The following is a 53,017-nucleotide window of genomic DNA, read 5'->3' as shown; positions in this document are numbered from 1 at the left end:
TTTTTTGCAGTTTTTAGAAAAAATCACAAAAAATGCCTTGCCTTTTTCCAGGTGTTGTACTAGAATATAGGTGCAGCCCTGTATGTGGGGCGCATAATTGTTAAAATTCCAGGAGGAGATCCCAATGGCAAAAGTAAAGATCGGCTTTATCGGCTGCGGCGGCATCGCCAACGGCAAGCATCTGCCCGGCATGGCCCAGCAGAAAGAGTATGTTGACCTGGTTGCTTTCTGCGACCTGATTCCCGAGCGCGCCGAGAAGGCTGCCAAAGAATATGGCACCCCCGACGCCAAGGTTTATACCGACTATCATGAGCTGCTGGCTGACAAGAGCATTGACGCTGTGCATGTCCTGACCCCCAACATCGCCCACTGCGAAATCACAGTGGCCGCCCTGGAGGCTGGCAAGCACGTTCTGTGCGAGAAACCCATGGCTGCTACCACTGCCGACGCCAAGAAAATGCTGGAGGCCCGGGACCGCACCGGCAAGATGCTGACCATCGGCTATCAGTACCGCCACTTCCCCATGAACCAGGTTGCCAAGGGCATTGTGGACGATGGCTGGCTGGGCGATGTGTACTATGCTGAGGCCACCTACCTGCGCCGCCGGGGCGTTCCCACCTGGGGCGTGTTCACCGACAAGTCCAAGCAGGGCGGCGGCCCGCTGATTGACATCGGCACCCATGCTTTGGATCTGACCCTGTTCCTGATGAACAACTACGAAGTGGATTATGTGGTGGGCACTTCCTTCGAGAAGCTGGGCACCCTGCTGGATCCCAAGTTCCAGGGCCAGGTTGACAGCATGGGCAACCAGAATAGCTGGAACAACAAGACCTACGACGTGGAGGATTCCGCTGTAGGCCACATCAAGATGAAGAACGGCGCTGTTATCAACCTGCGCGCTGCCTGGGCCATCAACATGGCTGAGGACAATGGCGCCAACAACGAGGCTTATGCCACGCTGGTAGGCACCAAAGGCGGCCTTGACACTGTTTCCGGGCAGGCCCGCCTGAACCACGTGGTTGCCAGCCAGCCCGCTATCACCATGGTGGGCAACAAGGTTGCTTCCTATATCCCCGGCTTCAGCGCCGGCCCCGCTCCCGTCAGCAAGGAGCATGACATCTGGGTAAAGGCCCTGCGCGGCGAAGGCGATCTGTTCGTCACGGCTGACCAGGCTTTTGTGGTTACCCGCATCCTGGATTCCATCTATGAGTCCTCCCGCACCGGCAAGCCCGTATACTTCGACTAATTAAAAAACCCGCCGCGATATTGCTCCTGTAATGAAACGGCAGGAATAGTTGGCGTTATCCCCCGTCTCCCAGGCGGGGGATAATATTGCGGTTTTGCTTGCAAATGGGCAGCAAAAGGCTTTTATGCTTTAAACGAGGATGTGTATTGTAATTTGGATAACGTAAATCTGCAATTATACTCTTTTGGGTTCGACTGCCCCCTGACCCTGCTGGAAAAAATCAAGAAGGCAGGGGAAATGGGGTATGCCGGGGTGGAGTTTGCCCGGGGCTATCAGGACATCCCTGTGGAGGACGTGAAAAAGGCCCTGGAGGAGGCGGGCGTTACCGCTGATTCCGCCCACGTGGCTTTTAACTTCATGGAGGAGGATCTCCCCTACCTTGCCAAGCTTGGCGTTACGTTCGTTGCCTGCCCCATGGCTGCTTTCAACACAACGGAGGAGGCCAAGGGACAGCGGAGGAGCTGAACAAGTTCGGCAAGCTGGCAAAGGAATATGGCATCACCATCGGCTATCACAACCACACCGGCGAGTTCTATCAGGACAACGGCGTTTACCTGATGGACACGCTGATTGAGAACACAGATCCCGGCACAGTGGCCTTTGAGATTGACTGCGGGTGGGCTTCTGCCGCCGGCATCGATCCTGTGGCGTATATCAACAAGTACGCCGGGCGCATCGCGGCCATCCACATTAAGGAGAACGGCGCTGTTATCGGCGCGGACAAGCCCAAGTCCCGGTATGATGCGCCTCCCAAGTTTGAAATTGGCCCGGACGGGAAGCCTGTATTCCCTCCTGAGTTCAAGAAGATGATGGAGGAACGGGAGAAGCTGAACGTGCCTACCGGCACCGGCATTGTGGACTGGAAAGCCGTGAAGGCCGCCGCTGACGCTCAGTGGGACAATGTGATCTATGTGGTGGAGCGGGAAGCCAGCTATGGCGGCAAAAGCCGCATAGAATGCTTGACAGAAGACATTGCCTGGCTGAAAGCGAACCTGTAAAAACGGAAAAGTTTCCCGGCCCCCTGCTGGCAGCAGGGGGCTGTTTTTTGGCACACACAGAAAGAGGACGGCGGCTGCCGTCCTCTTTTTTCACTGTGTAAACTATCAAAAAGCCTCACTGCTTTTCAGGCAGGCTGGACACAAACTCTTCCAGGTTTACCAGCGCGCCTCCCCGCAGGCGGGACTCCTCTGCCGCCAGGGCCATGAAATGGCTTTCCATGGAGCTTTCCAGGGTGGTGGTGCGCTGGGTGGCCTCCTTGCCGCCCAGCAGCATGTCCAGGAAATCCCCGATGATGCCGCTGTCACCGCCGCCGTGACCCTTCAGATCCTCTGCAAAAGCGCCTGCGTCAATGGTTTCTTCCTCCTGCCCAAACCGCCGCACCTTGATGATGTTGGACTTCATGTCCGCCTCGATCTCCCCCTTGGTGCCCATGGCTTTGAAATACCGGTAGCAGTCCTGGGTGAAGGCGCACATGGTGAAGCTGATGGTGGAGCCGTCCTCCATGGTCAGCAGGGTCTGCTGGTGATCGACCACGTCGTTGTCGCAGAAATACACGCACCTGCCGTAAGGCCCGGTTCTCAAGGCTTCATAGGTGCTTTCCAGGGTGTTTTCCACGCTTAAAATGGAGGTGGCCCAGCCCTTGCCGCTTTTGATACCGGTTTTGGGATCGGTAATATAAATCTTCTCCGCGTCAAAGATGCACTTGTCCTTTACCTTGCAGCCCTCCAGGCACCGGGGGGCCGCGCCTTCCGGGGCGCACTCCTTTTTAAAGAGCCGGGTGCCGCCAATGGAGGAGACGGCCTTGCACTTCTTTCCTGTAAGCCAGGTGAGGATATCCATATCGTGGCAGGACTTCTGCAATATCATAGGGCTGGTTTCCTGGGAATTGCGCCAGTTTCCCCGGACAAAGCTGTGGGCCTGGTGCCAGTAGGCCACGTTTTCATTGGCGCAGATGGATACCACCTGGCCGATTTCCCCTTTGTCCAGCAGATCCTTGAGTATGTTATAAAAGGCGGTATACCGCAGCACGTGGCACACGATAACCTTTCCCGGGCAGCCCTTTGCCACCTCCAGAAGCTCCCGGCACTTATCCAGCTCTGGGGAGACAGGCTTTTCCAGGAGAATGTTATACCCTTTCCGCAGCCCGGGGATGGCATGGCCCACATGCTGCCTGTCCATGGTAGACACCACCAGCACGTCCGCCAACTTTTCCTGCTCCAGCATTTCCTCAGCGCTTGCGAAACAGTTTTCCACTGGGATATCATAAAGCCTTTGGGCCTTTTCCACCTTTTGGGGGTTCAGGTCGGCCACTGCCACCACCTTCATCTTGTCGGGGAACAGCTTCTGCATGGAGGCATACGTGCTGCCCCTGTCCCCAAACCCTGCTATGGCAAATGTAATAGGTGCTTTCATACTTTTTCTCCTTTTCTAAGGCCTGGGGACTGCCCCGCAACCTCTTTCCAAACAGCTCTCCCGGCGGACTCAATCCTCTGTAAAGGCAAACAGCTCCTCCACTGCCACCTGAAAAACCTTTGCAATATCCATCGCCAGCTTCAGCGATGGGTTATATTTCCCGTTTTCCAGATGGACAATGGTTTCGCGCCTTACATGCACCAATTCCGCCAGTTCGCTTTGTTTTATTCCCGCTTTTTCACGATATTCCTTGACCTTTGTTTTAAGGGCCATACCAATCGCCATGCGATACAGGATTTCCGCAAAAGGAGATAAAGCATCCGCCTTTTGCGCCCGGCATCGTTCCTTTTTCCGTATTTTTCACGCTGCCATCGCGCAGAAATACCATGAACCGCGGGAGGCCTTAGAAGCTGTACCAATAGGCTCCTGCACAAATCTTTTCGGGAAATTTAGCGGGCTTCAGTGTTGGAAATCCTCGAAATTCGAAAGTATTTCTTGCGGTTTCCGCCTTGAACCCCACAAAATTTCCTCGAAAATCTTCGCACCAATCCTATCGGTACAACTTCTTAAACTCCCTTGCTGTCCATTACGCAAAATATGATAAACCGCACCACAGCCAGCACCAATATTGCGCCGACCAGCGCATAGCCCGCCATGGTTCCGTCTATGCATTTGACGGCACAGGCAAAGGCAATGACGATGACAGCGGCTATCATGATTTTTAACCCGACTGCGTCTGTTCTGCGCAAATTTTGAATGGCAAGCTCGTCCTTTTCTTCTTTGCTGAACATGCGGATGCGGTTTGCCTGCAGCACGAAAAAGATGATGGTGAACACCACAACCATGTTCTGGATGATGTCATAAAAATCGTGCCAGTCCCGTCTGGCCCACATCCAGTAATAGCAGGCAAGAAGCACCGCGTAAATAATCTTGGTTCCTACAATTTCCTTTAGCGTGACCTTTGACTTCATGTTCCATTCCTCCATGGGATAAATTTACAGCCGGCGTATGTTATAAATATATCACTCACCACACGCTTTGTCAAGAAAGGAGTGTGAAATATTTATAACTCTCTATGCCGCCGCTTTTTATCCGGAAAGGAATTCCCGCATAAAGCGCTGGGCGCGCGGCCGATAGGGGCGGCGGAAAGCCGCTGCCCGCCTAACAAGGCGCACTGACAGGCCGGACTGGGCCGCCTATGCTGTTACAATAGACTCCGCCTTTTCCAGCCGCAGGCGCTGCACCGCCTCTTCCCGCATCTTATACTTCAGGATTTTCCCTGCCGCGTTCATGGGGAAGCTGTCTACAAACTGCACATACCGGGGCACCTTGTGCTTTGCCATGTGGGTTAGCACAAAGTCTTTTATCTCCTCCTGAGAGCTTTCCTCCCCTTCCTTCAGCACCACGCAGGCCATGATTTCCTCGCCGTACTGTTCGTCCGGCACGCCGATCACCTGCACGTCCTTCACCTTGGGATGGGTATAGATAAAGTCCTCAATCTCCTTGGGATAGATGTTCTCGCCGCCCCGGATAATCATATCCTTAATGCGGCCTGTTATCTTATAGTTGCCCTCCGGGGTGCGGCGGGCAAGATCCCCTGTGTGGAGCCAGCCGTCCCGGTCAATGGCGGCGGCGGTGGCCTCGGGCATTTTATAATAGCCCTTCATAATGTTATAGCCCTTTGCCACAAACTCGCCGTCCACATTATCGGGCAAGTCCTCCCCTGTTTCCGGATCCACAATCTTGCACTGCACCCCGAACATGTCCCCGCCTACAGTGTTCACCCGGGTTTCCAAGGAATCGGTGGTCTTGCTCATGGTGCAGCCGGGGGAAGCCTCGGTCTGCCCATAGGTGATGCAGATTTCACTCATGTGCATTTTTTCCACTACATCCTGCATGACCTTCACCGGGCAGGGGGAGCCTGCCATAATGCCTGTGCGCATGTGGGAGAAGTCTGTTTTTGCAAAGTCCGGGTGTTCCAGCATGGCGATGAACATGGTGGGCACCCCATGGAAGGCGGTTATCTGCTCCTGGTTAATGCAGTGCAGGCCCTTGCGGGGAGAGAAGGCAGTGATGGGGCTCATGGTGGAGCCATGGGTCATGGAGGCTGTCATGGCCAGCACCATGCCAAAGCAGTGGAACATGGGCACCTGGATCATCATGCGGTCGGCGGTGGACAGATCCATGCAGTCGCCAATGGCCTTGCCGTTGTTCACCACATTGTAATGGGTGAGCATAACCCCCTTGGGGAAGCCTGTGGTGCCGCTGGTGTACTGCATGTTGCACACGTCATCCTTGTGAATCCGGCTGCGCCGCACTTCCACCTCTGTGGGCGGGATGGAATCTCCCAGGCCGATGGCGTGCTCCCAGGTGTAGCAGCCAGGCTGCTTGCTGTCGATGGTGATGATATTGCGCAGCACAGGCAGCTTTTTGCTGTGAAGCTTGCCGGGCAGGCAGCGGGTAAGCTCCGGGCAAAGCTCCTTCATAATGCCTACATAGTCGGAATCCTTGAAGCCGTCAATCATCACCAGGGTGTGGGTGTCGGACTGGCGCAGCAGGTACTCCGCCTCGTGGATTTTATAGGCCGTGTTCACCGTCACCAGCACCGCGCCGATTTTCGTGGCAGCCCAGAAGGTGATGTACCACTGGGGCACGTTTGTGGCCCAGATGGCCACGTGATCCCCCTTCTTCACCCCCATGGCAATAAGCGCCCGGGCAAACTGATCCACGTCGTCCCGGAATTCGGAATAGGTGCGGGTATAGTCCAGCTCTGTGTAGCGGAAAGCATACTGGTCGGGGAACTCCTGCACCATGCGGTCCAGCACGTCCGGGAAGGTTTCGTCAATCAGCGTCTCCTTGGGCCAGACATATTTGCCGGTGCGGGCACGGTTATCCTGCAGCTCCACCCGCTTCCGGGACACAGAGGCAAAGTAATCGTGCATAAAATTGGCAAACTGGGGGAACACCACGCCTGCGTCGGACAGGTGCCCGGCCCAGCGCTTCACCCATTCCAGGGAGATGTAGCCGTCATAGCCGATACCGCGGAGGGCGTCGAACATTTCCGGCAGAGGCAGGTCGCCCTCTCCCATCATGCGGTACTGGGCTTCCCCGCCCTCCATCACGCTGTCCTTTACATGGACATATTTAATGTACTCCCCCAGGTTCCCCACAGTTTCCGCCGGGGATTCCCCCCTGTAGCGGAAGGGGTGGTGCATGTCCCACAGGGCCTGGACAGAGGGCATGTTCACCTGATCCAAAAGGGCTTTCAGGCGTTTGGTATCCGCATACACGCCGTTTGTCTCCACCAGCAGGGTGACCCCAAAGCCCTGGGCAATGGTGCCTAAAAGCCGCAGGCAGGAGGCCACAAAGCTGTCGTCCACCTCGTCCTCAGCCTGGGGGTGCAGATCGCCCAAAACCCGGATATAGGGGGTGCCCAGCTTCTTTGCCAGCACCACATACTGGGTGATTTCCGAGATGTTTTTATCGTAGTCCTTTTTATATTTCAGGCTGCACCCGGAAGCAAGGCAGGGCACCTCCAGCCCCAGGGAGCGGAGCTTTTCAATAGTGCTGGGCAGGCGTGCGTCCGTAAAAGGCCGGGCGTTCACCGCGAAAATGTCCTCTCCCAGGCCCCGCACCTCAATGCCGTCAAAGCCCAGGTCTTTTGCCATGGAATAGATGTCTGTCCAGGAAAAATCCGGACAGGCAAGAGTGGAAAAACTAATCTTCATTGCAGCCACCATGCGGTACAGAATATGCACCGTTCCTCTCTATAATATAGTATATATGGGGGTAAGGGGTCGTTCAGCCTTTGGCCAGCCCCGTTGCCGGCAGGGTTTTCTGCTTTTTAGCCCTTTGGGCATACAGCTTCCCAGCCCTGTCCATCCGCCGGATGCGCAGCAGGAACAGCGCCCCGAACAGCAGAAGCCCCAGACAGCCAAACACCCCGTAAAGCCCCGGTCCGGTCAGCAGGCCCACTTCCCCTTTGGCAAAGTATATCCCTGCCGCCGCCATGGCGGTTACGCCGCTGCGGGAAAGGGCGGCGGGCAGGATGCTTCCGGTGCGCAGGGTCATATAGGACAGGGACAGGCCCAGCAGGAAGTAGAACAAAAGCCCGGTAAGAAGCCCCAGGACAGGGAAACCCCCATAAGCCCTGCCGTAAAAATACCCGTCAAAAAACAGGGGGGCATACCACAGCGCCCACACCCCGGAGCAGGCCAAAGCCGCTTTCATAGGGGCGTTTTTACCGAACAGCTCCTGGGCCTTGGGCAAAAGGTATCCCTGGAAGCCCAGCAGCTCTGCCGCTGACAGCAGGATGTTGGCAAAAGGCCCTGCCAGCACCCCCATGCCCAGCAGGGAGCTGAACATGCCGGAAGCCTGCTCCCGGGTCATGCCGCCCTCTATCAGCCCCGCGATAAATGTTTCCCCCTGGGGATCGTACTGCTGGGGGTGCATGGTGAAAAACAGCAGTCCCGCCACCAGCGCCAGGGCTGTGGGGAACACATAGCCAAAGCCATAGGTGAGGAAATTCCCCTTGAAGTGAGGGGCCAGGCCCCACAGCTCCGGGTCAAAGCCATAGCCCTCCTGCCTGCGGCAGATGAACATAGCCGCAAGGGGAGCCAGACTGCCCAGCACCAGCACAATGTCAAAATTCGCGTCTCCATACCGCTGGCCGCAGCCCCAGGCTGTGAAATATCCTCCCCAGACCACCCCAAAGGTTATGGCTAAAAACAGGCCCTGCTTCCGCAGAAGCTTTTGCCTTTCCGACTCCCCCACATTCCTTTCCCCCTCTCTTAAAGCTTCCGCCTGCCAATGTCCCTGCGGTACATAACGCCTTCAAAATTCACCATGTCCACAGCCCGGTAAGCCGTTTCCAGGGCCTCCTCCAGGGTATCCCCCAAAGCGGTGAGGCCCAGCACCCTGCCGCCGTTTGTGTAAAACTTCCCGTTTTCCCTTTTGGTGCCCGCGTGGTATACTGTCACCTCCGGCATGGCGGCAATCTGCCCTTTTTCGTCCAGCCCGGCAATCTCCAGGCCCTTGGGATAGCTGCCGGGATACCCGCCGCTTGCCAGGATGACACAGGCGCTGGCCTTTTCGCTCCACTTGATTTCCAGCTCTCCCAGGCGCTCCTGGGCCACAGCGGTGATAATCTCCGCCAAATCTGTCTCAAGCCTTGGCAGCACCACCTGGGCTTCTGGATCCCCAAAGCGGGAATTGTATTCAATCACCTTAGGGCCGTCCGGCGTGAGCATCAGGCCGAAATACAGGCAGCCTTTGAATTTGCGGCCTTCGGCGTTCATGGCCTGCATGGTGGGCAGGAAAATTTCCTCCATGCAGCGCTGTGCCGCCTCTTTTGTGTAGGCGGGGTTGGGGCTGATGGTGCCCATGCCCCCGGTGTTGGGGCCTTTGTCCCCGTCATAGGCCTGCTTGTGATCCATGGAGGAGGCCATGGGGCAGAGGGTTTTCCCGTCTGTAAAGGCCAGCACAGTCACCTCCGGCCCGGTGAGGAACTCCTCCACCACCACACGGCTGCCGCTGTCCCCAAAAATCTTGTCCTCCATCATAGACTGCAGGGCTTCTTCCGCTTCCTGTTCGTTCTGCGCAATCACAACGCCCTTGCCCAAAGCCAGGCCGTCCGCCTTGACAACAACGGGATATTTCCCCTGCTCCCGGATGTACTCCAGCGCCGCGCCCTGTTCCGTAAACACCTCATAGGCCGCCGTAGGTATCCCATACTTTTTCATCAGGTTTTTGGAAAACACCTTGCTGCTCTCAATCTCCGCCGCCTTGGCGTTAGGCCCGAAGCAGGGGAAGCCCGCCGCTTCCAAAAAGTCTGCCATGCCCGCGGCCAGGGGATCGTCCGGGGCCACAAAGATAAAATCCGCCTTGTGCTCTTTCGCAAAGGCCAGCACGCCCTCCTTGTCCATGGCCCCCACCGGCCCGCAGGCGGCGTCGCAGGCGATGCCGCCGTTGCCCGGCACGCAGTACAGCTTTCCTGCCTTCGGGCTTTCCTTCAGCTTGCGCACAATGGCGTGCTCCCGCCCGCCGCTGCCGATTACCAGAATATCCATTGTCCAGGCCCCTTTCCAATTTTTGCACAGTAATTTTTTTGTTCTGCTGTGATTTTTATGTGTTTTCACGCATTGACTTGCTAAAGCCTTCTGCCCCGGAAGGGGGCCTGCCTAAAAGACAGGCCCTTTTAAGGCCGCAGGACTCTGTCCCGCACCCTGCAAGCCTTTTTGAAAAAAGGCTTGACCTAAAAACCGGGTTACAAAATTTTCGGGATTTCCTCCAGGCTTTGCACCGTATAATCGGCGCCGCTGTGGGGATAGCCGGGCTTTGTTATGTGGATGGCGCCCCACCCGGCATTTTTCGCGCCCCGTATGTCAGCAATGGGATTGTCCCCCACCATCCAGATGCGGCCCGGGAAGTTCGCCGCCTCCTCCGCCTTGCGGAAGATGCGCACGTCAGGCTTCACCACGCCAACCGTGCCGGAGTTCACCACCCCGGCAAAGTAATGCCGTAGCTTCAGCCTGTCAAGCAGCCCTTCCCATTCCGGGAAATTGTTGGTGAGGATGTAGTTTTTGTATCCCTTAAAGGCACAGGCCATCAAGGCCCCCGGCGCTTCCGGGCGCACCCGGTACAGCCTCTCATCCTGCACAACCTCCCGCATCCGCCCCGCGGCCTCCGCCGCCAGGAGGGACGGCACGCCCTGGGCCTCATAGGCTTCTGCGAATTTTGCTGTTAAGCACTCCCAGAACGCTTCCCCGGTCAAGGTCTGGTCGCCGTCCGGGTGCCAGGGCAAGCCGCTTTTCAAATATGGCCGCAGCTTCTCTTCCATCACCCCGTATTTCGAGGCGGATTCCCCCAGCGCCAGCACCAGGCACCTGCGCCAAGTGGGCTGTCCGTCTGTCAGCGTCCCGTCAAAATCCCAAAAAATAGCCTTGCGCATATTGCATCCCTTTCCCCGGCCACCCCCGGGAACCCGTTCCCTGCGCGTCCACAAGCGTATGCCCACCCCTGCCCCGCAGCGGGCAAAGCCAGCTCCCCGCGTCCCGGGTCCAGCGTCACGCTGGTTAGTGGTGGAACAGGCGGATGCCTGTGAAAGCCATAGCCATGCCGTATTTGTCGCAGGTGGCAATCACGTTGTCATCCCGGATGGATCCGCCGGGTTGGGCAATAAACTCCACGCCGGATTTACGGGCGCGCTCGATATTGTCCCCAAAGGGGAAGAAGGCGTCGCTGCCTAAGGCCACGCCGCTCATGGTGTCCAGCCAAGCCCGGCGCTCTTCCCGGGTGAAAACCTCCGGCTTCTCGGTGAAGAAATTCTCCCACTGACCGTCTGCCAGCACGTCCATATACTCGTCGCCAATGTATACGTCAATGGTGTTGTCCCGGTCTGCCCGGCGGATGCCCTCTTTAAAGGGCAGGGAAAGCACCTTGGGGCACTGGCGCAGGTACCAGTTGTCCGCCTTATTGCCTGCAAGGCGGGTGCAGTGTACCCGGCTCTGCTGGCCCGCGCCCACGCCAATGGCCTGTCCGTTCTTCACATAGCACACCGAATTTGACTGGGTATATTTCAGGGTAATGAGGGAGACAATCAAATCCCGCTTGGCCTCCGCTGTGAGGGTTTTGTTCTGGGTGGGCAGGTTTTCAAGGAGGCTTTCGTCAATTTTCAGCTCGTTGCGGCCCTGCTCAAAGGTGATGCCAAACACGTCCTTGTGCTCGGTGGGGGCCGGGGTGTAGGCAGGGGCTATCTGCACTACATTATAGCCGCCCTTGCGCTTTTTCCTTAAAATCTCCAAGGCTTCCTCTGTGTAGCCAGGTGCGATAACGCCGTCGGAAACCTCCCGGGCCAGCAGCCTGGCTGTAGAGGCGTCGCAGGTGTCGGAAAGAGCGGCCCAGTCGCCATAGGAGGACATGCGGTCTGCCCCTCTGGCGGCGGCATAGGCGCTGGCAATGGGGGAAAGTTCCAGATCGTCTACAAAATAAATCTTTTTCAGGGTGTCAGAAAGGGGCGCATACACAGCGGCCCCGGCAGGGCTTACATGCTTGAAGGACGCGGCGGCAGGCAGGCCGGTGGCGGCCTTCAGCTCCTTCACAAGCTGCCAGCTATTAAAAGCGTCCAGGAAATTGATATAGCCCGGCTTGCCGTTTAAAACCTGTACGGGCAGTTCCCCGCCGTCCTTCATAAAGATGCGGGAGGGCTTCTGGTTGGGGTTGCAGCCATATTTTAACAACATTTCGTTTGCCATCTAACGCACAACCTTTCTGCAAAAAGAAAATTAGTTTTCGGGTCAAACCCTTTTCCAAAAGGGTTTGCAGGGTTTGGGACAGAGTCCCAAGGTCTTGCCCTTCCAGCAGCGCGAAACGCTGGAAGGGTAGAGGGGACGTGCCAGCGGCACGTTCACTCGCAGGGGAACCAGCGTAAGTGTTCCCCTGGAGGATTTTGCAAAGCAAAAGCCTGTGGCCGGAAAGAGCTTGAGAGAACCGCCCCGCAAGGGGTGCTCTCAAGGCGGGCATCAGCCCGCCCCAGGATATTGCGCCATTATATCACTGGTTCTTGTTCACAATCCGCGTTTCCATAGCGCCGCTTTCCAAATCTATAAAGCGCACAAACAGGGAAACCTTGTTGTCCTCATTGAGGCTTTCCCACAGGCCCTGTGTGAACCCGTCAATTTCGCTGGGGATTTCTACCGGAGTGGGTTCTCCCGCAAAGGAGGGCACCGGGTTCCCGTCTCCTTCATAGGTGTGGATGAAATGGCCCAGGCCGGGCTTTGCCTCATAGGAGAAGAACTGCCGCTGGGCAAAGTCCCCGTCGCCGTCTGTGCTCTTTAAAATGGACAGCCAGTAGTTGCCCTTGTCCTTTAAGTCGATAATGCCGGAAATCCGGGGGGTGAGGATGGGGGGATCCGGCTCAAAGGTGCGGGTAAGCAGGGCGCGGATAAAACAGCCGGGGGCTATGCAGTCCGGGCGCCCGGCAATCTTGTCATAGATGGTGTCGGTCTGGTCGCCGTTTGTCACAATCATGCCGCCGTCGAACATGCGCACGGGGAAATAAATCACCAGGGAGGGATCGGAAAGCAGAGCGGGATCAAAGGCCTGGGTGCGCATATCGCCCCCCTCTGCCACGAACACCCGGTTGCGGGAGTTCACGCTGCGGCCCATAATGAAATAGGCTGTAACGGCGCATTTGCCGTCCCCGCTTTTGCCGATGACAATCCCCCTGCCGGGATAGGAATTGCCCCGCAGTTCTTCATAAATGCTGACTGGCTTCATCTGTCATTCCCCTTTCTTCTGTTCCGCTAAGATGTTCACTTTCCCGTCTTTGACCTGTAACCTGCCCTCGCAGAACAGGCTGACGGCCTGGGGCAGAAGCACCCATTCCGCCTCCTCCATCACCCGGCGCTGGAGGGTTTCCGGGGTGTCCCCGTCTTTTACCTCCACCGCCTTTTGCAGGATGATAGGCCCGCCGTCGCACACCTCGTTGGCAAAGTGGACTGTGGCCCCTGTAAGCTTGCAGCCCCGGGCCAGCACAGCCTCGTGGACATGCAGGCCATAAAACCCTTTCCCCCCAAAGGCGGGAAGCAGGGCGGGATGCACGTTCATAATGCGGTTTTCATATGCCTTTATGAAATTATCCCCTGTAATGGTTAAAAACCCTGCCAGCACCACCAGATCCACATCCCGGGCCTGCAAGGCATGGATAAGGGCTTCGCTGTAGCTTTCCACGTCGGGATAGTCCCTGCGGCACAGGACAATGGCCTCTATGCCCGCCCTTTTGGCCCGCTCCAGGGCAAAGGCGTCTGCCCGGCTGGCAACCACCACCCGGATAGCGCCGTTTTCAATCTTCCCGGCCTGCTGCGCGTCAATCAGCTTTTGCAGGTTGGTGCCGCCGCCGGACACCAGCACGCCTATGTTCAGCACAGCACAACCCCCTTTTCCCCAGATACCACCTGGCCGATAATCTCCGCCTGCTCCCCGGCGCCCCGCAAAGCCTCCAGGGCCTTTTGGGCCGTGTCTTTGGATACAGCCAGGCACAGGCCAATGCCCATGTTAAAGGTGTTATACATGTCCCGCTCCGGGATGCCGCCTGTTTTGGCGATTAAATCGAAAATGGGCAGAGAGGGCAGGGCCGCCTTTTCCACCCTGGCGGTAAGCCCCTCCTTCATCATGCGGGGGATGTTTTCATAGAAGCCGCCGCCGGTAATGTGGGACACAGCCTTCACGTCCGCCGCCTCTATCGCCGCCAGCAGGGGCTTTACATAGATGCGGGTGGGGGTCAGCAGCGCCTCTCCCAGGGTGCTGCCCAGCTCGTCCATGTGTTTTTCCACAACCGCCCCTTCGTCCCCTATACCGAACACCCGGCGCACCAGGGAAAAGCCGTTGGAATGCACGCCGGAGGAGCGCACCCCGATAAGCGCGTCCCCGGCCTGGAGCCTGCTGCCGTCTATGACCTTTTCTTTATCCACCAGGCCTACGGTGAAGCCCGCCAGATCATAATCGTCCTCCGCCATCATGCCGGGGTGCTCGGCAGTTTCCCCGCCGATAAGGGCGCAGCCAGCCTGCACGCAGCCTTCCGCAACCCCCGCCACAATCCGGGCGATTTTCTCCGGGAAGTTCCTGCCGCAGGCGATGTAATCCAGGAAGAACAAAGGCTTTGCGCCGCAGCACACCACGTCGTTGACGCACATGGCCACCGCGTCGATGCCAATGGTGTCGTGCTTGTCCATAAGCATGGCGATTTTCAGCTTGGTGCCCACGCCGTCTGTGCCGGACACCAGCACCGGCTCTTTCATGCCCTGCACCGGCGGGGCAAACAGCCCCCCAAAGCCGCCAATCCCTGAAACCACGCCGGGAATCATGGTGCGGGCCACATGCTTTTTCATCAACTCCACCGATTCATACCCCGCGGTCACGTCCACGCCCGCGGCCTTGTAGCTGTCGCTGTAGCTTTCCATAGCGCTGCCTCCTTCTTTTTCCTCAGGTTTCCCTGCCAGTCCCACATTTTCTCGTTTCCATGGCCTGTCTGCGGCTATTGTACCATATTTGTCCTGCCCCGTCAATTGACACACTATACAGAGCAGGGCCTATGCCGGAGTTTTAGGACACCCCGCCAGCCTTATAGAGGTAAGCCCGGCCCTTTTTCCCCGCCAGCTCCACAGCCCCCACTGTGCGCAGCACATTTAAGGCGGCCTGGGCCTTCTGCCGGGAAAGCTTTGCAGGGCGGGTGAAATCCTGCACGGTAAACTCTCCGGGAAGCCCTGGGGGCAAAAGCCCGCTGTAATCCGCCGGGCGCTCCAGCCATAAAGCGTCCAGCAGCCGGATGGGCATACGCTCAAAGCACACTGTGCGCTTACGGCCCACCTTGATTTCCGGGCGCTCCAGCCGGAACTCCTCTGTTTCTAAAAGCAGCACGCAGAACCGCAGCCCCTCCCGGCCCAGAAGCGGCTTTATGCGGTACAGCTCCGGCAGGATTTCGCAAAACCCAGGGCGCTTGGGGCTTTTCCGGCGTGTCCCGGCTGTGCCGTCCTCCTGCACCCTGACAAGCCATTTCACCGCCGGAACCGGGTATACCACCGTCACCGGGGCGGCTTGGAGGAAATAGTCCAGCTTGTCCCGCAGGCGGTCAAAGCCCCGGGTCTGGATTTCCACAATGCCCTCCGGCCCAAAAACGTCTGCCACATACGGTCCCACCCGCACCTCCCGGCTCTCTGGTTCCGGCCCGAAAAAGCGCTTGAGCACCGCGTGCTGGGTCTTTTCCCCCAGGGTGCCAATGCCTGCCCGCAGCCGTTCTTCCCCCATTTCCTCCCGGCAGGCCTGGAGGAAGGCAGACTGGCTCAGCTCCATCATGCAAGCCCGAAAAGCCTGGCGAAATTGCCATAGAGGATGGCCCGGTTTTCTTCCTCAGAAAGCCCCAGTCGGAAAAACCGCTCCAGCTCCTCCTTGGGATTCCACATGGGGAAGTCTGTGCCAAACATGGTGTGATCCGCCCCGAAATGCCGGATGCTCTCCAGGGCCTTTTCCGGCTCCACCAGGAAGAGGGAGCTGGAAGTGTCAATATACACGTTGGCGCCCTGCAGCTCCCGCCGGGCTGTGTCCCACTCGGTGTATCCCCCCAGGTGGGCGGCGATGCAGGTGAAGTCCGGAATTTTTTCCAGCACCTTCATCAGCCGCCTGGGGGAGGAAAAGTCCATCCGGCTGTCCCCTGTGTGGAACAGCACAGGCAGGCCCCGGCGGGCTGCCTCCTCATATACGGGAAGCATCCGGGGATCGTCTATCTGGAACCGCTGGAAGTCCGGGTGCAGCTTAATGCCCCGAAGACCCAGCCGCTGGATTTCCTCCATTTCCCCCTGGATATCCGCCACATCCTGGTGCCAGGCCCCCAGGCCCACAAACTGGGGATATTTTTCACACTTCTCCGCGATGAACTGGTTGATGGAACGCACCTGCTCCACTTTGGTGGCCACAGAGCACACCAGGAAGCGGTCTATCCCTGCTTCCCCGCCCCGCTCTGCGAGCACATGGGGCAGGCCCACGTTCTGCATGGGGATGTGGTAAAAATCCCCCACTGAAGCCGTTGCCTTTTCCGCTATCTTCCCCGGGTATATGTGGGCATGGGCGTCCGCCGCCCTGTACTGTATCCCGTTATGCTCAACCATTCTGCCTCTCCCCTTCCTTTTCCGCGGGCCGGCCGGCGCACATCCTGCTGTAGACGCACCCGCAGTAGTTCTGCCTGTACAGGCCGTATTCCTTGGAGCGCTCTATAGAGCGCTTGTACCCGTCTTTTTTCTTGAAGTCGCTGGGCAGGTGGGCCACCCCGTATTCTTCCCCCAGCTCCTCCCCGATGGCGCCCAGGGCCTGAGCGTTTTTCAGGGGGCTGATGGAAAGGGTGGTGGTGAAATAGTCAAAGCCCTGCTCCTTTGCCAGCTTTGCCGTGTAGGAAAGCCGCAGCCGGAAACAGGCCATGCACCGGGCGCCGCCCTCAGGGGCCTCCCGCAGGCCCTGGGCGGCAACCTCAAAGGCTTCGTTGTCATAGGCGCAGGGCAGCAGCTTCACCGGGTTTTCCAGGGGCATTTCCGATATCAGCCGCTTCACTTCCTCCAGCCGCTTTTCATATTCTTCCCTTGGCGCGATATTGGGGTTGTAATACACCAGGGAGGTGTCGAAAAACCTGGCGGCATATTCCAGCACGCCGCTTAAGCAGGGGGCGCAGCAGACGTGCAGCAGCAGCCTGGGCCGCTCTCCCCTTCGGACATGCTTTTCCACCAGCTTTTCCATTTCCCTGGCATAATTTCTCACTGGCTGCGCCATCATAATACCGCCTTTCCGTTTTAGAACCTGTATTCATAATCGAAATTGCCGGATGAGCGAGGATTTTTGGGGCCAATCAAGGCAAATTTCCGCAGACATGCTGGCGCATGGCAAGAAAATTTAACATAGAGTGGCTCCAAAAAGGCCGCTTAGACGGTGGTTACAGGTTGTGAATACAGGTTCTTACAGGACAACAAAAGATTTCAAGTAGAAATTTTATCACATGCGCCCCGGGATTGCAAGACACTCCTGCCCCGCTGGGAAAAATACGTAAAATTCCCCTTCCGGCAAAGGCTTAAAGCCTTTTTGCGGGAATCTCTCCTCCCGCCGCGATTTCCATATTGACAGGGCAGGCAAAAAAATATATGATACTCTATGAGCAATAAAAAAATCCCTGCGTTTCATAAATTATATCCTGCGGCTGTCTTATTTCCGTAAGAGCCTGCGGACAGGCGGTAAAACCATGAACCTCTCCTTTTTCTTATCCAACCCCCTTATTAACGTAAGCGTTATTTCCTGGCTGGCAGCCCAGCTTTTGAAAACCCTGCTGGACACCATCAAGCACAAGTCTTTCGACCGCCACCGCCTGGCCGGGGCCGGCGGGATGCCCAGCTCCCATTCGGCGGTGACCTGCTCGGTGCTGCTTACCTCCTATTATCTGTACGGCTTCAACCACCCTGTGTTCGCCCTGGCCTTTGTGCTGGCCCTTATCGTCATGTATGACGCAACAGGCGTCCGCTGGGCGGCGGGCCTGCACGCCCGGGCCATCAACCATATTGTGGAATACCTGGAGGCAAGCGATGACGAGGCCAGCAGAAAGGCCCTCCACGACCTTATCCCCCGGCTCAACGAATCCTTGGGGCACCGGGTGCGGGAGGTTATCTGCGGCGCGGCTTTGGGCTTTGGCATTGCTTTTGTTGCCCATTTTCTCCGCACCCCTTCTTGAAAAACAACTTCCATTCCATCCTATACAAAAGAGGAAGCCTGCGCGCCGCAGGCCTCCTCTTTTTATAATGATACTCGCTTTTTCAGGTTCAACTGCTTTTTATTGCCGCTGTATCCCAAAGAGCGGTAAAAGGCATGCGCCCCTGTGCGGCCCTCTCCGGATACCAGCCGCACTGCCTCCGCGCCTGTTTCCCTGGCCCAGTCCTCCGCCGCAGCCAGCAGCTTCCTGCCGATTCCCATGCGGCGGCAGGAGGAGGAAACGGCAATGCCCATGATATTTTTCATGTGATCCGCATACAGCACGTCATAGTCGTTCAGGTGGACATACCCGGCAACAGTGCCGTCCAGCTCCGCCACAAGGATTTTGTCCTTCCCGCTTTCCAGCAGCATGGCAAGCTTCTCTTTTGTCTTGTCCACAGGGTAGCCATAGCCCATTTCTTCCCGGTTCAGCCGGGCCAGGGCCTGGGCGTCCTCTGCCCGCGCCTCCCGGATGGTGATATCTGCCATAAACCCGCTCCTTCCTGTAGGGATTCCCCCATAAAGGCCCTGCTGCTCCAGCCCCCGCCCCACGCGCCAGGCTCCGCCTGGCGGCGCGCTTCGCGGGCGGCAAGGCCCCCGGGCCTTGCCCGTGGGGCGGGAGGCCGGCTTCGGCAGCCTTTATTTCCCCAGCACTTTCTTCACAGTGGCTTCAATGTTTTCCGCACTGAGGCCGAACTCCTTGAGCAAATCCACAGCCGGGCCGGAGTGTCCGAACACGTCGTTTACGCCGATTCTGGTGACAGGCACAGGGCACTCCTCGCACAGGCAGGCGCAGACCGCCTCCCCCAAGCCGCCGATAACGCTGTGCTCCTCCACGGTGACAACGCGCCCTGTCTCCTTGGCCGCTTTGATAAGCAGCTCCCTGTCAATGGGCTTGATGGTGTGGATGTCGATGACCCTGGCATGGATGCCGGACGCCTTCAGGGCCTCATGGGCTTTTAGGGCCTCCCCCACCATCAGGCCGGTGGCCACAATTGCAATATCGTCCCCTTCCCGCAGGGTGCGCCCTTTGCCCAGCTCAAAAGGCTCGGCAACATCTTCTGTGCAGCTTTCCACCGCAAGCCTGCCCAGGCGCAGGTAAACCGGGCCTTTATAGGCCGCAGCCGCCTTCACCGCGTCCACCATCTCATAATGGTCGGCAGGGTTGAGCACCACCATGCCGGGGATGGCGCGCATCAGGGCAATGTCCTCGCAGCACTGGTGGGTGGCCCCGTCCTCTCCCACAGAAATGCCCGCGTGGGATCCGGCAACCTTCACGTTCAGGTGGGGATACCCCACAGAGTTGCGCACCTGCTCGAAAGCCCTGCCCGCCGCGAACATGGCAAAGGAAGCCGCAAAGGGGATTTTCCCGCAGGCAGCAAGGCCCGCGGCAATCCCTATCATGTTAGACTCCGCTATGCCGCAGTCAATAAACCGCTCTGGAAACTCCTTCTTGAAAATATTGGTTTTGGTGGCCTCTGCCAGATCCGCGTCCAGCACGATAATATCCGGGTTATCCTTCCCCAGCTCCACCAGGGTTTCCCCGAAGCTTTCCCTGGTCGCTTTTTTAACCTTTTCAGCCATTTACACAGCCATCCTTTCTAGTAAAAATCCCAGTTAAAGCGCCCCAAAGGCTTCCAGCCGGCTTTCCACTTCCTTCACAGCGGCCTCATACTCCTCCCTGTTGGGGGCCTTGCCGTGCCAGCCCGCCTGGTTTTCCATAAAAGAAACGCCTTTCCCCTTTATGGTTTTGGCGATGATGGCAAAAGGCTTGCCCTTACAGGCTTTGGCGGCCTCCATGGCCTTTTCGATTTCGTCGAAATCGTTGCCGTCGATGGTTATGGTTTCAAAGCCAAAGGCCTCGAACTTCTTGTCTATAGGCTCCGGCCCCGCCACCTCGGCCACAGGCCCGTCTATCTGCAGGCCGTTAAAGTCTACCAGCACGCAGAGGTTGTCCAAGGCGTGGTGCCCGGCGAACATGGCAGCCTCCCACACCTGGCCTTCTTCAATCTCCCCGTCCCCTAAAAGGGTGTACACCCGGTAGGAAGCCTTGTCCATTTTGCCTGCCATAGCCATGCCCACAGCAGCGGAAATCCCCTGGCCCAGGGAGCCGGTACTCATATCCACGCCGGGGGTGCCCTTCATGTCCGGGTGGCCCTGGAGCATGGCGCCAATGTGGCGCAGCTTCTGCAGCTCGCTTACGTCAAAATACCCCCGCTGGGCAAGGGCGCCGTACCACCCGGGGGCGCAGTGCCCCTTGGAGAGCACGAAGCGATCCCTATCGGGGGACCGGGGGTTCTGGGGGTCGATGCGCATTTCCTGGAAATACAGGTAGGTGAAGATTTCAGCCGAGGAAAGGGAGCCCCCCGGATGGCCTGATTTCGCATGGAAAACGCCTTCTAAAATGCACCGGCGCACCTTTTCCGCGGTAATCTGAAGCTCCTTGCGTTTTTGGACATCCATGATTTGCAAAACCGTCCTTTCGCTGTGTTTGAACATATCATAAATTGGGAATGAAAGAGCCTGCTCAGTATCAGAGCGTGTACGGGCAGGGCGGAAACGCGCCGTCAAAACAGGCGCGGGAGGATGCCGAGCGGCTCTCGTGCTTACGGATAAAATTGTATCGTATTCTGCTGAAAAAAGCAAGCGGGATTTTGTATAGTCCTTGTACCTCCCGTGGCTTTTATGTTATACTGTATGTATAGGGCCTGTTTGAAAAATCGCAAACCCGTCTTTTTGCCCCAAACAAGCCCTTGTATGGAAAACACAAAGGCAAGGAGGAAACATTTTGCAGTATCCCTGGCTTTATGACGAGCTTATCCAAAAACCCGGCGCAGTGCAGGATTTCAAGGAGGAATGGCAGTGGACCCGCTTCCAGGTGGGAGGCAAGCTTTTCGCCGCCATCTGCAAGGACGAAACCGGGCAGGACGCCCTGCTCACCCTGAAGCTGGAGCCTCAGGAGGGACGCTTTTTCCGGGAGCAGTATGAGGACATTATCCCTGGCTACTACATGAACAAGGAGCACTGGAACTCCATCAGGCTGGAAGGGTCTGTGCCGGCGGAGCTTATACGGGAGCTGGCGGAGAAATCCTATCGGCTGGTGCTTCATGGCCTGTCAAAGAAAAAGCAGAAGGAGATCCTGGGGGAAGGATGAGAGGGTATCGGCTGGGTTTCGACCCCTGGGCCTTGTGCCTGTTCCTGGCCTTGATGGCCCCAAACTTTTTCTGGTCCGCTGTCCCCGCCCCCTGTGACGTTCTGCGCGGAGAGTCCGCCACCCAGGCCCTGGACTCTTTCGCTTCCCTATGCCAGGTTTTATCGGTAGGGCTTATGTGCCTGCCCCTTTATAAAGGGCAGCGGGAAAAGAGGGCTTTTGGCCCCTGGGCCAAAGCTGCCCTGGGCTGCCTGTGCCTGTATTATCTGGGCTGGGCTTTCTATTACAGGGGCCTTGCTGCCTTTTGGGTTATCCTCCTTCTAACCCTGCCCCCCTGCCTTGCCCTGCTGTCCTATATCCTGCACCGGAAAAATTGGCCCGCCGCCCTGCCCGCTGCCCTTTTCACGGTGTGCCATATCGTGTACGCGGCAGTGAATTTCCTGCTCCCACCAGGGTTTGTTTGAAAAACGAGAACGCTGCCTTTTCCTCTGTTTTCAAAGAAGCCCTAAGCAGGGATGGCAACTGCGTTTTGAAAGCCCTAGCCTTTCCGCCTGCGCCTGGGCTTTACCTGGACAGCTTCATTGAGATACCGCTCCGGAAAAATGAATGCCTCCGCCGGAATATGGTACAGCGACACCAGCACCCGGATTTCCTTCAGGCCCGGCATGGTTTTCCCCGTCTCATAATAGGTGTAAGTGGAACGGTTTATGTGCAGCACCTCCGCCACCTGGCTCTGGGTCAGTTTCTGCGCCGCACGCGCGCTTCTGAGCATCCTTGAAAAGTCTTCCCGAAAGTTTCCCATTTCCTCATCCCTTTCTTTCGTGCATATGTCAGCAGCGTTTCTATCTGTTTTAAAACCCTGTTTATACCATCTATAAAGAGAAAAGACACCGGGTCTTGGGCAAGACCCGGGCTGGTATGCGCTGCAAGCCGATGTGGCAAGATTTCCCGCAGAACAAACAGGATGCAGGTGCTTTTTTGTGGCTATATAGCAGGAAAAGCCAGATAAAAAACCCTGAAACCCCTGAATAATATTATAAAATGCCCTTTTGTTTCCCGTCAATAGTAACACGCCAATTCCCATAAAATACCGCGGCAGGAAGCTTTAACAATATCACATGTTTTTAACATAAATTATAATATATCAATCACCTTCTTGCAACCATAAAATATGTTTACAAGGAGGTGATTTCCCATGGGAAACCGCGACTTGATTATCAAGCCAAAAAAGGCGAAAGGCGAGGATGGTTACAAAGTTTTTTCCATCCGTATCAGGGAAGAGCTGGTAAGCCGGCTGGACACCATTTCAGCCCAGTCCGGTCACAGCCGCAATGAATTGATCGGCATTTTCATTGAATTTGCCTTAAACAGGTGCCATATAGAAGAAAGCGGGAAGAAATAAAAAAAGACAGCTTCCGCTTTTTTCTGCGCCAAGCAGCCCCCGCGCCTATTGGCTAGGCAGGCCGCTCCTGACAGCACCCCCAGATATGGAACACAGCCTTCCCATAAAAGCTGTGGAAAGCCGCCTTTTGTGCCTGCCGCCGTCCCTTTTTCCGTTTTCCGCACAAGCCCGGGAGAAAAAAAGCAGAAAAAATTCTTTAAGGGCTTGACGGCACGGGAAAAGTCTGGTATAATAATTTTTGCAGTCGGGGGTATAGCTCAGCTGGTTAGAGCGCCTGCTTCACACGTAGGAGGTCACTGGTTCGAGTCCAGTTATCCCCACCATCTAAGGACGGTTATTTTGATACAATGGGTATTGGAATAACCGTCCTTATTTTCGCCCAAGACCGCCGAAAATGGCCGTTTTCCTAATCCTTTCAAGAAAAGGCCCACCGCTGGCTGGATAAATTTCCAGACCAGCAGTGGCCTTTTCTCGTTTTTTGTGCTTTATAAAGGAAACTATCGTGGGCTTACTGGGTATCGCTTTTTATGAGGGTTATCGTTAAACCATCAAGTTTTCTTAACCGCAGGCTTTCCTTCCCGGCAGCTCATCACGAGCGGTGTGCAATGAGAATAAATAATTCTTATCGATTAATTCTGCTATGCTGAAAGCGTGGCAGCTGGGCTTGATTTTCCAGAAAAGAATCCTTTCTCCCCCTGCCATCAAACATTGTACTGAATGAGCTTGATTGGTGGATAACCAGTCAGCGGGCATAGTTGCCGCGCAGCAATTCAGAACGATCACATCTGGGGGGCTTGTCAATGGTCTTCCCCACACCGCTGTAATACACGGTATCCCCAACAATTAAAGCGGCCTGGCTTCACCGCGCAAAACGCAGCCGCTGGATTCTCCCATATATTCAACAGTTTCACGGTTATCACCATGACGGGCAGGCACCGTTTTGGTGTTTTTTCTTTCTACATCATCGCCAGAAGCCTTCTTTTGAACCACTCGCCTTGCCAGTGGTTTTCGGTAGACAACAAAAAAGGGAATCCCGCAGGATCCCCTTTCACTTTGCAATATTCTTTTTAGATAAACTTGGCAGGGCTAATCTTCACGCCAGGGCCCATGGTGGCGCTTACCACGCAGGAGCGCACATACTGGCCTTTAGCGGCGGAGGGCTTTGCCTTCACAATGGCGTCCATCAGAGTGTTGAAGTTTTCAGAAAGCTTCTCCACGCCAAAGGAAACCTTGCCGATGGGGCAGTGGATGATGTTGGTCTTGTCCAGGCGGTACTCGATTTTACCAGCCTTGGCTTCCTGGACAGCACGTGCCACGTCGGGGGTCACTGTGCCGGCCTTGGGGTTGGGCATCAGGCCCCGGGGGCCTAAGAGCTTGCCCAGACGGCCTACCATGCCCATCATGTCCGGGGTGGTAATCAGCACGTCAAAATCCATCCAGCCTTCGCCCTGGATCTTCTGCACCATTTCCTCAGAGCCTACAAAGTCCGCGCCAGCGTTCTGAGCGTCCTCAATCTTCTCAGGCTTGCAGATAACCAGCACCCGCACGTTTTTGCCGGTGCCATTGGGCAGCACGATGGCGCCGCGCACCTGCTGGTCTGCATGGCGGCCGTCAACGCCCAGCTTCACATGCAGCTCTACCGTCTCGTCAAACTTGGCGGTGCCGGTCTTTACAGCCAAATCAAGGGCTTCGTTTACCTCATACAGCTTCTGGCGGTCGATGAGCTTTGCGCCCTCTCTATATTTCTTACCGTGTTTCATTCGTCTATACCCCCTGCCCCTTAGTCTACAACTTCGATGCCCATGCTGCGGGCAGTGCCTGCGATCATGCTCATAGCGGCCTCGACAGAGCCGGCGTTCAGGTCGGGCATCTTCTGCTCGGCAATCTTCTGCACCTGCTCGCGGGTGATTTTGGCAACCTTCTTCTTGTTAGGCTCGCCGGAGGCGGACTCAATGCCGCAGGCCTTTTTGATAAGGACAGCGGCGGGAGGGGTCTTGGTGATGAAGGTGAAGGAGCGGTCGGCGTATACGGTGATTACCACAGGGATAATCAGGCCCACGTCGTTCTTGGTGCGCTCGTTGAATTCCTTTGTAAACGCCATGATGTTCACGCCGTGCTGGCCAAGGGCAGGGCCGACAGGGGGGGCCGGGGTTGCTTTGCCGGCGGGGATCTGGAGCTTTATAAAGCCCGTAACTTTCTGTGCCATTTTCTGATCTCTTCCTTTCCGTTGTGGTTCGGACGACCCAGGCGGCTGCGGTATTCCGCTTAAAAATCCGCCTGTATCTCCCACTGGGCAGCTTCCTGCCCAATACAGAGCAAATCAAACAAAAACCTTTCTTTCCGGTGACTTCCGGCGCTTAGCCCACAGGCTCCGCCTGATCCAGCTCCAGCTCCACAGGGGTGTCCCTGCCGAACATGGAAACCGTCACCCGGACGCGGTTCTTCTCCACGTCCAATTCCTCCACTGTGCCGATGAAGCCCTCCAGGGGGCCGTCTACGATGTTTACCGAATCCCCCACCTGGTAGCTGATTTCAAACTCCCGGTTCTCTATCCCCAGCCGGGCGACTTCGTCCTCTGTCAGGGGGATGGGCTTGGAGGAGGGGCCGACAAAGCCTGTGCAGCCGCGGATGTTGCGCACGGCGTACCAGGATTCGTCTGTCATAACCATTTTCACAATCACATAGCCGGGGAAAATCTTGCGCTCCACTTCCTTGCGCTTGCCGGCGTCCGTGATTTCAGTGACCTTTTCGGTGGGCACACGGATCTCTTGAATCAACTCCTGCAGTTGGCGGTTCTCCACCGTTTTTTCCAGGTTCGAGGCCACCTTGTTCTCATAGCCGGAGTAGGTGTGTACCACATACCATTTTGCTTCCTCTGCCATGTGTTACCTCCGATGCAGTCATCTCAGCCCTTCGCCACGTCCATGACAAGGCTCAGAAGGTTCATAAACACAGTGTCCAGGGCGAATACAAACAGCCCCAGCACCAGGATGGTGACCAGCACCACGCCTGTGTTCTTGAAAACAGCTTTGGGGGTGGGCCACACAATCTTCTTCATTTCGCCTTTGCAGTCCTTAAAGAACTTTGCGATGCGCTTGAAAAAGCGCACAAAGGGGTTTTCTTTTTTCTCGGGCTTCTTTTCGGTCTTTTTTGCGTTATCCGCCATGCTGACACCCCTTATCTTGTTTCCCTGTGCAGGGTGTGTTTCCGGCAGAACCTGCAATATTTATTCATTTCCAGTCTGTCGGGGTCATTCTTCTTGTTCTTCTTGGTGAGATAGTTCCTCTGCTTGCACTCTGTGCAGGCCAGTGTGATCTTCACGCGCATTTGTCGGCACCTCCCGTTTTACGGAAATAAATTTGGGGTCTCCCCCAGCCTCCCTCCAAAAAGGGCCAGCCGCCTGCATTTCCAGGCAACATAAATAAAGCCTCTTTTCGAGGTGCTCCCAGTATACCACATCTTGTTGGGGCTTGTCAACTTTTTCTTTTGGGCGGGCGTGCGGCGGCAGGCGTCTGCCCCCGTTGCAGTAAACCCGCGGCGGATGGGAATATCGTAAAAGTCTGGCGGGAGCGCTTGGAAAAGCGGCCCACGCAGCTTGTATTCCGCGATTCCCCACTCTGAAAAAGCAGCGGATTCAACAGCTATGATAATATAAAACCATGTGAAAACATTTTGAAATGTATACTTTTTAGCAATCCAATCTGAAAACTTTTTGTTTGTATAATTTTACCACTATTTCCCCCAAAAAGCAAGGCTTTTACCCTGTGTTTTGGATAAATCTGTTTATCCTGCCCGCTGGCAAAATGGTATACTTTTTTGCCAGCGGGGGAATTCCCCTGAAAAAAGGCAAAAAATCCTGTGCCCGCAGCTATCAACAAGCCCTAAGCGTCCCTATAAAAAATAACCAGCAAAGAAGTGAGGATCCATTAAGAAAGGGAAAGCCCTGCTGCTTCAATATAAGGAGCAGCTTGCGTATCTGTTTTTCGGCGTGCTGACCACCGTGGTGAACTACGCCGTGTTCTGGCTGTTCCAGCAAGCGTGGCAGGGGCGGCATGTTCTGTTCGCAAACCTGCTCACCTTCCTGATTGCCACGGCCTTTGCCTATGTCACGAATAAAGTGTTTGTGTTCCACAGCCCTGCCTGGCATCCGGGGTTCGTCCTGCGGGAGGCGCTGGCCTTTTTAAGCGGCAGGCTCTTTTCTTTTGGCATAGAGGAAGCGGGCCTGTATGTTGCCGCCTATGTTTTAAGGCTGGACAGGTTCTCCCTGTGGGGGTTAGACGGCACTATGCTCTCAAAGATTGTGCTGTCCTTCCTGGCAGTGCTGCTCAATTATTTTTTTAGCAAATTTTTGGTGTTCGGCAAGAAAAAGGAAGGGGAAAAAGAGGAATGAAGGTTTTGTTAGTCCTCCCGGCCTACAACGAGGAGGAAACCATTGTCCGCACGGTAAAGCAGATACGGGATCAGGAGTTCCCAACCGGGCTGGAGGTGGACTATGTGGTGGTTAACGACGGCTCCTTTGATCGCACGGAAGCCCTGTGCCAGGAAAACAACATCCCCTGCATTTCTTTAGTGCAGAACCTGGGTATCGGCGGCGCAGTGCAGTCCGGATACCTGTACGCCAGCCTTATGGGCTTCGACGCGGCGGTGCAGTTTGACGGCGACGGCCAGCACGATATCCGCAGCCTGCCTGCCCTGCTGGCTCCCATCGCCCGGGGCGAAGCGGACTTTACCGTTGGTTCCCGCTTTGTGGAAAAGGGAGCCAGCGGCTTTCAGTCCACCTTTATGCGCCGGCTGGGGATAAGCTACCTCTCCTTCATCATCCGGCTTTTAACCGGGGAGCAGGTGGCAGACGTCACCTCCGGATACCGGGCCGCGGGCCGGAAGGCTTTGGAATATCTGGCGCAGGACTATCCGGTGGACTACCCGGAACCGGAATCCCTGGTGATGCTGCACAAGCAGGGCTTCCGGGTTCGGGAGATTCCTGTGAACATGTTCCAGCGGGAGGGCGGCCAGTCCTCCATCCACAGCCTGAAATCCGCCTATTACATGATAAAAGTAACCATAGCCGTGCTGTGCGCCGCTATGCGGAAGGGAGGGAAAAGCCATGGGGCTGCTGCTGCGGATTGAGATGATCGTCATGGCGGTGCTGGTGGTGTTCATCATCATACACAATGTAAACCGCAAGCGCCTCCGCATCCAATATTCCTTCGTCTGGCTGCTCATAGCCCTGTCCCTGCTGGCAGTGGCCTTTTTCCCAGGGATTGTCATCTGGCTGTGCAGCATCATGAGCATTGAAACCCCCGTAAACCTCATCTACCTTTTGGGCATCTTCGCCCTGCTGCTCATCACCTTCTACCAAACCCTGGTGATATCCCGCCAGGCGGACCGCATCACCCGCCTGACCCAAATCGTCTCCATTGAAAAATTCTTAGCGGAAAGGGAGAAAGAGGAACATGACAGCAAGGATGAAAAAATGTGAGGAGTGGCTTCTTAAGGATAAGGTACGTCTTATCCAGCTTACAGCCCTGGCCCTTATCTGCCTGGGCTCCTTCCTTTTTGCCCTGTACCACGTGGAGGCTATGGGGAAATACAACACCGAATACACCCCTGACGAGGAGCACTATATCAAAATGGCCCGGCGGGTGCTCAATGGGGAATATTACGGATACTGGGGCTGCGGCCCCGATGCCGTGGTGTCCCCGGGCCTGCCCATTTTCCTGGTGTGCCTTATGGCAGCCTTCGGCTCCGGCCCGCAGGGGATCAACTGCATCCAGCTGGTGCAGTGCCTGCTCCTTGCCGCCACCGTGCTCTTCACCTACCTGCTGGCTGTGCGGCTCACAGGGAAGCGGGGGGCGGGGCTTCTGGCAAGCCTGCTTTTTGCTTTGAACGGCCTGCCTTACCTGTACGTGTTCCGGCTTTTGACCGAAACCCTCTACTGCTTTTTAATGATGCTGTTTTTCCTGCTTTTTGCCCGCGCCATGGAAAAGGGCAGCCTGCGGCTTCACGGCCTTGCAGGCCTGTGCTTTGGGGCGGCTGTGCTGGTGCGGCCCTTAATCATCATCATCGCCCCCTTCCTCTATATCCCCTGGGCCGTCTCCTGCTGGAAGGACTGGAAGCGCCTTTTTAAGCCCCTCCTGTTTTTCGCCGGGGGCTTTGTGCTCATCTGCCTGCCCTGGTGGATCCGCAACTTCGTCTCCTTCCACCAGATCATCCTCCTTTCCACCCAGACAAACCCCATATACGCGGGCCTTGCCCGGGACGTAAAGGCCTTAGGCTTAGAGGATCCCGGCTCCCTTTTAGGGAACGTAAAGCTGCTTTTGGGCCTTCTGCGGGACGACTTTTTCGGCACCGTATACTGGCTCACCTTTGGGAAGTTTGAAATCATCTTCATGTCCGACATCCCCAAGGCGGTCTGCCGCATCCTCACCCTCTTCGTCCGGGACATCACCGTATACCTGGGCCTTTGCGGCGGCGTCCGCGCCCTCTTCTCCAAAAAGGGCTGGGGCCCCTCCCTGGTGTTCTGGGTATACCTTGCCAGTTCCTTCCTCTTTGTGCCCACAGGCCGCTACGCCCTGCAATACCTCCCCCTTTTGGCAATCCTTGCCGCCTGGCTGCTGGGGCTGGCCTTTAAGGGCGCGGCGGTCCGGAAGGAAAAAGGAGAGAGGGGGTATGCCCTGTGAAAGCAAGGCTGCGGGCCTTTGCGCTGGAGCACAGGACTGCCCTGCTTGTCCTGGCCCTGCTGCTTTTAGAACGCCTGCTGGGCATCTATACCCTGGGAGTAACCTACTCCCTGCAAAGCGACGACCTCTCCTATGTAAACAGCGGCATCACCTTTGCCAGCACAGGCATGGTAACCATGCACGACGGCCAGCATCCCAGCGCCCAGATTATGCCCGGTATGCCTGTGCTCATCGGCCTGTTCTCCCTGGTTTTTGGGGAGGGCAGGCTCCTATGGGCGGCGCTGAAGCTTTTCTGGGTTGCCATGGGCACCCTCACCGCCTGGTTTGTATACCGCAGCGTGAGGCTTTTCGCCCCGGCCTGGTGTGGAGTGGCGGCCATGCTGCCTTTTTTCCGGGCCGATATCGTGTGGATGGATAACCTGATTTTAACAGAGACGCCCTTTATGCTGGCCCTCACTGCCATGGTTTACTACACCATGCGTATGGCGAAGAAGCCGGATTGGCGCAGCTTCTGGTGCTGCCTCATAGCCTATATGCTGTCTCTGCAATGTAAGGCCAACATCGCCCCATATCCCCTTCTGGCCCTGCTTTACCTGCTCCTTATGAAATATGACAGGAAGCTTCTGCTGCGCCAGTGCGGCGTCCTGGCCGGCGCGGTGCTGTGCTTCCTTGTACCCTGGACGATACGCAACTATGTCCATTTCCACGATTTTATCCCCCTGACTTATGGGGCCGGCAACCCCTCCCTTTTAGGCACCTATCAGGGAACGGGATATCCCCTGGATGAAGAATTGGACTATGAAACCAACGTGAACCAGGTGGTGCGGGAAAAGTATGCCCGGTATCTCCAGGAGGACGGCACGCCCCAGCCGGCCTTTCAGCGGTATGTAAATCTGCAGCGGGATGCCGTCAAGGCAAAATACCGGCAGCAGGTATGGCGGCAGGAAAATCCCCAAAGCATGCTGTATTCCTACCTGGTTTTAAAGCCCTGGCGGCTGATAGCGGATGTGTTCTATTGGGAAACGGTTTTTGACGTAAAGCTGGAGTGGATCCGCCTGGCGCAGTGGATCGATCTGTGCCTGTGCGTTCTGGCCTTTATAGCGGCCCATGTGCTGAAGCAAAACAGGAAGCAGGCGTGGCTGCTTGCCGGAACTTACTTCGCAAACGTCTTCATCTATTCCATGACATATGTTTTCGGGCGCTATAACGCCTCCCTCATGAGCCTGCGCTTCATCCTGGCGGGCATAGGCCTGGGGCTGCTTTTCCAGCTTGTAAAGCGGGGAATACGGACTATAAAAACGGTAAAATAGCTTTTAAACCGCTGCCTTTGCCGCAGCGGTTTTTTCTATCGGAACTGGAGGTTTGGCTCCAGTAAAATCTGGGCGGGCATAGGTTTCGGTGTTCAGCGCCGCACCCTGCCTTTCCTCGTTCTGTTCTGTGTTGGAAACCCGCGCGTAGCCATATGTTTTCAAAACCAATCCGCTCCTTCCCACTGTAATGATATTTTGCATCAAAAGCATAACAAGCGAAAGAAAAAAGCCAGCCGCCAGATTACATTAAAAATCTGGCGGCTGGCTTTTAAAGATGCCGTCAAAATTTGCGGCGCAAAACAAAAAACACAATCAAAAACTCTGTACTATGCCAGATTGGCCCCCTCTTCATCGGGCGTGCATTTCAATATCCTCCTGCCGCACCTTGGAGAAAAGGATTATCTGGCTGCCGTAAAGCCCGAAATAGCCGGAAAGCACGTAGGCCACAGCCACAGCCACAGCAAAGGGGGCAATGTTCCCTGGGGAGAAAAGCTCTACAGCCAGGAAAACCGAGGCCAGAGGGCAGTTCACCACAGAGCAGAACAGGGCCGTCAGCCCAAGAGCGGCGGAAAAACCTGGATCCAGGCCCAAAAACGGCCCTGCGACACAGCCAAAGGTAGCGCCGATGAACATGGTGGGCACAATTTCCCCGCCCTTAAAGCCAGCCCCCACGCACAGGGCTGTCAGCAAAAGCTTTAAAAGGAAGGCAAAGCCCGGAACGCTCCCTTCCATGGCGGCGTTTATCATGTGCCCCCCTGCCCCGGCGTAATCGTAGAGGCCGAAAAGGGTCACTGCCGCCGCCATTACAGCCCCGGCGGCGGTGACGCGCACCAGGGGGTTAGGCATCCACTTTTCCAGCAGATGCCCGGCCATATGCACGCAGGTGCAGAACAGGATGCCCAGCCCCCCGCACAGGGCGGCAAGCCCTGCCGCCTGGAGGGCCGTCACAGGGCTGAAGGCCGGCGCCGCCCCTATTGTGAAGGCCATAGGCTTTGTCCCCATAAACTTTGCCAGAAAGGCGGCAGTATAAGAGGAGAGCACGCAGGGCAGCAAGGCGTTATACCGCATGGAGCCAACCCGCAGCACCTCCAACACAAACACCGCCGCCGTAAGGGGGGTGCCGAAAAGGGCGGAAAAGCAGGCGGACATGCCGCACATGGTCAGCACCTGCACATCTTCCCGGTCAAAGCGGAGGGCTTTGCCGAAATTGCACCCCATGCTGCCTCCAAGCTGCAGGGCCGCCCCCTCCCGCCCTACAGACGCGCCGCACAGGTGGGAAAGCAGGGTGCCCATAAAGATGAGGGGCGCCAGGAGGAAGGGCACATGGCCCTCTCCCCCCGCGGCCTTGAAAATCTCGTTGGTGCCCACCGAAAAGCCCACCCGGCACAGCTTATAGAGCAGCCATGTCAGCGCCCCTGCCCCGGGCAGCAGCCAGAGTATCCACCCCTGCTCCATGCGCAGCTCTGTAACAGCGTCAATGGCATTGTGGAAAACCGCCCCAACCCCGCCGCACACCGCGCCCAGGGCCACCGCCGCCAGCACCCATTTGCAAAACGCCAGCATGTACCGGCCCAGGTTCCCTGCTGTCACCTTTGTCTCCCGCTTCACGCAAGACCACCTCTCTCCCGCTGTTCCAGCACGCTTTTCTGTCAATCCCGCATCTTACCTTTGAGAATACCACATCCAGCCGGAAAAGGCAAGGAGAAAACGGGCCATACGCAAAAAGGGCGGATGTCATAATTGTTTTAGACACTTTGAGAAAGGCGTCTAAAACAATTTTTTATTTACAGGCAGTGTGAGAGGCAGACAAAACCAACAGAAAACGGATTGTAGAGAAAGAGCCGTTTCAGGCTGGCAAGTGAATATCCCACACATGGGTAAAACTTCCGAAATTTGGGGCAGGGACTAAGTTTGCGGAGGGAGTCGCAGGATTGTTTTAGACACTTTCCGGAAAGGGAATGGGAACGGTATGAAGCAGTATTTCATGGAGTACGAGAGCGACAGGAAGGTATGCGGCGGGTATTCCCACGTCTGGGGTTTTGCCAGCAGCATCAAAACTGCGAAAGGGTATATCGCCAGGTGCAGAAAGCGGGAGGCGGGGCATAATCCCCGGAATTTCCGTATCTATGACGCCTGGGCGGACTGCCCGGAGGGAGAACATGTCCCCTGCGTGTACCGTGAAGCGTGACGAAAGGAGGCTCCATGGCAAAATCATTTAAAGAACTGACGGAGGAAGAGCGGCAGAGACAGCAGCGCCGCCAGGAGATCGCCCGGCTTTGGGCAGAAGGGGAAAGCTGCCGGGCCATCGGGGAGCGGTTCGGCCTGACCCGTCAGGCTGTCCATGACATCCTGCGCCGGATGGAGGGCGGGCCAGTCACCCCAGGCTTTGCCCAGCTTGTGCGGAGGTGGCCCTATCCCAACGCCGCAAGGTGGGTTTTGGAGAGCGGCTACACTTCCATTGCGGAGCTGGCGCGGGAGACGGGGATCCCAGACAACACCCTGCGGAATATCCTGCGGGGAAACACCTTTCCAAAGCCGGAAACGGTACGGCCCCTTCTGGAGCTTTCGGGCATGAGCTTTGCGGAATTCTTTCATGATCCCGCCTCCCCTCCTCCCTCTCCGGAAGAGTTGGAACGGCAAAAGACGGAGCGGGAGCAGGCCCGAAAGGAGCGGCGCAAAGCGTACCTGCGGGACTACTATCAGAAAAACCAGGAACGCATCAGGGCCAGGGCGCGGGAGTGGAACCGGGCGCACCCGGCGAACACGCCGGAGGAAAAAGCCGCCCGGGCTGAATATGACAAGGCCTATAACGCCGCCAACCAGGAGCAGCGGGCGGCGTACCGCAGGGCATACTATCGGGCCAACCCGGAACTGTACGCCCGGAAAAGGAAGCCCCGGACAGAGCTGCCCCATCAATTGACACTGGAGGGAAAAGAGCATGAGTAAGGTAATCGCGGTCTGCAATCAAAAGGGCGGGGTGGGAAAAACCGTCACCACTGTAAATCTGGGTATCGGGCTGGCAAAAAAGGGCAGGCGCGTTCTGCTGATTGATATGGACGCACAGGGATCTTTAACAGCCAGCCTGGGATACCAGCAGCCTGACCAGATGGAGGAAACTGTCTCCACCATCCTGGGGAAAATCATTCAGGATGTGCCTCTGACACCCGGCGAGGGCATCCTGCACCATGCCGAGGGCGTTGACCTGCTGCCCGCCAACATTGAGCTTTCCGGGCTGGAGGTAACGCTGGTGAACACCATGAGCCGGGAAACCGTGCTGCGGGAGTACCTGAAAACCGTCCGTAATCAATACGACGTAATTCTGCTGGACTGCTGCCCGTCCCTTGGAATGCTCACCATCAACGCACTGGCGGCGGCTGACGAGGTGCTCATCCCCATGCAGGCCCACTATCTCTCCATTAAGGGGCTGGAGCAGCTTATCCATACCATCGGCAAGGTGAAACGGCAGATTAACCCCCGCCTGGAAATTTCCGGCATCCTCATCACCATGGCGGACATGCGCACGGCCTATTCCCGAGACATCGTGCAGATGCTGCGGCAGGCTTACGGGGACAAGCTGCGGATTTTTGATACCATCATTCCCCTGTCCATCCGGGCGGCGGAAACCAGCGCCGAGGGCAGGAGCATTTATCTTCATGATCCTAATGGCAGAGTGTCGGAGGCTTATATTGCCCTGACCCGCGAGGTGTCGGCATGAGGAACAGCGCGGCGAAAATCCAGATGACAGGATTCGACGATTTATTCGGCCCCTCTGCGGAGCCAGCGGGAGAACAATTTCAGGAAATCGCCCTGGCAGAGCTGCACCCTTTCAAAGGGCACCCGTTCCACGTCACAGACGATGAAAAAATGCGGGAGATGGCGGCGAGTGTGGCCCAGCATGGAGTGCTTGTCCCTGGCATCGTGCGACCCAAGCCAGAGGGCGGGTATGAGCTGGTTTCCGGACACAGGCGCAGGCGGGCCTGCGAGCTGGCGGGACTGGATACTATGCCCGTATTTGTGCGGGAACTGGACGATGATGAAGCCACCCTCATCATGGTGGACAGCAACCTCCAGCGGGAGAAAATCCTGCCCAGCGAAAAGGCATTCGCCTACAAAATGAAGCTGGAGGCCATGAAGCGCAAGGCGGGTAGGCCGGGCAATGCTAATTGTGGCCCAGTGGGCCACAAATCCAGAGATGATTTAGCAGAAAAATCACCAGACAGTGCAAGGCAAATTCAACGGCTCATCCGCCTGACCTGCCTCCACCCTGCCCTGCTCCAGATGGTGGACAATAACAAGCTGGTGCTGCGGCCCGCTGTGGAATTGTCCTATCTAACGCAGGAAGAACAGGCTTCCCTGCTGGAAATTATGGGGAAGCTGGCTGCTGTGCCCACTCTGGAGCAGGCCCAGCGGCTTAAAAAATACAGCCAGGAGGGGCGGCTGTCCCCTGACGTGATGGATGCTGTTTTGGGGGAGCGCAGGGCGGCGGTTTCCCAGGTTACACTGAAAAAGGACTGTTTGAAACAATATTTCCCACAATCTTATACGCAAAAGCAGATGGAAGATGTGATTTTCTCCCTTCTGGAAAACTGGAAGTCCCAGCAGGAGGAGAAGTAATGTTTACCATGACGGATTTCCTTGAGCAGGTGGGGAGCCTTTCCCCTTATGGGGAGCAGGCGGCGGCGCTCTGGCAGGCGTGGGCCTGCGAACTGGCGGAACTGGACAGGCGGGAGGGGCTTCCCTCCCAGACCGCCGAGGCGTTTTTCGAGGTAATATGCTGGAAAATCAGGCAGACGGAGGTGGAGCACGGCCCAAAAGCCGCCCAGGCCGCGCTGGAGCTGAGCCTTTGCAGCCGCTGTATTTTCCCCTGGGATCTGCCGGACGCGGGAGAGCTGCTGGCACGGGGATTTAAAGTGGATGCAGTATACCGGATGGCGGCGGCAGGGCAGCTTGCGGGAGAGAGAAGCTGGCCCGCGTGATGGGAGGGCAGAGGATGGACGACAGAAAGCAGATCACCTACAGGCTGTGGGAAGCGCGGCTGGAAAGCGGGAAAAGCTTCCGTCAAATCGCGGAGGAAACGGGGCTGAGCTTAAATGTGCTGAATGCCTATATGAACAAAGGCGTTATGCCCGGGGCGGATAAGCTGGCCCTTTTGTGCCCCTGCCTGGGGGTGTCGGCGGATTGGGTGCTGGGGCTGAGGGAAAGCGGGGTGCTTAATGGATCTGGAACATAAAGCCATCGCCCGCCTGCAGGAGGCGGCAAAACTTAGCGAGTTTTATTACCAAAAGCCCCTGCTGCTGACCTGTTCTGGCGGCAAAGACAGCGAGGTGTGCCTTGAGCTTTGCAGGCGGGCCGGGGTGCCCTTTGAGGTCATACACAACTTGACTACCGCAGACGCGCCGGAAACGGTTTACCATGTGCGCAAGGTGTTCCGCAGGTTGGAGCTGGAGGGCGTCAAGTGTGAAATACTGCACCCCCGGTACAAGGGCCAGCCCGCCTCCATGTGGACGCTTATCCCCCAAAAGCTTATGCCCCCGACGCGTACAGTGCGGTACTGCTGCCAAGTTTTGAAGGAGGGGCGCGGTAAAAGCCGGTGCGTGGTGCTGGGTGTGCGCAGGGCGGAAAGCCAAAACCGCTCCGATGCGGGTGTGGCGGAATTGTCCGGAAAAACCAAGTCGGACAAGCAGATATTTGATTTTGACAATGGCGACAAAGGCATTATTGCTCCTTGCCAAATAAAAGCCAAAATCAAAATCCATCCCATTGTGGACTGGACAGACCGGGATGTATGGCAGTTTTTGAGGGATGCAAAAGCGGATATAAACCCTTGCTACACTATGGGATTTAGCCGGGTGGGCTGTGTGGGTTGCCCAATGGCTGGCAAGAGCCGCTGGCGCGAGTTCCAGCAATGGCCCAAGTTTGAAAACCTGTACCGCAGGGCCTTTGCCCGTATGTTGGAGGAACGCAAGGCCCGGGGCAAGCCCTGCCAGTGGAAAACCGCCGATGATGTTTTCCGCTGGTGGATGGATGATAAGAACCTGGACGGCCAGTTGGATATATTCGGCGGGGAGGTGGGCGCGGATGGCTTGTAGCTGGCCCCGCACCTGCACCGGGTGCAAAAAGCTTGACAGGATATTGGACAGGCGAGGGCAGGCCTGCGCTGTCTGCGCATACTTTGGCCCCGATGCGGATGACGCGCCTGTCTGCCATAAATTTTTGAAAACCATGCTCCCCTGCGATGGGTGCGGGGAGTGGGAAGGGAAGTCAATATGGAACAGAAAAAATACGTACTAACAGACGAAAAAAAGGAATGGTGCGGCCAGACGCTTCACCGTATTCGTGCGCTGCGGGATTTCCAGGACGTAAAAGCCGGGGAGCTGGGGGGCTGGGTAGAAACGGAAAAGAACCTTGCGCAGATGGGCAACGCTTGGGTTTACGGCGATGCCCGGGTTTACGGCAACGCCCAGGTTTACGGCAACGCCCGGGTTTACGGCAACGCCCGGGTTTACGGCAACGCCCAGGTTTACGGCGATGCCCGGGTTTACGGCAACGCCCGGGTTTCCAGCTACGCCCGGGTTTACGGCAACGCCCAGGTTTCCGGCAATGCCCGGGTTTACGGCAACGCCCGGGTTTACGGCAATGCCTGGGTTTCCGGCAATGCCCGGGTTTCCGGCGATGCCCAGGTTTACGGCAACGCCCAGGTTTCCAGCTACGCCCGGGTTTACGGCAACGCCCAGGTTTCCGGCAACGCCCAGGTTTACGGCGATGCCTCCATTATATGGATCGGGAACATAGGATCCAGAGCGGATACCACAACGTTTTTTGCTTGCAGGGACGGGAAAATCGGTGTGAAGTGCGGCTGCTTTTCTGGGGACATACAGCAATTTGAGGAAGCCGTCCGGGATACGCATGGGGACAGCCAATACGGGAAAGAGTACATGGCGGCTATCGCGCTGGCAAAGTCGAAGATTGGAGGGAACGATGGATAAAAAAATACTAGATGTGACCTGTGGAGCACGCACTATTTGGTTTGACAAAAATCACCCAGCAGCTATCTACTGCGATAAGCGAAGAGAGGAATACAACCATCTTTGGAAAAACGCAGGGAACTGTACCCTGAAAGTTGAACCTGATATTCTATGCGATTTTACAGCCCTTCCATTTCCTGATAATTCATTTTCTCTGGTTGTGTTCGATCCGCCCCATCTGACAGGAGCAAAGGAAACGGCGTGGTTGGTCAAGAAATATGGGAAATTGGACGATAACTGGCCACAGATGTTACATGATGGATTCGCGGAATGTATTCGAGTGCTGAAGCCGGATGGAGTACTTATTTTCAAGTGGTCGGAATATGACATTCCTGCTGAAAAAGTCTGGAGAGCAATCGGGCAAAAGCCGCTGTTTGGACATCACAGCGGGAAGAAATCAGGTACATTTTGGGGGTGCTTTATGAAACTGCCGGAACTGGAGAGGAGGATTGGAGGAAACGATGGAACGGTTGACATATGATTTTTGTATAGGCAGTAACCATTGCTGGCAGATAAAAGGTGCAGACAACTTTATGTGCAAAGAGGTTTGTATCAAACAGGGGGACGATGGGTGTACAAACTGCCCCATCAAAAAAGCATTTGACCGCCTCGCCGCCTACGAGGACACCGGGCTGGAACCAGGGGAAGTGTTGACCGGTAAGGAGCTGGCGGAAGTCGGTTGTGCCATAATTCGTTTGAAAAAGTATGAGGATATTGGGCCAATTGACCATCTGCGGGAACTTGCCCAGGCCGAGAAGGACGGGCGACTGGTGGTGCTGTCAAGTGCGGGCAGTTGACACTGCTTTTGTTTTGCCTCCCTTCTATCATCCAGATCCCTGTTTCTGACAGGGTTTACGCTGGGCTGTTTTCTCGGCTCCCTCTGCCTGTCCGTGGCAGCTTTAAGAAAACCCGGCATTTTCTGGCCCGGCCTGCCTGTGGCTATAATTGCGGGCTTTACCGCCCTCTGCCTGCTTTTTTGGACTGCCCGGCTTTTGAACGCGCTGCTTACATAAACGGTTTCCGGCAGGTTTTTCCTGAAAGCCTGCTTCCAGCCCGAAAGGGCAAAGCGCATATAGACTTATTCTATCAGTATGGATGTGATTGGAATGCCAGCCAAAAAGAAAAAGCCCATGTCCCAAAAGGAAAGGGCCATGCGGGCGCAGGTGAAAAAGGATTTACAGGCACAGGGCCTTATCCCGCCTGACAAGCCCCGGCTGAACCGGAAGAAGTTTGCCAAAGAGGTGTGGGAGGAATTTGAAGCGTTGGACATGTACACAGCGGACTGCTATCTCCGGCGCGCCCTGGGCTGCATGGTGGGGCCGGAGATGCTGGAGGTTACGCCAGAGGAAGTGGGCGTGCTGAAGCTGATGAAGCTGGCAGTGGAGTGGAAAAAGTTTTCCGACAGGCTCAGAGCGGAAGGCCGGGAGCAGTATACCCTGGGGGAGTTTGCGGAGGAAGTAGTAAACCCTGTTTTAAAGTTGTGAAAATAATAGTAGCTATAAAGTGTTCTAACAACTTATAGCGGCTCAATATATAAAAATTCACTACTCTCTAATCGGGTCATATTATAACCACATTTATCTTTACCCAATTTGGCGAAGAAAACTATTCTCCCACCATAGGAATTGGAATCTTTCAGTTTTCCATCAATATATGAATAAACTATTATTAGTTATATAAATCCGGCAAATAAAGGAATGTGATGACATACTTCTAAGAACCAGCTTATAACCGCCACTATATTTTTCCCATAATAAGTTAACATTTCCGTAAAACATTTTATAGCACATAAAATCCGAGTCGTGTAAAGTCACATCTATACGTTTTTGTGGGAGTCTCTTGTAGCTCTTCTCAACTTCCTTTCTATTTTTTCTTTTTTCACCAAAGGAAAATTTTGAGAAAGGCGTTTCTTCGCTCCTTTTCTCTTTGTCATCATCAAAAAGTAAAAGAAACAGCTTCCTTAATTCCCTTACAATTTTGTCTCTGTTTTCAGGTTCTCTCATGTATGCGTCCACTTGTTTTGCAGACATGACGTCTTGCTGTAAAGGGCAATCCGGAGCGTGCTTAACTTGGCTCCATGTCCTGAAATACGGTGTGGCACCATCCACATAGACCAGTGGAGCAGTTTTGCATTCCGGACAGAAAAAAGTTCTCTTATAGCCGGAAAATCTTTTCAAATCTTCTTTAAATATTTTTGTCACTTCATAAATTGGCATTATACGCATTACATCATTTCGATTGCAATAAGCTTCTTCAAATTTATTCCTGCTCAAAAAATCACCTCAGAAAGGGGCAAAAGAATGGTTGAGCTAAGCGCCTGCATACACGGAATGTTCCCGCTTCTGTCCTACCAGAGCCTTGCCGAATGGCTCGCGTGGTTCCGGGATGTGTACGGGCACGAGGGAGCCTGCCTGGACAGCGGACAGGTTCGGCGGAAATATATCTTTGAACTTTACATTCCCGTCTGCCAGCGAACAGAAGCGGAGTCCGGATTTTTTGTCCCGGCGCTCCCGCCCTGGCTATGGGAGTATTATAACACGGTTAAGTTCCAAAAGCTATACCTGCGCACAGCCGACCAGCTATTTGCCGCAGCCTTTGCTCTATGGTACGGCCTGCCGGAGCGGGCCTGCCGCCTCATTACGGGCAGGTCACACGCCCAATCTGCCTGCGATATCCTCCACGCGCTGCTGTGCGGGATGGACTGTGATGATGTCGAAAGAGTGCTGCGGGACAGGGGCAGAAAACCGGAGGAAAGGCGCAGGGCGCTTGCTTTTGCCCCCTATCCGGGCAGGTATATTATCTGCCATGACAGAGGGGATATCTCCGCCAGAAGGGACGGGGAAGCCCTAATCTCCCTGGACGGGGAACGCTTCTCCCTGCATACAGAACCATAAAAGGACGTAATAGGCATGGAATGGCTGTTCCTGAGCATGACATTTTTTTGCTGTCGGTTGCCTTCGGGGGCACAGCTTGCATCTACACAAGCTGGTGGGCGCGGCGTCCCTTTGGCGGCGCCCTCGCCATACTGCTGGTGTGCGGCGCGGTCTTTTTCCTCTCCTGCATCGGCTTCTGTCTCATCACAGCCTTTGCGCCCGCGCCCTCTGCCCCGGCTTACAGGATTTTGGGAATGAGGATCTGCGTGTCTAAATAAAATTATAATAATTATATTATATATGTAATAACAGCGAAGGAGGAATGACAGGTGAACTTTTCCTACATGGAAGTGGGGCTGAGCCGGAGGAAGTCGGAGCATATCCAGCTTCCCACGGTCCTGCTGGACAACCCTGTTTTCAGGGACGTGTCCCTGGAAGCCAAGGTGCTCTATTCCCGCATGTACAACCGGGTGTTCCTGTCTGCCCGGAACCCGGAGCGGTTCAGCGACCGGGAGGGCAGGCTGTATATCTATTACTCCCAAAGCGAGGTAATGGAGCTGTTCCGCGTATCCAAAAACACCGCCGGGAAAATGATGAAGCAGTTGGAAAATATAGGCCTGATAGAGCGCAGGCGGGCCGCGGGCAGGCACACGAAAATCTATGTGAAGGACGTGTATTCCGACCGGGAAGTAAATACCTATAAGGCGGAGGAGGCGGACCGGCGGATGCTGGAGGCATACCAGGAGGATCACGCGGAGGAGGAACGCTGGCAGCTCATCCGGGAAGCGGAGCAGGAGGTTTACATAGAGGACAAGCCCGCCGGCCCGGAAGCGCCTGTCTATACGGAAGCCGCCGCGCCGGGAAAGCCCTATGGTGTGGAAAAGCAGACGCGCCGCAAAAATTGGGACACAGGACTCCCAAATTTTGGGACTTGGAATTCCCAAAAAGTGACCCTAAGTAATAAATACAGGAATAATACTTACCAGAGGAATACCAACAATCCTTCTTTCCTGCCATACGGCTATGGGGAAAGTACACCCGTATGGGACGGGCGGGAAGATTCTTCCGCACTGGAAGCCCTTGTGGGGGAGCAGGTGGATACAGGCTGGCTGGTGGCAAACGGGTACGGCAGGGAGCAGGTGCGGGAGGTGGTGCGGCTTATCTGCGACAGCCTGTGCCGGAAAGGGCCTGTGCCCCTGCTTGGGGGGCTTCTGCCGGAAACCGCCGTGAAGAAGCGCCTGGGCGAGTTGGAACCGGAGCATGTAGCCTATGCCCTGGACGTGGTGAACGCCGCCAGGGGAATCAAAAACGTGCGCTCCTACCTGCTGGCGGTGCTGTACAACGCCCCCGCCACCATGGAAACCGCTGTCCAGGTGCGGGTGAACACAGATTTTGCGGGGGATGTGCGGCCCTTATACAGCAGGTTTTCCAGAATAAAATGATAAATCTATTGCTTTGCATTTGTGAAATATGATAGAATGGAGGCGGCAGCATGGTATCCTGGCACAGAGGGCGCAGGTACAAAAAGCTGGAAAAAGTGATGAGGGTATGCTGGGAAATCCCCGGCTCCTAGATGGAGGACGTGGATGAGGGGCGGGCCAGGGAAGCCCTGCTGGATTTTTTCCAGATTTATACCCGGCTCCGGCCCGACAGGAAGCTCAGCGGGGACTTGATGGACAGCGCGTCCACCACGGATTATTACCCTTTGGATACTCATACCGTCGGCTCATGAACAACATCCGCGCCTGGCTGAAGGGACTGGAAAACGAGCCGGAGGAGGCCGCTGTGCTTTTAGATTAGTCAAAGCTTACGGAGGTTTAAGGCAATGCCGCTTAAGACGGCAGTCGTGAATTGTGCGGTGTTGCCTTAAGGGGTTTACAGGAATACCAGCGTGTTTTATGCGCTGTTTCCCATATAGAGGCGAATTAAATACAAACAGCGGGGAGGAACTATTTCCATGAGCAGGAAGGACGCGTACAGCACAATCAAAGAGGAATTGCAGGAAACCCTTGCCCTGGTGGCGGAGAAATCCGGCTGGGAGGCGGGAACAGTGATGGAGCTTATCAGGGCAGTCCGGCTCACGGAGAAGCTGGAAGCCCCTGCCCAAAAGCCCCCGGCCCCGCCTCCGGCGCAGGAGAAAAGCCCGGGGGAGGGCAATATTGCTTACACAAAATATCTCCTGAAGAACTACCGGCTGTTAAAGTCCGCGGTGGACGCCCGCATAACCAGTACAGTCCAGATGCTGGACGACGCTCAGATGCAGATGCTGATGGAGCGGGAGGAGAGCGTGAAAAACCAGCAGGTGCGCTCCATCGCCATGATTTCCGCCAAGGACAGGGTGTTGTTTGCACAACTGGAAAGCGCCCTGGAGCAGATGAGGCTTATCTGTGAAGCCAGTAAAAATCCCCGCGAACAAAGGCAGTATAAAATTCTCGTTTCCCGTTATATCCACGGATTATCTTTAAACCGCACCCTGGATCTCTATGGGATTGAGAAAAGCGAATATTTCCGGTGCCACACCAATGCCGTAGAGAAGCTCTCTGTTATCATGTTCGGCGCAGAGAGAGGCAATAATTTCTACGGGAACCAGTACAGCACTGCGGATTTCGATACGGAGGACAGCCTGCCGGACGTGGAAATATTCCACATCCAACCAGCAGAGCCGCGCGGAAACAGCCTTGAAAAGATCCCTCTGGATCATTTTTTTCAGGCTGCGTTGTAAGCTGGTCTTTGGAAAAATATTTTAATAATAGACATAACAATAAATTCCGGTTTTTCTGAAAGAGGGGAATTTTAGGGGAACTTTAGGGGAATTTTTCCTGTTATACTTAGTACAGTGAAAGGTGCAGGCAGGGCCGCGGGATAAAAACCGCGGCCTTTTCCATGCCCGGAGCTTACCCAGAATACCATTTTAAAGGAGGAACCAGACTTGAAAAACACAAACCAGTACCACAGCTTATGCCCTGGCAAAGGCGGAGCACACCCCTGCCCTGTCCGCGCCGGCCCCTATGAGGCACTCCATCGGCAGTACCAGGAAACCCTGGCTGTCCTCAGCAAAGGGGGCGGGACAGCGTGAACCCGGAAGAAAAAAGGCAGGCACTGCTGGAAAAAGCGGGCCTGGAGCAGGCGGTATACAGGGAGCGGCTGCTCGCCCTGCCCCCGGAGGAGCTGTTAGGGCAGGCCCGGCAGTTTGCCATACGGGAGGACATAATTGCCGCTCTAGAATACATGGAGCTGGAGGAACCCCGGCTGGATATGCTGCTGGAGAGCGAAAATGTTTTGGAGAAGCTCTATCAGGAATACGCCGGCGGCCCCGTCCTGCTGGACGGTCTGGAGGGGGTTATCTCGGCTTACGCGGAGGAGCTGTTGGAGCAGATCCCGGTGGAGGAAACCATCCAGCCGGAGCCTGTTTTAACCCTGGAGCAGAAGGCCCAGGCCATTCAGGACTTTATAAAGGAGCACTGGATGGAACCAGCCGGGCAGTCCATGTGCGCCCGGCGCATGAGCCTGCGGGAGGGGGACGCCGCCGGGCTGGAGGCCCTGTACCTTGAAACGTGGGGCGCGCCGGAGGGCCGGGAGCCTTTTCCCCCGGTCTACCGGGAAACCCTGGCATATGCCGCCGCCCATGGGGAAAAAGCCCGGTGGCAGGCTTCCCAACGCCTGAACCGGGCCTGCCGGGATGCCCTGGACGCCTTTATCCAGGAAAGCTATTACGACAGCCGCCTGCATATGGAGGGCTTCCCGGCGGTTTCCGCCCGGTTCGGGCCGGAGCGCACAGCCTGGGTGCTGGCAGGGACTATCCGCTCCCAGCCATGGGACAGGCGGTATTCCCCCGGAAACAGGCAGTGGGCGCAGGGCGCTCCCGCCTGGGAGGGAAAGGATGATTGCTGCCTCAGCAGCCACCCTGGACTGGTGGATTTGCTGGCTTCCCAGGTGCGGTTGCTGGAGCGGCAGAGGGAACAGGCCTCCCCCTTACAGGGGCAAGAACGGTAAAAAAGCAGGGAAAGGGCGGCGGGGCTGTCCTTTTTCTTTTATTATTCTATAAGAAAGGACTGGTTTTATCATGCTGGAGACACAGGCAGGGGCTTGCGGCCCCAGGCAGAGAATCAAGGTGGCGCTTTCGGAGACAGCCATTTCCCATCTGGATCAGTTGTGCGCCGAACGGGGGCAGTACCGCCCCCAGGTGGTGGAAGCCGCTGTGGAGCAGATGTACCTTGCGGAGGGAGGTGCAGGCAGGCGGGAAGCCTACAGCCAGTATCTGGAGGCCAAAAGGAGGCTGCTGCGCCCGGAGGCCCCGCCCGGGGAAAGCCCGCCAGGGGAAGAATCCCTGCTGCGGGAACTGACGGAGTGCAGGGAACAGCTTGCGCTTTATGACCTGCTGCTGGGGTACAAGGAGGAAACCGTGAGCCTGCAGGCCGTCACGATTGACGTTCTGCAGGGGAAAATCCGGAAGCTGGAGGCGCAGGCGGAAAACCGCAGGGCGGCAGGTTTTACAGAAAAATGTGTATAAGGGGGGGAAAACGGTGGGGGCATTTTACAAAATGTGGCAGGGCAGGCGGTATGCCCGGCAGGAAGCGGAGCGGGAGCGGAACCGGCTGCTGGAGGAGCTGGTGGAAAAATACCGGAACCTGACAGGAAGCTATGAGGAATTCCTGACGGCGAAGGATCTGCTGCTGTACAAAAAGGACGATGTGATCCGCGCCCAGCGGGCGCTCATCGGCAGGCAGAAGGATCAGCTTCTGGTTCTGAAACGGGAAATCCCCGGCCTGGAGGAAGCCCTGGAACGGGAAAAAGCAGGGGCTTCCTGCCCGGAAAATGAAGAAAACCCATCATAGGAAGGAGGGATTTTCAGATGTCAAAACAGGGGAAAAACCAGGCGGAGAGCTTGTTTAAGGCGGCGTTCCCCCAGGAAAAAACAGAAGCCCTTGCCATTTATCTGGACAAAAAGGGGCTGTCTTTGGAGCGGTCTTTGGGGGAATTTCTGGAAAAGCTCTATGAAAAAAACGTGCCCGGACAGGTGAAGGAGTACCTTGCGGCAAAGCGAAGGCCCGCTGGAAAGCTGGTTTTGGACAGTCCGGAACCGCCTGCCCGGCAGGAGGAAAACGGGGAGGTTTTGGGGTGAGAACCGCCGCAGGCGGCAAAGCGTCCGGAACCCTGGTTCTGGACGAGCAAGCATCGCATTTTTTCTCGAAAAGCGCCACAAAAAGTGCCACGTGGCACTTTTCCGCTTTTCTCGAACATGCTGCTTGTTAGGGGTAAGCGCCATCGGCGCCCGCCACCCCTAATACCCCTCTTTGGAAAAACCGCTGCCGCGCATGAGTATAGAAAAATTTATTTGAAAGGAACCGGTGTGAAAAATTTTGAAGAAAGGGAAGATACCGGGCACAAAGGGTTGATGCTTCATCTCTTTTTGTGCGAATCCTGTATCGCATGACAATTGTTATGTGTAAGGAAAAGAAAACCGATGTGTTCCTTCTGCTCAGGCCGAAGGAACAGGCCCTGTTCAAAAGCAGGGCGGAGCAGGCGGAAATGTCCCGCAGCGAATTCCTGGAGGGACTGCTGCTGGGGACAGCCCCCGCCCCTGCCCCTCAGATGGATTGGGAAAAAACAGCGGGAAAGCTGAAGGAAGCGGGCAGGCGTCTGGATGCCATTGCCCATGAAGGAAACCGCACCGCCTGGATAGACGGGAATGCCTATGCCGCTGTGGTGGAGGAAATCACCGGGCTGCTGCGCGGGATTGAAATCGCGGCGGGCACAGTTTCAGAGGGAGGAAAAGGGGAATGAAAAAAATCAAAACCCATTGTATGCTGGATGTGTATGTGAAAAACCACTGGCAGCGCATGGCGGAGGACTGCGGCATGTCCATGAACCAGTACGCCCGCGTCCTGATACAGGGCCTCCGCCCGCGCCTTGCCCTGCCGCCGGAAGCCCGGAAGGTGTTTCGGGAGCTGTGGGCCATCCAGCGGGACCTGGATCAGGTGGCGGTAGTGGCAAACATGTTCACCTTGCCGGAAGGGGAAGCCTGCCACAATATCAGCAGGGATTTTGCCCGCCGGGCCGACAGGGTGGTGCGGGCCATGCAGAGAAAATGGGAGGCGGCTGTCCCGGATGAAACGCCATGGCCCAGATAAGCATATGGCCTGTGACCCACCATCTGCACCGGTGCATTTCCTATGTGATGAACCCGCAGAAAACCATGTGGGAGGGGAAGGTGCTGGTATCGGGCGTCAGGCTCAGCGCCGCGTCCCCGGAAATTGCCACAGGCCAGATGCTGGGCGTGAAGGAGCAGTACGAAAAGACAGACGGGCGGCTGGCCTACCACCTGGAGCAGGGCTTCAAGCCCGGGGAGGTGGATCCCCTGACAGCCCATGAAATCGGGAAGCGGTTTGCCCGGGAAGCCTGGGGGGATAGGTTCCAGGTGGTGGTATGCACCCATGTGGATAAAAACCATCTCCACAACCACTATATCGTCAATTCCGTCTCAGACGCGGACGGAAAAAAATACCATGAATCCCCGGAGGAGTACGGCCGGCTGCGGGAGCTGTCGGACAGGCTGTGCCGGGAATACGGGCTGTCGGTAATCGGGGGGCAGAAAAAGACCCGGGCCAAAAGCTATCCGGAGCTGCACCCGGAACAGAAAAAGCGGCCCACCGTCCACACCCTCATCTACCAGGACATGGACAACGCCCTGGAAATGGCGGAGGATCTGGACGGGTTCTATGAAGCCTTAAAGCAGATGGGCTACCGGGTGAAGCGGGACAGGGCGCATCCAGCCATTGCCCCGCCTGGGAAAGGGTATTTCCGCCTGTACAAATTCGCCAGGGGGTACACGGAGGAGGACATTATCCGGCGGCTGGCAGAAAAAGGCCGGCGAGATCCCGCTCCGGGTTTTCTGGAACCCAACGCCGGGAAAAAGCAGCCCTCCCCCGCCCGGCAGGAAGGCCCCGGCCCTGCGCCCCGGAGGGAGGGGGAATATTACACCTATGGCGGGCAGTGGGCCTCCCTCCACCAGATCCAGTATTTCCGCAGGCGGTTCACCCACTACCTTCTGCGCAGGCGGCACTGGAGGGGGCTGCGCTGCTGCTTTTTGCAGTACCGCTTCGTGCTCTGCCGGGTGGAGGACAAAACCTATCCCCGGTATCCCGGCATGGATCTGCGCCGGGAGCTGTACAGGCTGCGGCAGTACAGCGAGGAAGCCCTGCTGCTGTGCCGGAATAAAATTGACACCATGGAGCAGCTCCAGGCTTACACGGAGCAGGTAAACGGGCGCATCCACGCCCTGAACCTGGAGCGCCGCCGCGTCCGCCGGAAAATCCGGGCCGCGCCGGCGCCGGAGGAGCTGGCTTCCCTCCAGGCAGAGCTGGAGGCGCTTAACACCAGAGCCCTGGCCCTTTACAGGGAGCGGGCGCTGTGCGGGGATATCGCGGCCCGCTCCGGGATGGTGGAGCGGGCTGTAGAACAGGAGCGGGAAGCCGCCCTCCGGATGCGGCCTGCCCAGGGGCAGAACCCGGAAAGAGAACAAAAGGAGGAACGTATATGAGCACAACACCGGACGCCATTGACCAGTTATTTTCCTTTACCCTCAACGGCATAGCCTATACCGTGGAGATCATCGGGAAAAACGCCCCCCAGATAGCGAAATTCTTTATGGGGCTTACCCACCAGGGGGTGCGGACAAAGGGGGAAATCAAGCTGCACAACCTGCTGCGCCGGGGCGCGGGGCTGGAAGCCCTGAATATCCGGGAACAGGATTTCCCGGCGTTCCAGAAAGCGGCGAAAAAGAGCGGCCTGCTCTTTTCCACCGTATGCATGGATGAAAAAAGCCCCAAAGGGGAGCGGGTTTTCACTGTCTATTTCAGCGAGGCGGACATGGCCCTTGTGAATAACCTTTTGGGGATTACCCGGATTAACACGGTAAAGGCGGCGGAATTCCGCACAGTGGCAGAGCAGGCGGCAGAGAACTCGCCCCCGCAGCCGGAAGCCCAGGAGGAAGGCCGGGGTATCGACCAGTTTGTAGGGGAGGATGGGGAATATGTAAAGCCCTCTGATCTGGAACGGGACCCCTATGCCCTTCCTGGGCAGACGCCTTTGGTCCTGCCGGAAAACGCGGTTATCTACCAGCGGGAGAGCGTGGTTATCCCCCTGCCGGAGCAGGCGGAAGGGATGGAACGCGTAATCCCTACCATGCCCGGAAGCGGGAACGGGTCCCCCTCCGCCGCCAGTTCCGGGCTGTACGGAAGGGAGGAAGCCAGGCCGGAGACGGCCCTGCCGATGGGGAACAGCCCGGCATCTTTGCCTATGGGGACAAGTTCCCAGGTTAGGGCTGTAGTGGATTTCCGCAGGGTTTCCCCTGTGCGCCCCCACGGGCCGGGGCGGGGGCCTGCCCTCTCCATGCGGGAGCAACTCGCCCGGCAGCACAGCATACGCCGGGAGCAGGGCCAGAAAGCCAGGGCAGGCGCGGAGAAGGAGGGTCCCGCCAAAGGGCCGGAGCGGTAAGGGAATGAAAGGAGGACGGACATATGGAAGCACATAAACAGAGCCAGCAGGAAATCCGGGAGGCGCTTCTGGGGCGCGCACTGGAGGGGTTCTCCCTGGTGTGGGGAAAGCCCTCCGCGTTTTTGAAGCTCCTGGATATCTGCGAGCGGTTCAACCGCGCCCCGGATACCGTGGGGGGCGGGCCGGTAAACGCTATGCTGGTATATTTGCAGCGGCCCCAGGCCCGGCAGCTTGTTTCAAACAGGCAGCGCACAGAACTGGGCATTTATGCCAAAAAAGGGGAGCACGCCCTGGATATCCTCATAGGGATGAAACGGCAGGACAGGAACACTGGGCGCACTGCTGTCTGGTATAACCCGGAAAAAGCCTTTGCCGCTTCCCAGCTGGAATCCGCCCCGGAGCCTGAACCGGAACCGCCCAGGCGTGCGTGGCGGGATCTGGTGACAGCCATAGGCCAGGGGGAATCGGCGGACACTTACCGCACCGTTGTCAGCGGGGCAGTGCCCAGGGAAATGGGGGTGGGGTTCTTCCCGGTCGGGGAGGGACACGCCACAGCCCGCATTGTGTTTAACGGGAGCCTGGAACGAGAGGAGTTCGTGGCCTGCGCCCTAAAGGGGATTTCTCACTACATCCTGTCTAAAGAGGAGCGGTACGCCTTTGGGAAGGAGAGCAGCTTTACGGCTTTCTGCTGCGGCTACTATGTGTGCAGGCGGTGGGGGCTGGAAACCTCCGGCTTTTCCCTTGGGGAGCGGGATTTCCCGGAGAGCGTGGAGAACCCAGGGGCCGTAAAGGAGATGGTGTCCGGGGTAATCCGGGCGGGGAACCAGGTGTACGCCGCCCTGGAGAAGGAATTGGAAAGGGCCGCGCGGGAGCGGGCAGGCCCGCAGAACGCCCTGCCCGGCGGGGGAAGGAGGTAGTATAAAGCAGGATAAAAAAATGTGGGCACAAAAAACCGCGTTGGCATGACATTTTTGAGAATCCTGTGCCGCATGACGGTTATAATTTTTTGTTGGCCCCAAAAGTGCGGACTTTTTGCGGAATTTTCTTCCAAACAGCCCTGAATTTTCCGAAAGAGGGGAATTTTAGGGGAACTTTAGGGGAATTTTTTCTGCTATACTGAGTACAGTGAAAGGTGTGGGAAGGGCCGCGGCGTAAAACCGCGGCCTTTTCCATGCCCAAATTTTTTTAGAAACAGAAAGGATGTGCCTGTATGGAACAAAACACGCCCGTTACCCTGAATATCCGCCCGGAAAGCTTTGACCTCCTCATGGGGATACTGGAACTCAACGGGAAAAACGCGGGGGATGAGGACACCAGGCTGAAAGCCCGGTACCTCCTGGAAAAGTGGCGGCGGTTCTCCCGCCTGCGCCAGGACGAACAGGGAACCCCCTATGTAGGGGTGCGGATGCACGGCTGGGACAGCGCGGAGGCTGTCTGGCAGCTTCTCTATCTCTGTGAGGGAAAGTGCTTTCCCACCGTAAAATACAGCGAGCAGCTTACAAGGGCAAAGGACTGCGGGGCGGAAATCGACCACCTGAACCTCCCCTCCTTCCCCCCGGAACCCACTTAAAGCCGCAGGCCCTGTGCCTGCGGCTTTTTCCATGCCCAACCGCCGCACGGTACAAAATCCGCACAGGAAAGGATGATGCTTTAACCCATGAAACAGAAACAGAACCTCATGTCCGCCCTGGCCTTTTCCATTGCCGGGGGCGTGCTGGTGGCCTGGCTGGCCCTGAAAATAGCCCCCGGCCTGGGGCAGGGCCTGCCCGGCGTCACCGCCGCCTTGAACAGCGCTTCCCAAAATCCCCTGGACATCCAGATTGTCCCCAAAACCTGGGAAACCCTGGCCATGTTCCTGCTGCTCTATGTTCTGGGAGTGGGGGTATACCTCACCTCCCTCCTGAACTTCCGCAGGGGCGAGGAATACGGCAGCGCCCGCTGGGGCAGCCCCCGGGTCCTGGCCCGGAAGTACAGGGACAAAAAGCGCCCCGCCCAGAACCTCATCCTCACAAGGGACATGGCTATTGCCACAGACAGGGAGAAAATGTTCCGCCACCAGCGGAATTTAAACACCCTGGTCATAGGCGGCTCCGGCTCCCAAAAGACCCGCAGCCATGTCATGCCCAACCTTCTGCAGGGCGGCATGTCCTATGTGGTGCTTGACCCTTCCGGGGAAATCCTCCGGGCCGCGGGCAGCTACCTGATGGAGCAGGGGTACAGGGTGAAGGTTTTAAACCTCTTTGAGCCGGAGAAATCCCAAAGGTACAACCCCTTTGTGTACCTGCAAAACGACGACGATGTGGACAGGATGATTGAAAATTTCTGGAAAGCCACCACGGAAAAGGGGGCCATGAAGGGGGATCAGTTCTGGGAGGACACCGCCAAGGAGCTGTTGGCGGCCCTGTGCTACTACCTGTTCTACTTCGCGCCCCCGGAGGAGCAGAGCTTCCCCATGGTGCAGTTTCTGGCCCGGAGTATGCAGGTGGACGAGGAAAAGAAGGAGAAAAACGCCGTTGACCTGCTCTTTGAGAGCCTGGAGCAGCGGGAGCCGGATCATATTGCCCTGCGGCACTACCACGCCTACCACTCCGGGGCGGCGAAAACCCTCCAGAGCATCCAGATTACCCTGCTGTCCCGGCTGGGGAAGTTCAACCTGGAGAGCATCCGCAGGCTTTCGGACACAGCGGAGGACAGCCTGGGGCTGTACGATATCCCAAAGGAAAAAAGCGTCCTCTTTGCCATCACCCCGGTGGCGGACACCTCTTTAAACTTCTTCGTCTCCATGCTGTACGGGCAGCTTCTGGACGTCATCTACCGCTATGGCGGCGCCCATGGGCGGCTGGACGTGCCTTTGCACCTGCTGATGGACGAGTTTGCGAACATCTGTTTGCCGAAGGATTTTGAGAAATACCTTGCCACCTTCCGGAAATACGGGGTGAGCGCTTCCATCATTTTGCAGGATTTGAGCCAGCTAAAGGCGCTGTATGAAAAGGAGTGGCAGAGCATTGTGGGCAACTGCGACAGCCTGCTGTATTTGGGCGGCAACGAGGAAAGCACCTGCAAGTACATCTCAGAGCTTATCGGGAAGCAGACCATCAAGACCAACACCTTCGGGTTTAACCGGGGGCGCAACGGCGGCTCCTCCAAAAACGAGCAGCAGCTGGGGCGGGAGCTTTTGACCCCGGATGAGGTGCGCTCCCTTAATAACAGATACTGCGTCCTGCTGCTGCGGGGCGAGCCGCCCATCATGGACTTGAAATTCAGCCTGCGGGAGCATCCGGCCTACAGCCGGACAGCCTTTGGGGAGGGCCTGCCCTATGATCCGGGCACAAAGGAAGCCGCTGCCGGGGAAACCCGGCTGCGCACAGACCTTACCGGGGATTTCGACGCCCAGGGGCGCTTCACCCTTATCCGGAAGGAGGCACAGCCGGACGGTACGGAAAAGGAGGCGGGGGTGGTGCTGCCGGAAATCCCCCGGCCCGCCAGCCTTGTGTTCATCGGGGAGGACGGGGAGCCTGCCAGCCCGGAGGAAATCGCGGCCCTGGGCCTGCCTGTTTAGAAAACATGATTAAAAAAGGAAGTGGTTATTTTATGCGTACAAAAGCGCTTACGAAAAAGAAACCGCCTGTAAAGCCTGGAAAGAAAGCCCTCCGGCTGTGTACGGCTTTCCTCCTGGCCCTGGCCCTCTTTGGGCTTTTCGCCATGACGGCGGGGGCCACCGGGGCGGGAGCGGGTACAGGCATTACGGAGGTGGATTCCATGTTTGGGAACATCACCTCCATCCTGTACGGCATCGCCAGGTTTGCCGGCGGCGCTGTGTGCCTGTTCGGCATCATCCAGATCGGCATGTCCATCAGCAGCCATGACGCCAGCCAGCGCGTCCAGGGCTTCCTGGTGATGGCGGGCGGGGTGATCATCTTCTTCTCCCCCACCATTATCGCCGCCTTTACAGGCTAAAGGAGGGGGCATATGTTTATTCAGGGGATCCTGGATCTGTTCGGCTCCGCCATGGAGGTATCCTACGGCTTCCTCACCCAGGATCTTTCTTCCTTCTCGCCGGGGGCGGCCTCGGTGATGGAAGCCGTAAACGGGGGCCTCCAGGCTTTTTCCTATGCCCTGCTGGCAGTGCTCACCCTGTGGAACGTGGT

At 56.6% G+C, this 53,017-nt stretch carries 69 protein-coding genes and 1 tRNA gene (1 of these 70 cut by a window edge); 44 read left to right on the top strand and 26 right to left on the bottom strand.

Annotated features, from left to right (window positions below; all coding sequences use genetic code 11):
- Positions 1-124 precede the first annotated feature (124 nt).
- From VSQ30_RS04815 to VSQ30_RS04805, 3 genes are all read left to right on the top strand, one after another.
- Positions 125-1,246, top strand: a complete 1,122-nt coding sequence (locus VSQ30_RS04815; protein WP_334462417.1) for a Gfo/Idh/MocA family protein — start codon at positions 125-127, stop codon at positions 1,244-1,246.
- A gap of 153 nt (positions 1,247-1,399) precedes the next feature.
- Entirely contained in the window at positions 1,400-1,711 is a 312-nt protein-coding gene (locus VSQ30_RS04810) for an IolE/MocC family protein (protein ID WP_334462415.1), read from the top strand.
- Complete coding sequence (locus tag VSQ30_RS04805) at positions 1,654-2,244, top strand: sugar phosphate isomerase/epimerase family protein (protein ID WP_334464793.1); 591 nt, start codon at positions 1,654-1,656, stop codon at positions 2,242-2,244. Before VSQ30_RS04810 ends, VSQ30_RS04805 begins: the two co-directional genes overlap by 58 nt.
- A 115-nt stretch (positions 2,245-2,359) precedes the next feature.
- Here the strand turns inward: VSQ30_RS04805 and VSQ30_RS04800 are convergent, their stop codons facing one another.
- From VSQ30_RS04800 to VSQ30_RS04735, 14 genes are all read right to left on the bottom strand, one after another.
- Positions 2,360-3,658: a Gfo/Idh/MocA family protein gene (locus VSQ30_RS04800; RefSeq protein ID WP_334462413.1), complete on the bottom strand. Its 1,299-nt coding sequence runs from the start codon at positions 3,656-3,658 to the stop codon at positions 2,360-2,362.
- Between the two features lie 69 nt (positions 3,659-3,727).
- Positions 3,728-3,943: a helix-turn-helix transcriptional regulator gene (locus VSQ30_RS04795; RefSeq protein ID WP_502876193.1), complete on the bottom strand. Its 216-nt coding sequence runs from the start codon at positions 3,941-3,943 to the stop codon at positions 3,728-3,730.
- Positions 3,944-4,224: 281 nt separating this feature from the next.
- The gene (locus VSQ30_RS04790) at positions 4,225-4,629 is read right to left on the bottom strand and encodes a hypothetical protein (protein WP_334462412.1); all 405 of its coding nucleotides are present in this window, start codon (positions 4,627-4,629) and stop codon (positions 4,225-4,227) included.
- Between the two features lie 225 nt (positions 4,630-4,854).
- Entirely contained in the window at positions 4,855-7,386 is a 2,532-nt protein-coding gene (locus VSQ30_RS04785; protein WP_160643109.1) for an AMP-binding protein, read from the bottom strand.
- 73 nt (positions 7,387-7,459) lie between these two features.
- The gene (locus tag VSQ30_RS04780) at positions 7,460-8,431 is read right to left on the bottom strand and encodes a CPBP family glutamic-type intramembrane protease (RefSeq protein WP_334462409.1); all 972 of its coding nucleotides are present in this window, start codon (positions 8,429-8,431) and stop codon (positions 7,460-7,462) included.
- Between the two features lie 17 nt (positions 8,432-8,448).
- The gene (purD, locus tag VSQ30_RS04775) at positions 8,449-9,726 is read right to left on the bottom strand and encodes a phosphoribosylamine--glycine ligase (RefSeq protein ID WP_334462407.1); all 1,278 of its coding nucleotides are present in this window, start codon (positions 9,724-9,726) and stop codon (positions 8,449-8,451) included.
- A 197-nt stretch (positions 9,727-9,923) separates the two neighbouring features.
- A complete protein-coding gene (locus tag VSQ30_RS04770; protein ID WP_334462406.1) occupies positions 9,924-10,607 on the bottom strand; it encodes an HAD family hydrolase in 684 nt (227 codons plus the stop codon).
- 124 nt (positions 10,608-10,731) lie between these two features.
- Positions 10,732-11,910 (bottom strand): phosphoribosylaminoimidazolecarboxamide formyltransferase, encoded by a 1,179-nt coding sequence (locus VSQ30_RS04765; RefSeq protein WP_334462403.1) that lies wholly within the window; start codon positions 11,908-11,910, stop codon positions 10,732-10,734.
- Between the two features lie 298 nt (positions 11,911-12,208).
- Positions 12,209-12,934: an IMP cyclohydrolase gene (locus VSQ30_RS04760; RefSeq protein ID WP_334462401.1), complete on the bottom strand. Its 726-nt coding sequence runs from the start codon at positions 12,932-12,934 to the stop codon at positions 12,209-12,211.
- A gap of 3 nt (positions 12,935-12,937) precedes the next feature.
- Positions 12,938-13,582: a phosphoribosylglycinamide formyltransferase gene (gene purN / locus VSQ30_RS04755; RefSeq protein WP_334462400.1), complete on the bottom strand. Its 645-nt coding sequence runs from the start codon at positions 13,580-13,582 to the stop codon at positions 12,938-12,940.
- On the bottom strand, positions 13,576-14,616 hold the full coding sequence (gene purM / locus VSQ30_RS04750; protein WP_160643102.1) for a phosphoribosylformylglycinamidine cyclo-ligase: 1,041 nt from the start codon (positions 14,614-14,616) through the stop codon (positions 13,576-13,578). Before purM ends, purN begins: the two co-directional genes overlap by 7 nt.
- 142 nt (positions 14,617-14,758) lie before the next feature.
- Entirely contained in the window at positions 14,759-15,508 is a 750-nt protein-coding gene (locus tag VSQ30_RS04745) for a DUF8091 domain-containing protein (protein ID WP_334462398.1), read from the bottom strand.
- Positions 15,505-16,317, bottom strand: a complete 813-nt coding sequence (locus VSQ30_RS04740; protein WP_334462396.1) for an amidohydrolase family protein — start codon at positions 16,315-16,317, stop codon at positions 15,505-15,507. Before VSQ30_RS04740 ends, VSQ30_RS04745 begins: the two co-directional genes overlap by 4 nt.
- Complete coding sequence (locus VSQ30_RS04735) at positions 16,310-16,972, bottom strand: epoxyqueuosine reductase QueH (protein WP_334462394.1); 663 nt, start codon at positions 16,970-16,972, stop codon at positions 16,310-16,312. The genes VSQ30_RS04740 and VSQ30_RS04735 overlap by 8 nt, the downstream gene beginning before the upstream one ends.
- 460 nt (positions 16,973-17,432) lie before the next feature.
- Between VSQ30_RS04735 and VSQ30_RS04730 the strand changes: the two genes are divergently transcribed.
- Positions 17,433-17,915, top strand: a complete 483-nt coding sequence (locus VSQ30_RS04730) for a divergent PAP2 family protein (RefSeq protein ID WP_160643099.1) — start codon at positions 17,433-17,435, stop codon at positions 17,913-17,915.
- Positions 17,916-17,977: 62 nt separating this feature from the next.
- Here the strand turns inward: VSQ30_RS04730 and VSQ30_RS04725 are convergent, their stop codons facing one another.
- The 3 genes from VSQ30_RS04725 to VSQ30_RS04715 all read right to left on the bottom strand — a co-directional run bounded on the left by VSQ30_RS04725 (position 17,978) and on the right by VSQ30_RS04715 (position 20,395).
- Entirely contained in the window at positions 17,978-18,421 is a 444-nt protein-coding gene (locus VSQ30_RS04725) for a GNAT family N-acetyltransferase (RefSeq protein WP_334462391.1), read from the bottom strand.
- Positions 18,422-18,571: 150 nt separating this feature from the next.
- Complete coding sequence (locus VSQ30_RS04720; RefSeq protein WP_334462389.1) at positions 18,572-19,516, bottom strand: transketolase family protein; 945 nt, start codon at positions 19,514-19,516, stop codon at positions 18,572-18,574.
- Between the two features lie 33 nt (positions 19,517-19,549).
- Complete coding sequence (locus VSQ30_RS04715; protein ID WP_334462387.1) at positions 19,550-20,395, bottom strand: transketolase; 846 nt, start codon at positions 20,393-20,395, stop codon at positions 19,550-19,552.
- Between the two features lie 325 nt (positions 20,396-20,720).
- Here VSQ30_RS04715 and VSQ30_RS04710 point away from each other — a divergent pair, with 325 nt between their 5' ends.
- Both VSQ30_RS04710 and VSQ30_RS04705 read left to right on the top strand, forming a co-directional pair.
- Positions 20,721-21,086, top strand: a complete 366-nt coding sequence (locus VSQ30_RS04710; RefSeq protein WP_160643095.1) for an MmcQ/YjbR family DNA-binding protein — start codon at positions 20,721-20,723, stop codon at positions 21,084-21,086.
- Positions 21,083-21,547, top strand: a complete 465-nt coding sequence (locus tag VSQ30_RS04705; protein ID WP_160643094.1) for a hypothetical protein — start codon at positions 21,083-21,085, stop codon at positions 21,545-21,547. The genes VSQ30_RS04710 and VSQ30_RS04705 overlap by 4 nt, the downstream gene beginning before the upstream one ends.
- Positions 21,548-21,621: 74 nt before the next feature.
- On the opposite strand, the gene VSQ30_RS04700 is transcribed toward VSQ30_RS04705, so the two are convergent.
- Entirely contained in the window at positions 21,622-21,855 is a 234-nt protein-coding gene (locus VSQ30_RS04700; RefSeq protein WP_334462383.1) for a helix-turn-helix transcriptional regulator, read from the bottom strand.
- A gap of 423 nt (positions 21,856-22,278) precedes the next feature.
- Here VSQ30_RS04700 and VSQ30_RS04695 point away from each other — a divergent pair, with 423 nt between their 5' ends.
- Both VSQ30_RS04695 and VSQ30_RS04690 read left to right on the top strand, forming a co-directional pair.
- Entirely contained in the window at positions 22,279-22,485 is a 207-nt protein-coding gene (locus VSQ30_RS04695; protein WP_160643092.1) for a ribbon-helix-helix domain-containing protein, read from the top strand.
- Positions 22,486-22,731: 246 nt separating this feature from the next.
- Positions 22,732-22,808: transfer RNA gene (locus tag VSQ30_RS04690), tRNA-Val, on the top strand.
- A gap of 744 nt (positions 22,809-23,552) precedes the next feature.
- On the opposite strand, the gene rplA is transcribed toward VSQ30_RS04690, so the two are convergent.
- From rplA to VSQ30_RS04660, 6 genes are all read right to left on the bottom strand, one after another.
- Positions 23,553-24,245 carry a 50S ribosomal protein L1 gene (gene rplA / locus VSQ30_RS04685; RefSeq protein WP_160642677.1) on the bottom strand — a complete coding sequence of 231 codons (693 nt, stop codon included), beginning with the start codon at positions 24,243-24,245 and terminating at the stop codon, positions 23,553-23,555.
- 20 nt (positions 24,246-24,265) lie between these two features.
- Positions 24,266-24,691, bottom strand: a complete 426-nt coding sequence (rplK, locus tag VSQ30_RS04680) for a 50S ribosomal protein L11 (RefSeq protein WP_160578776.1) — start codon at positions 24,689-24,691, stop codon at positions 24,266-24,268.
- Positions 24,692-24,842: 151 nt separating this feature from the next.
- Positions 24,843-25,367: a transcription termination/antitermination protein NusG gene (gene nusG, locus VSQ30_RS04675; protein WP_160642676.1), complete on the bottom strand. Its 525-nt coding sequence runs from the start codon at positions 25,365-25,367 to the stop codon at positions 24,843-24,845.
- Positions 25,368-25,390: 23 nt separating this feature from the next.
- Complete coding sequence (gene secE / locus VSQ30_RS04670) at positions 25,391-25,651, bottom strand: preprotein translocase subunit SecE (protein WP_334462374.1); 261 nt, start codon at positions 25,649-25,651, stop codon at positions 25,391-25,393.
- Positions 25,652-25,662: 11 nt separating this feature from the next.
- A complete protein-coding gene (rpmG, locus tag VSQ30_RS04665; protein ID WP_160578773.1) occupies positions 25,663-25,812 on the bottom strand; it encodes a 50S ribosomal protein L33 in 150 nt (49 codons plus the stop codon).
- A gap of 314 nt (positions 25,813-26,126) precedes the next feature.
- Complete coding sequence (locus tag VSQ30_RS04660) at positions 26,127-26,363, bottom strand: hypothetical protein (protein ID WP_334462371.1); 237 nt, start codon at positions 26,361-26,363, stop codon at positions 26,127-26,129.
- Between the two features lie 47 nt (positions 26,364-26,410).
- On the opposite strand from VSQ30_RS04660, the gene VSQ30_RS04655 reads away from it, so the two are divergent.
- Genes VSQ30_RS04655 through VSQ30_RS04635 form a run of 5 tightly spaced genes read left to right on the top strand, consistent with a single transcriptional unit; the run spans position 26,411 to position 30,475 of the window.
- A complete protein-coding gene (locus VSQ30_RS04655) occupies positions 26,411-26,875 on the top strand; it encodes a GtrA family protein (RefSeq protein WP_334464791.1) in 465 nt (154 codons plus the stop codon).
- On the top strand, positions 26,872-27,612 hold the full coding sequence (locus VSQ30_RS04650) for a glycosyltransferase family 2 protein (RefSeq protein WP_334462368.1): 741 nt from the start codon (positions 26,872-26,874) through the stop codon (positions 27,610-27,612). The genes VSQ30_RS04655 and VSQ30_RS04650 overlap by 4 nt, the downstream gene beginning before the upstream one ends.
- Positions 27,590-27,964 carry a DUF2304 domain-containing protein gene (locus VSQ30_RS04645; RefSeq protein WP_334462366.1) on the top strand — a complete coding sequence of 125 codons (375 nt, stop codon included), beginning with the start codon at positions 27,590-27,592 and terminating at the stop codon, positions 27,962-27,964. Before VSQ30_RS04650 ends, VSQ30_RS04645 begins: the two co-directional genes overlap by 23 nt.
- On the top strand, positions 27,939-29,165 hold the full coding sequence (locus VSQ30_RS04640) for an ArnT family glycosyltransferase (protein WP_334462364.1): 1,227 nt from the start codon (positions 27,939-27,941) through the stop codon (positions 29,163-29,165). Before VSQ30_RS04645 ends, VSQ30_RS04640 begins: the two co-directional genes overlap by 26 nt.
- Entirely contained in the window at positions 29,162-30,475 is a 1,314-nt protein-coding gene (locus VSQ30_RS04635; protein ID WP_334462362.1) for a glycosyltransferase family 39 protein, read from the top strand. The genes VSQ30_RS04640 and VSQ30_RS04635 overlap by 4 nt, the downstream gene beginning before the upstream one ends.
- Positions 30,476-30,823: 348 nt before the next feature.
- Here the strand turns inward: VSQ30_RS04635 and VSQ30_RS04630 are convergent, their stop codons facing one another.
- Positions 30,824-32,083: a chloride channel protein gene (locus VSQ30_RS04630; protein WP_334462360.1), complete on the bottom strand. Its 1,260-nt coding sequence runs from the start codon at positions 32,081-32,083 to the stop codon at positions 30,824-30,826.
- Between the two features lie 361 nt (positions 32,084-32,444).
- Between VSQ30_RS04630 and VSQ30_RS04625 the strand changes: the two genes are divergently transcribed.
- The 12 genes from VSQ30_RS04625 to VSQ30_RS04570 all read left to right on the top strand — a co-directional run bounded on the left by VSQ30_RS04625 (position 32,445) and on the right by VSQ30_RS04570 (position 38,984).
- On the top strand, positions 32,445-32,663 hold the full coding sequence (locus VSQ30_RS04625) for a hypothetical protein (RefSeq protein ID WP_161879993.1): 219 nt from the start codon (positions 32,445-32,447) through the stop codon (positions 32,661-32,663).
- 14 nt (positions 32,664-32,677) lie between these two features.
- Positions 32,678-33,421, top strand: coding sequence for a helix-turn-helix domain-containing protein (locus tag VSQ30_RS04620; RefSeq protein ID WP_334462357.1), 744 nt, complete (start codon positions 32,678-32,680; stop codon positions 33,419-33,421).
- Positions 33,414-34,190 (top strand): ParA family protein, encoded by a 777-nt coding sequence (locus tag VSQ30_RS04615; RefSeq protein WP_334462355.1) that lies wholly within the window; start codon positions 33,414-33,416, stop codon positions 34,188-34,190. The genes VSQ30_RS04620 and VSQ30_RS04615 overlap by 8 nt, the downstream gene beginning before the upstream one ends.
- Positions 34,187-35,089: a ParB/RepB/Spo0J family partition protein gene (locus VSQ30_RS04610; RefSeq protein ID WP_334462353.1), complete on the top strand. Its 903-nt coding sequence runs from the start codon at positions 34,187-34,189 to the stop codon at positions 35,087-35,089. Before VSQ30_RS04615 ends, VSQ30_RS04610 begins: the two co-directional genes overlap by 4 nt.
- On the top strand, positions 35,089-35,451 hold the full coding sequence (locus tag VSQ30_RS04605) for a hypothetical protein (RefSeq protein WP_334462352.1): 363 nt from the start codon (positions 35,089-35,091) through the stop codon (positions 35,449-35,451). The genes VSQ30_RS04610 and VSQ30_RS04605 overlap by 1 nt, the downstream gene beginning before the upstream one ends.
- Positions 35,452-35,465: 14 nt before the next feature.
- The gene (locus VSQ30_RS04600) at positions 35,466-35,705 is read left to right on the top strand and encodes a helix-turn-helix domain-containing protein (protein WP_334462350.1); all 240 of its coding nucleotides are present in this window, start codon (positions 35,466-35,468) and stop codon (positions 35,703-35,705) included.
- A complete protein-coding gene (locus VSQ30_RS04595) occupies positions 35,689-36,564 on the top strand; it encodes a phosphoadenosine phosphosulfate reductase family protein (RefSeq protein ID WP_334462349.1) in 876 nt (291 codons plus the stop codon). The genes VSQ30_RS04600 and VSQ30_RS04595 overlap by 17 nt, the downstream gene beginning before the upstream one ends.
- Positions 36,554-36,766: a hypothetical protein gene (locus tag VSQ30_RS04590; protein ID WP_334462347.1), complete on the top strand. Its 213-nt coding sequence runs from the start codon at positions 36,554-36,556 to the stop codon at positions 36,764-36,766. The genes VSQ30_RS04595 and VSQ30_RS04590 overlap by 11 nt, the downstream gene beginning before the upstream one ends.
- Entirely contained in the window at positions 36,742-37,461 is a 720-nt protein-coding gene (locus tag VSQ30_RS04585; RefSeq protein ID WP_334462346.1) for an LbetaH domain-containing protein, read from the top strand. The genes VSQ30_RS04590 and VSQ30_RS04585 overlap by 25 nt, the downstream gene beginning before the upstream one ends.
- The gene (locus VSQ30_RS04580; protein WP_334462344.1) at positions 37,454-37,981 is read left to right on the top strand and encodes a class I SAM-dependent methyltransferase; all 528 of its coding nucleotides are present in this window, start codon (positions 37,454-37,456) and stop codon (positions 37,979-37,981) included. The genes VSQ30_RS04585 and VSQ30_RS04580 overlap by 8 nt, the downstream gene beginning before the upstream one ends.
- On the top strand, positions 37,962-38,297 hold the full coding sequence (locus tag VSQ30_RS04575; RefSeq protein WP_334462342.1) for a hypothetical protein: 336 nt from the start codon (positions 37,962-37,964) through the stop codon (positions 38,295-38,297). The genes VSQ30_RS04580 and VSQ30_RS04575 overlap by 20 nt, the downstream gene beginning before the upstream one ends.
- A 309-nt stretch (positions 38,298-38,606) precedes the next feature.
- Positions 38,607-38,984: an addiction module toxin RelE gene (locus tag VSQ30_RS04570; protein ID WP_160643881.1), complete on the top strand. Its 378-nt coding sequence runs from the start codon at positions 38,607-38,609 to the stop codon at positions 38,982-38,984.
- A 162-nt stretch (positions 38,985-39,146) separates the two neighbouring features.
- Here VSQ30_RS04570 and VSQ30_RS04565 read toward each other — a convergent pair whose 3' ends face one another.
- Positions 39,147-39,773: a hypothetical protein gene (locus tag VSQ30_RS04565; protein ID WP_334462338.1), complete on the bottom strand. Its 627-nt coding sequence runs from the start codon at positions 39,771-39,773 to the stop codon at positions 39,147-39,149.
- 27 nt (positions 39,774-39,800) lie between these two features.
- Here VSQ30_RS04565 and VSQ30_RS04560 point away from each other — a divergent pair, with 27 nt between their 5' ends.
- The 19 genes from VSQ30_RS04560 to VSQ30_RS04470 all read left to right on the top strand — a co-directional run.
- A complete protein-coding gene (locus VSQ30_RS04560; RefSeq protein ID WP_334462337.1) occupies positions 39,801-40,394 on the top strand; it encodes a hypothetical protein in 594 nt (197 codons plus the stop codon).
- Between the two features lie 20 nt (positions 40,395-40,414).
- Entirely contained in the window at positions 40,415-40,651 is a 237-nt protein-coding gene (locus tag VSQ30_RS04555) for a hypothetical protein (RefSeq protein ID WP_334462336.1), read from the top strand.
- A 51-nt stretch (positions 40,652-40,702) separates the two neighbouring features.
- Positions 40,703-41,815: a replication initiator protein A gene (locus tag VSQ30_RS04550; RefSeq protein WP_334462334.1), complete on the top strand. Its 1,113-nt coding sequence runs from the start codon at positions 40,703-40,705 to the stop codon at positions 41,813-41,815.
- A gap of 131 nt (positions 41,816-41,946) precedes the next feature.
- On the top strand, positions 41,947-42,105 hold the full coding sequence (locus VSQ30_RS04545; protein ID WP_161880139.1) for a hypothetical protein: 159 nt from the start codon (positions 41,947-41,949) through the stop codon (positions 42,103-42,105).
- Between the two features lie 225 nt (positions 42,106-42,330).
- A complete protein-coding gene (locus tag VSQ30_RS04540) occupies positions 42,331-43,095 on the top strand; it encodes a hypothetical protein (RefSeq protein WP_334462331.1) in 765 nt (254 codons plus the stop codon).
- A 207-nt stretch (positions 43,096-43,302) separates the two neighbouring features.
- Positions 43,303-43,449 (top strand): hypothetical protein, encoded by a 147-nt coding sequence (locus VSQ30_RS04535; RefSeq protein WP_334462329.1) that lies wholly within the window; start codon positions 43,303-43,305, stop codon positions 43,447-43,449.
- Positions 43,446-44,366, top strand: a complete 921-nt coding sequence (locus VSQ30_RS04530) for a DUF3849 domain-containing protein (RefSeq protein WP_334462326.1) — start codon at positions 43,446-43,448, stop codon at positions 44,364-44,366. The genes VSQ30_RS04535 and VSQ30_RS04530 overlap by 4 nt, the downstream gene beginning before the upstream one ends.
- A 70-nt stretch (positions 44,367-44,436) precedes the next feature.
- The gene (locus tag VSQ30_RS04525) at positions 44,437-44,883 is read left to right on the top strand and encodes a hypothetical protein (RefSeq protein WP_334462324.1); all 447 of its coding nucleotides are present in this window, start codon (positions 44,437-44,439) and stop codon (positions 44,881-44,883) included.
- Between the two features lie 13 nt (positions 44,884-44,896).
- Entirely contained in the window at positions 44,897-45,208 is a 312-nt protein-coding gene (locus VSQ30_RS04520; protein WP_334462322.1) for a hypothetical protein, read from the top strand.
- A gap of 17 nt (positions 45,209-45,225) precedes the next feature.
- Positions 45,226-45,495 (top strand): DUF6103 family protein, encoded by a 270-nt coding sequence (locus tag VSQ30_RS04515; RefSeq protein ID WP_334462321.1) that lies wholly within the window; start codon positions 45,226-45,228, stop codon positions 45,493-45,495.
- Between the two features lie 320 nt (positions 45,496-45,815).
- Positions 45,816-46,157, top strand: a complete 342-nt coding sequence (locus tag VSQ30_RS04510; protein WP_334462320.1) for a hypothetical protein — start codon at positions 45,816-45,818, stop codon at positions 46,155-46,157.
- Complete coding sequence (locus tag VSQ30_RS04505) at positions 46,154-46,504, top strand: hypothetical protein (RefSeq protein ID WP_334462319.1); 351 nt, start codon at positions 46,154-46,156, stop codon at positions 46,502-46,504. Before VSQ30_RS04510 ends, VSQ30_RS04505 begins: the two co-directional genes overlap by 4 nt.
- Positions 46,492-47,913 carry a relaxase/mobilization nuclease domain-containing protein gene (locus VSQ30_RS04500; protein WP_334462318.1) on the top strand — a complete coding sequence of 474 codons (1,422 nt, stop codon included), beginning with the start codon at positions 46,492-46,494 and terminating at the stop codon, positions 47,911-47,913. The genes VSQ30_RS04505 and VSQ30_RS04500 overlap by 13 nt, the downstream gene beginning before the upstream one ends.
- Entirely contained in the window at positions 47,910-48,869 is a 960-nt protein-coding gene (locus VSQ30_RS04495; protein WP_334462317.1) for a DUF3801 domain-containing protein, read from the top strand. Before VSQ30_RS04500 ends, VSQ30_RS04495 begins: the two co-directional genes overlap by 4 nt.
- Positions 48,870-48,892: 23 nt before the next feature.
- On the top strand, positions 48,893-49,786 hold the full coding sequence (locus tag VSQ30_RS04490) for a hypothetical protein (protein WP_334462316.1): 894 nt from the start codon (positions 48,893-48,895) through the stop codon (positions 49,784-49,786).
- A 293-nt stretch (positions 49,787-50,079) separates the two neighbouring features.
- On the top strand, positions 50,080-50,439 hold the full coding sequence (locus VSQ30_RS04485) for a hypothetical protein (protein ID WP_334462315.1): 360 nt from the start codon (positions 50,080-50,082) through the stop codon (positions 50,437-50,439).
- An 87-nt stretch (positions 50,440-50,526) separates the two neighbouring features.
- Positions 50,527-52,428: a VirD4-like conjugal transfer protein, CD1115 family gene (locus tag VSQ30_RS04480; RefSeq protein WP_334462314.1), complete on the top strand. Its 1,902-nt coding sequence runs from the start codon at positions 50,527-50,529 to the stop codon at positions 52,426-52,428.
- 32 nt (positions 52,429-52,460) lie between these two features.
- Positions 52,461-52,826 carry a hypothetical protein gene (locus VSQ30_RS04475; protein ID WP_334462311.1) on the top strand — a complete coding sequence of 122 codons (366 nt, stop codon included), beginning with the start codon at positions 52,461-52,463 and terminating at the stop codon, positions 52,824-52,826.
- Positions 52,827-52,838: 12 nt separating this feature from the next.
- On the top strand, positions 52,839-53,017 hold the 5' portion of the coding sequence (locus VSQ30_RS04470) for a hypothetical protein (RefSeq protein WP_334462310.1). 691 nt of this gene lie beyond the right edge of the window; only the first 179 of its 870 coding nucleotides appear in the window; it begins with the start codon at positions 52,839-52,841; its stop codon lies beyond the right edge, outside the window.

This window comes from Acutalibacter sp. JLR.KK004 (assembly GCF_036941085.1).
GTDB lineage: Bacteria > Bacillota > Clostridia > Oscillospirales > Acutalibacteraceae > Acutalibacter.
Note: the sequence above shows the minus strand (reverse complement) of the source record. Positions and strands in the feature narration are given on the sequence as shown.

Excerpts from the sequence above, each read along its gene's own strand:
- VSQ30_RS04815 (WP_334462417.1), top strand. The coding sequence starts at position 125 with ATGGCAAAAGTAAAGATCGGCTTTATCGGCTGCGGCGGCATCGCCAAC.
- VSQ30_RS04800 (WP_334462413.1), bottom strand. The coding sequence starts at position 3,658 with ATGAAAGCACCTATTACATTTGCCATAGCAGGGTTTGGGGACAGGGGC.
- VSQ30_RS04795 (WP_502876193.1), bottom strand. The coding sequence starts at position 3,943 with ATGGCGATTGGTATGGCCCTTAAAACAAAGGTCAAGGAATATCGTGAA.
- VSQ30_RS04790 (WP_334462412.1), bottom strand. The coding sequence starts at position 4,629 with ATGAAGTCAAAGGTCACGCTAAAGGAAATTGTAGGAACCAAGATTATT.
- VSQ30_RS04785 (WP_160643109.1), bottom strand. The coding sequence starts at position 7,386 with ATGAAGATTAGTTTTTCCACTCTTGCCTGTCCGGATTTTTCCTGGACA.
- purD (WP_334462407.1), bottom strand. The coding sequence starts at position 9,726 with ATGGATATTCTGGTAATCGGCAGCGGCGGGCGGGAGCACGCCATTGTG.
- VSQ30_RS04770 (WP_334462406.1), bottom strand. The coding sequence starts at position 10,607 with ATGCGCAAGGCTATTTTTTGGGATTTTGACGGGACGCTGACAGACGGA.
- VSQ30_RS04765 (WP_334462403.1), bottom strand. The coding sequence starts at position 11,910 with ATGGCAAACGAAATGTTGTTAAAATATGGCTGCAACCCCAACCAGAAG.
- VSQ30_RS04760 (WP_334462401.1), bottom strand. The coding sequence starts at position 12,934 with ATGAAGCCAGTCAGCATTTATGAAGAACTGCGGGGCAATTCCTATCCC.
- purM (WP_160643102.1), bottom strand. The coding sequence starts at position 14,616 with ATGGAAAGCTACAGCGACAGCTACAAGGCCGCGGGCGTGGACGTGACC.
- VSQ30_RS04745 (WP_334462398.1), bottom strand. The coding sequence starts at position 15,508 with ATGATGGAGCTGAGCCAGTCTGCCTTCCTCCAGGCCTGCCGGGAGGAA.
- VSQ30_RS04740 (WP_334462396.1), bottom strand. The coding sequence starts at position 16,317 with ATGGTTGAGCATAACGGGATACAGTACAGGGCGGCGGACGCCCATGCC.
- VSQ30_RS04735 (WP_334462394.1), bottom strand. The coding sequence starts at position 16,972 with ATGATGGCGCAGCCAGTGAGAAATTATGCCAGGGAAATGGAAAAGCTG.
- VSQ30_RS04730 (WP_160643099.1), top strand. The coding sequence starts at position 17,433 with ATGAACCTCTCCTTTTTCTTATCCAACCCCCTTATTAACGTAAGCGTT.
- VSQ30_RS04725 (WP_334462391.1), bottom strand. The coding sequence starts at position 18,421 with ATGGCAGATATCACCATCCGGGAGGCGCGGGCAGAGGACGCCCAGGCC.
- VSQ30_RS04720 (WP_334462389.1), bottom strand. The coding sequence starts at position 19,516 with ATGGCTGAAAAGGTTAAAAAAGCGACCAGGGAAAGCTTCGGGGAAACC.
- VSQ30_RS04715 (WP_334462387.1), bottom strand. The coding sequence starts at position 20,395 with ATGGATGTCCAAAAACGCAAGGAGCTTCAGATTACCGCGGAAAAGGTG.
- VSQ30_RS04705 (WP_160643094.1), top strand. The coding sequence starts at position 21,083 with ATGAGAGGGTATCGGCTGGGTTTCGACCCCTGGGCCTTGTGCCTGTTC.
- VSQ30_RS04700 (WP_334462383.1), bottom strand. The coding sequence starts at position 21,855 with ATGCTCAGAAGCGCGCGTGCGGCGCAGAAACTGACCCAGAGCCAGGTG.
- VSQ30_RS04695 (WP_160643092.1), top strand. The coding sequence starts at position 22,279 with ATGGGAAACCGCGACTTGATTATCAAGCCAAAAAAGGCGAAAGGCGAG.
- rplA (WP_160642677.1), bottom strand. The coding sequence starts at position 24,245 with ATGAAACACGGTAAGAAATATAGAGAGGGCGCAAAGCTCATCGACCGC.
- rplK (WP_160578776.1), bottom strand. The coding sequence starts at position 24,691 with ATGGCACAGAAAGTTACGGGCTTTATAAAGCTCCAGATCCCCGCCGGC.
- nusG (WP_160642676.1), bottom strand. The coding sequence starts at position 25,367 with ATGGCAGAGGAAGCAAAATGGTATGTGGTACACACCTACTCCGGCTAT.
- secE (WP_334462374.1), bottom strand. The coding sequence starts at position 25,651 with ATGGCGGATAACGCAAAAAAGACCGAAAAGAAGCCCGAGAAAAAAGAA.
- rpmG (WP_160578773.1), bottom strand. The coding sequence starts at position 25,812 with ATGCGCGTGAAGATCACACTGGCCTGCACAGAGTGCAAGCAGAGGAAC.
- VSQ30_RS04650 (WP_334462368.1), top strand. The coding sequence starts at position 26,872 with ATGAAGGTTTTGTTAGTCCTCCCGGCCTACAACGAGGAGGAAACCATT.
- VSQ30_RS04645 (WP_334462366.1), top strand. The coding sequence starts at position 27,590 with ATGGGGCTGCTGCTGCGGATTGAGATGATCGTCATGGCGGTGCTGGTG.
- VSQ30_RS04640 (WP_334462364.1), top strand. The coding sequence starts at position 27,939 with ATGACAGCAAGGATGAAAAAATGTGAGGAGTGGCTTCTTAAGGATAAG.
- VSQ30_RS04625 (WP_161879993.1), top strand. The coding sequence starts at position 32,445 with ATGAAGCAGTATTTCATGGAGTACGAGAGCGACAGGAAGGTATGCGGC.
- VSQ30_RS04620 (WP_334462357.1), top strand. The coding sequence starts at position 32,678 with ATGGCAAAATCATTTAAAGAACTGACGGAGGAAGAGCGGCAGAGACAG.
- VSQ30_RS04615 (WP_334462355.1), top strand. The coding sequence starts at position 33,414 with ATGAGTAAGGTAATCGCGGTCTGCAATCAAAAGGGCGGGGTGGGAAAA.
- VSQ30_RS04610 (WP_334462353.1), top strand. The coding sequence starts at position 34,187 with ATGAGGAACAGCGCGGCGAAAATCCAGATGACAGGATTCGACGATTTA.
- VSQ30_RS04605 (WP_334462352.1), top strand. The coding sequence starts at position 35,089 with ATGTTTACCATGACGGATTTCCTTGAGCAGGTGGGGAGCCTTTCCCCT.
- VSQ30_RS04600 (WP_334462350.1), top strand. The coding sequence starts at position 35,466 with ATGGACGACAGAAAGCAGATCACCTACAGGCTGTGGGAAGCGCGGCTG.
- VSQ30_RS04595 (WP_334462349.1), top strand. The coding sequence starts at position 35,689 with ATGGATCTGGAACATAAAGCCATCGCCCGCCTGCAGGAGGCGGCAAAA.
- VSQ30_RS04590 (WP_334462347.1), top strand. The coding sequence starts at position 36,554 with ATGGCTTGTAGCTGGCCCCGCACCTGCACCGGGTGCAAAAAGCTTGAC.
- VSQ30_RS04585 (WP_334462346.1), top strand. The coding sequence starts at position 36,742 with ATGGAACAGAAAAAATACGTACTAACAGACGAAAAAAAGGAATGGTGC.
- VSQ30_RS04580 (WP_334462344.1), top strand. The coding sequence starts at position 37,454 with ATGGATAAAAAAATACTAGATGTGACCTGTGGAGCACGCACTATTTGG.
- VSQ30_RS04575 (WP_334462342.1), top strand. The coding sequence starts at position 37,962 with ATGGAACGGTTGACATATGATTTTTGTATAGGCAGTAACCATTGCTGG.
- VSQ30_RS04570 (WP_160643881.1), top strand. The coding sequence starts at position 38,607 with ATGCCAGCCAAAAAGAAAAAGCCCATGTCCCAAAAGGAAAGGGCCATG.
- VSQ30_RS04560 (WP_334462337.1), top strand. The coding sequence starts at position 39,801 with ATGGTTGAGCTAAGCGCCTGCATACACGGAATGTTCCCGCTTCTGTCC.
- VSQ30_RS04555 (WP_334462336.1), top strand. The coding sequence starts at position 40,415 with ATGGCTGTTCCTGAGCATGACATTTTTTTGCTGTCGGTTGCCTTCGGG.
- VSQ30_RS04545 (WP_161880139.1), top strand. The coding sequence starts at position 41,947 with ATGGAGGACGTGGATGAGGGGCGGGCCAGGGAAGCCCTGCTGGATTTT.
- VSQ30_RS04540 (WP_334462331.1), top strand. The coding sequence starts at position 42,331 with ATGAGCAGGAAGGACGCGTACAGCACAATCAAAGAGGAATTGCAGGAA.
- VSQ30_RS04525 (WP_334462324.1), top strand. The coding sequence starts at position 44,437 with ATGCTGGAGACACAGGCAGGGGCTTGCGGCCCCAGGCAGAGAATCAAG.
- VSQ30_RS04515 (WP_334462321.1), top strand. The coding sequence starts at position 45,226 with ATGTCAAAACAGGGGAAAAACCAGGCGGAGAGCTTGTTTAAGGCGGCG.
- VSQ30_RS04510 (WP_334462320.1), top strand. The coding sequence starts at position 45,816 with ATGTGTAAGGAAAAGAAAACCGATGTGTTCCTTCTGCTCAGGCCGAAG.
- VSQ30_RS04505 (WP_334462319.1), top strand. The coding sequence starts at position 46,154 with ATGAAAAAAATCAAAACCCATTGTATGCTGGATGTGTATGTGAAAAAC.
- VSQ30_RS04500 (WP_334462318.1), top strand. The coding sequence starts at position 46,492 with ATGGCCCAGATAAGCATATGGCCTGTGACCCACCATCTGCACCGGTGC.
- VSQ30_RS04495 (WP_334462317.1), top strand. The coding sequence starts at position 47,910 with ATGAGCACAACACCGGACGCCATTGACCAGTTATTTTCCTTTACCCTC.
- VSQ30_RS04490 (WP_334462316.1), top strand. The coding sequence starts at position 48,893 with ATGGAAGCACATAAACAGAGCCAGCAGGAAATCCGGGAGGCGCTTCTG.
- VSQ30_RS04485 (WP_334462315.1), top strand. The coding sequence starts at position 50,080 with ATGGAACAAAACACGCCCGTTACCCTGAATATCCGCCCGGAAAGCTTT.
- VSQ30_RS04480 (WP_334462314.1), top strand. The coding sequence starts at position 50,527 with ATGAAACAGAAACAGAACCTCATGTCCGCCCTGGCCTTTTCCATTGCC.
- VSQ30_RS04475 (WP_334462311.1), top strand. The coding sequence starts at position 52,461 with ATGCGTACAAAAGCGCTTACGAAAAAGAAACCGCCTGTAAAGCCTGGA.